General features: G+C 67.2%; 56 protein-coding genes, 2 tRNA genes and 3 pseudogenes (1 of these 61 running past the window's edge). 22 read left to right on the top strand and 39 right to left on the bottom strand.

Going from position 1 to position 53873, the window contains the following annotated elements:
• Positions 1 to 88, top strand: a pseudogene (locus EV657_RS16850) (IS5/IS1182 family transposase); the annotation flags it as partial.
• A gap of 67 nt (positions 89 to 155) precedes the next feature.
• Here the strand turns inward: EV657_RS16850 and EV657_RS16855 are convergent.
• Entirely contained in the window at positions 156 to 1049 is an 894-nt protein-coding gene (locus tag EV657_RS16855) for an AraC family transcriptional regulator (protein WP_134078996.1), read from the bottom strand.
• 182 nt (positions 1050 to 1231) lie between these two features.
• Here EV657_RS16855 and EV657_RS16860 point away from each other — a divergent pair, with 182 nt between their 5' ends.
• Complete coding sequence (locus EV657_RS16860) at positions 1232 to 2254, top strand: aldo/keto reductase (protein WP_113668982.1); 1023 nt, start codon at positions 1232 to 1234, stop codon at positions 2252 to 2254.
• Between the two features lie 66 nt (positions 2255 to 2320).
• Here EV657_RS16860 and thiC read toward each other — a convergent pair whose 3' ends face one another.
• From thiC to arsB, 3 genes are all read right to left on the bottom strand, one after another.
• Positions 2321 to 4072 carry a phosphomethylpyrimidine synthase ThiC gene (gene thiC, locus EV657_RS16865; RefSeq protein WP_134078997.1) on the bottom strand — a complete coding sequence of 584 codons (1752 nt, stop codon included), beginning with the start codon at positions 4070 to 4072 and terminating at the stop codon, positions 2321 to 2323.
• Positions 4073 to 4361: 289 nt separating this feature from the next.
• Positions 4362 to 4799: an arsenate reductase family protein gene (locus EV657_RS16870; protein WP_134078999.1), complete on the bottom strand. Its 438-nt coding sequence runs from the start codon at positions 4797 to 4799 to the stop codon at positions 4362 to 4364.
• A complete protein-coding gene (gene arsB, locus EV657_RS16875; RefSeq protein ID WP_075786882.1) occupies positions 4796 to 5851 on the bottom strand; it encodes an ACR3 family arsenite efflux transporter in 1056 nt (351 codons plus the stop codon). The genes EV657_RS16870 and arsB overlap by 4 nt, the downstream gene beginning before the upstream one ends.
• A gap of 91 nt (positions 5852 to 5942) precedes the next feature.
• Between arsB and EV657_RS16880 the strand changes: the two genes are divergently transcribed.
• Positions 5943 to 6293: an ArsR/SmtB family transcription factor gene (locus EV657_RS16880; protein WP_075786883.1), complete on the top strand. Its 351-nt coding sequence runs from the start codon at positions 5943 to 5945 to the stop codon at positions 6291 to 6293.
• Positions 6294 to 6610: 317 nt separating this feature from the next.
• A complete protein-coding gene (locus EV657_RS16885; RefSeq protein WP_166673730.1) occupies positions 6611 to 7672 on the top strand; it encodes a glycerophosphodiester phosphodiesterase family protein in 1062 nt (353 codons plus the stop codon).
• Positions 7673 to 7739: 67 nt separating this feature from the next.
• On the opposite strand, the gene EV657_RS16890 is transcribed toward EV657_RS16885, so the two are convergent.
• Positions 7740 to 8843: an alkene reductase gene (locus EV657_RS16890; protein ID WP_113668978.1), complete on the bottom strand. Its 1104-nt coding sequence runs from the start codon at positions 8841 to 8843 to the stop codon at positions 7740 to 7742.
• A gap of 176 nt (positions 8844 to 9019) precedes the next feature.
• Between EV657_RS16890 and EV657_RS16895 the strand changes: the two genes are divergently transcribed.
• Entirely contained in the window at positions 9020 to 9421 is a 402-nt protein-coding gene (locus EV657_RS16895) for a hypothetical protein (RefSeq protein WP_133260377.1), read from the top strand.
• Here the strand turns inward: EV657_RS16895 and EV657_RS16900 are convergent.
• The 3 genes from EV657_RS16900 to EV657_RS16905 all read right to left on the bottom strand — a co-directional run bounded on the left by EV657_RS16900 (position 9384) and on the right by EV657_RS16905 (position 10420).
• Entirely contained in the window at positions 9384 to 9983 is a 600-nt protein-coding gene (locus EV657_RS16900; protein WP_113668977.1) for a hypothetical protein, read from the bottom strand. The two genes, EV657_RS16895 and EV657_RS16900, sit on opposite strands and share 38 nt — an antisense overlap.
• A gap of 18 nt (positions 9984 to 10001) precedes the next feature.
• On the bottom strand, positions 10002 to 10292 hold the full coding sequence (locus tag EV657_RS22755; protein ID WP_425057266.1) for a DUF6538 domain-containing protein: 291 nt from the start codon (positions 10290 to 10292) through the stop codon (positions 10002 to 10004).
• A 54-nt stretch (positions 10293 to 10346) separates the two neighbouring features.
• Positions 10347 to 10420 (bottom strand) — tRNA-Gly (locus tag EV657_RS16905).
• Positions 10421 to 10828: 408 nt separating this feature from the next.
• Between EV657_RS16905 and EV657_RS16910 the strand changes: the two are divergent.
• Positions 10829 to 11014 (top strand): annotated as a pseudogene (locus tag EV657_RS16910) (integrase core domain-containing protein); the annotation flags it as partial.
• Positions 11015 to 11165: 151 nt separating this feature from the next.
• Here the strand turns inward: EV657_RS16910 and EV657_RS16915 are convergent.
• From EV657_RS16915 to EV657_RS16955, 8 genes and pseudogenes are all read right to left on the bottom strand, one after another.
• Positions 11166 to 11242, bottom strand: a tRNA-Pro gene (locus EV657_RS16915).
• Between the two features lie 47 nt (positions 11243 to 11289).
• On the bottom strand, positions 11290 to 12240 hold the full coding sequence (locus EV657_RS16920) for a DMT family transporter (protein WP_134079002.1): 951 nt from the start codon (positions 12238 to 12240) through the stop codon (positions 11290 to 11292).
• Between the two features lie 171 nt (positions 12241 to 12411).
• On the bottom strand, positions 12412 to 13515 hold the full coding sequence (gene leuB / locus EV657_RS16925; protein WP_134079004.1) for a 3-isopropylmalate dehydrogenase: 1104 nt from the start codon (positions 13513 to 13515) through the stop codon (positions 12412 to 12414).
• A gap of 58 nt (positions 13516 to 13573) precedes the next feature.
• On the bottom strand, positions 13574 to 14674 hold the full coding sequence (locus tag EV657_RS16930; RefSeq protein ID WP_075784420.1) for an endonuclease/exonuclease/phosphatase family protein: 1101 nt from the start codon (positions 14672 to 14674) through the stop codon (positions 13574 to 13576).
• A gap of 5 nt (positions 14675 to 14679) precedes the next feature.
• Complete coding sequence (gene leuD, locus EV657_RS16935) at positions 14680 to 15285, bottom strand: 3-isopropylmalate dehydratase small subunit (protein ID WP_075784421.1); 606 nt, start codon at positions 15283 to 15285, stop codon at positions 14680 to 14682.
• A 59-nt stretch (positions 15286 to 15344) separates the two neighbouring features.
• Positions 15345 to 15878, bottom strand: coding sequence for an HdeD family acid-resistance protein (locus EV657_RS16940; RefSeq protein WP_075784422.1), 534 nt, complete (start codon positions 15876 to 15878; stop codon positions 15345 to 15347).
• Between the two features lie 147 nt (positions 15879 to 16025).
• A complete protein-coding gene (gene leuC / locus EV657_RS16945) occupies positions 16026 to 17441 on the bottom strand; it encodes a 3-isopropylmalate dehydratase large subunit (protein WP_134079006.1) in 1416 nt (471 codons plus the stop codon).
• A gap of 533 nt (positions 17442 to 17974) precedes the next feature.
• A pseudogene (locus tag EV657_RS16955) lies at positions 17975 to 18322 on the bottom strand (IS5/IS1182 family transposase); the annotation flags it as partial.
• A gap of 179 nt (positions 18323 to 18501) precedes the next feature.
• Between EV657_RS16955 and EV657_RS16960 the strand changes: the two are divergent.
• From EV657_RS16960 to EV657_RS17000, 9 genes are all read left to right on the top strand, one after another.
• Complete coding sequence (locus EV657_RS16960) at positions 18502 to 19827, top strand: mechanosensitive ion channel family protein (RefSeq protein WP_075784425.1); 1326 nt, start codon at positions 18502 to 18504, stop codon at positions 19825 to 19827.
• A gap of 32 nt (positions 19828 to 19859) precedes the next feature.
• The gene (locus EV657_RS16965) at positions 19860 to 20450 is read left to right on the top strand and encodes an SOUL family heme-binding protein (protein WP_134079008.1); all 591 of its coding nucleotides are present in this window, start codon (positions 19860 to 19862) and stop codon (positions 20448 to 20450) included.
• Positions 20451 to 20608: 158 nt separating this feature from the next.
• On the top strand, positions 20609 to 20977 hold the full coding sequence (gene rsfS / locus EV657_RS16970) for a ribosome silencing factor (RefSeq protein ID WP_425057267.1): 369 nt from the start codon (positions 20609 to 20611) through the stop codon (positions 20975 to 20977).
• A complete protein-coding gene (gene rlmH / locus EV657_RS16975; RefSeq protein ID WP_113668989.1) occupies positions 20977 to 21447 on the top strand; it encodes a 23S rRNA (pseudouridine(1915)-N(3))-methyltransferase RlmH in 471 nt (156 codons plus the stop codon). The genes rsfS and rlmH overlap by 1 nt, the downstream gene beginning before the upstream one ends.
• A 199-nt stretch (positions 21448 to 21646) precedes the next feature.
• On the top strand, positions 21647 to 23167 hold the full coding sequence (gene gpmI / locus EV657_RS16980) for a 2,3-bisphosphoglycerate-independent phosphoglycerate mutase (RefSeq protein ID WP_134079012.1): 1521 nt from the start codon (positions 21647 to 21649) through the stop codon (positions 23165 to 23167).
• A 10-nt stretch (positions 23168 to 23177) separates the two neighbouring features.
• On the top strand, positions 23178 to 24347 hold the full coding sequence (locus EV657_RS16985; protein WP_243837699.1) for a murein hydrolase activator EnvC family protein: 1170 nt from the start codon (positions 23178 to 23180) through the stop codon (positions 24345 to 24347).
• 15 nt (positions 24348 to 24362) lie between these two features.
• Positions 24363 to 25712, top strand: coding sequence for a S41 family peptidase (locus EV657_RS16990; protein ID WP_075784429.1), 1350 nt, complete (start codon positions 24363 to 24365; stop codon positions 25710 to 25712).
• A gap of 44 nt (positions 25713 to 25756) precedes the next feature.
• On the top strand, positions 25757 to 26260 hold the full coding sequence (locus tag EV657_RS16995; RefSeq protein ID WP_134079014.1) for an RNA pyrophosphohydrolase: 504 nt from the start codon (positions 25757 to 25759) through the stop codon (positions 26258 to 26260).
• Positions 26261 to 26447: 187 nt separating this feature from the next.
• Positions 26448 to 26708, top strand: a complete 261-nt coding sequence (locus EV657_RS17000) for a YjhX family toxin (RefSeq protein ID WP_113668914.1) — start codon at positions 26448 to 26450, stop codon at positions 26706 to 26708.
• 21 nt (positions 26709 to 26729) lie between these two features.
• On the opposite strand, the gene EV657_RS17005 is transcribed toward EV657_RS17000, so the two are convergent.
• From EV657_RS17005 to EV657_RS17045, 9 genes are read right to left on the bottom strand one after another with little or no spacing between them, the layout of a single operon-like run.
• Positions 26730 to 27185 (bottom strand): acyl-CoA thioesterase, encoded by a 456-nt coding sequence (locus tag EV657_RS17005; RefSeq protein ID WP_134079016.1) that lies wholly within the window; start codon positions 27183 to 27185, stop codon positions 26730 to 26732.
• 14 nt (positions 27186 to 27199) lie between these two features.
• The gene (locus tag EV657_RS17010) at positions 27200 to 27949 is read right to left on the bottom strand and encodes an SDR family oxidoreductase (RefSeq protein WP_134079018.1); all 750 of its coding nucleotides are present in this window, start codon (positions 27947 to 27949) and stop codon (positions 27200 to 27202) included.
• Positions 27950 to 27976: 27 nt separating this feature from the next.
• On the bottom strand, positions 27977 to 29431 hold the full coding sequence (locus tag EV657_RS17015; RefSeq protein WP_134079019.1) for an aldehyde dehydrogenase family protein: 1455 nt from the start codon (positions 29429 to 29431) through the stop codon (positions 27977 to 27979).
• A 13-nt stretch (positions 29432 to 29444) separates the two neighbouring features.
• Positions 29445 to 30119, bottom strand: coding sequence for an ABC transporter ATP-binding protein (locus EV657_RS17020; RefSeq protein WP_134079021.1), 675 nt, complete (start codon positions 30117 to 30119; stop codon positions 29445 to 29447).
• Complete coding sequence (locus tag EV657_RS17025) at positions 30119 to 30868, bottom strand: ABC transporter ATP-binding protein (protein WP_112316549.1); 750 nt, start codon at positions 30866 to 30868, stop codon at positions 30119 to 30121. Before EV657_RS17025 ends, EV657_RS17020 begins: the two co-directional genes overlap by 1 nt.
• A complete protein-coding gene (locus tag EV657_RS17030; protein WP_208323294.1) occupies positions 30865 to 31866 on the bottom strand; it encodes a branched-chain amino acid ABC transporter permease in 1002 nt (333 codons plus the stop codon). Before EV657_RS17030 ends, EV657_RS17025 begins: the two co-directional genes overlap by 4 nt.
• A 12-nt stretch (positions 31867 to 31878) precedes the next feature.
• The gene (locus EV657_RS17035) at positions 31879 to 32784 is read right to left on the bottom strand and encodes a branched-chain amino acid ABC transporter permease (RefSeq protein WP_075784437.1); all 906 of its coding nucleotides are present in this window, start codon (positions 32782 to 32784) and stop codon (positions 31879 to 31881) included.
• Between the two features lie 59 nt (positions 32785 to 32843).
• The gene (locus tag EV657_RS17040) at positions 32844 to 34130 is read right to left on the bottom strand and encodes an ABC transporter substrate-binding protein (RefSeq protein ID WP_113668910.1); all 1287 of its coding nucleotides are present in this window, start codon (positions 34128 to 34130) and stop codon (positions 32844 to 32846) included.
• A gap of 28 nt (positions 34131 to 34158) precedes the next feature.
• Positions 34159 to 35124, bottom strand: coding sequence for a cyclase family protein (locus EV657_RS17045; protein WP_134079023.1), 966 nt, complete (start codon positions 35122 to 35124; stop codon positions 34159 to 34161).
• 190 nt (positions 35125 to 35314) lie between these two features.
• On the opposite strand from EV657_RS17045, the gene EV657_RS17050 reads away from it, so the two are divergent.
• Together EV657_RS17050 and EV657_RS17055 are read left to right on the top strand one after the other, a co-directional pair.
• Positions 35315 to 36439, top strand: coding sequence for a zinc-binding dehydrogenase (locus EV657_RS17050; protein WP_134079025.1), 1125 nt, complete (start codon positions 35315 to 35317; stop codon positions 36437 to 36439).
• 36 nt (positions 36440 to 36475) lie between these two features.
• Positions 36476 to 37402 (top strand): LysR family transcriptional regulator, encoded by a 927-nt coding sequence (locus tag EV657_RS17055; protein WP_113668908.1) that lies wholly within the window; start codon positions 36476 to 36478, stop codon positions 37400 to 37402.
• Positions 37403 to 37409: 7 nt separating this feature from the next.
• Here the strand turns inward: EV657_RS17055 and EV657_RS17060 are convergent, their stop codons facing one another.
• The 6 genes from EV657_RS17060 to dapA form a co-directional block, all read right to left on the bottom strand.
• Entirely contained in the window at positions 37410 to 38930 is a 1521-nt protein-coding gene (locus EV657_RS17060) for an AMP-binding protein (protein WP_075784442.1), read from the bottom strand.
• A complete protein-coding gene (locus tag EV657_RS17065) occupies positions 38927 to 39343 on the bottom strand; it encodes a DUF3830 family protein (RefSeq protein ID WP_075784443.1) in 417 nt (138 codons plus the stop codon). The genes EV657_RS17060 and EV657_RS17065 overlap by 4 nt, the downstream gene beginning before the upstream one ends.
• Before the next feature lie 11 nt (positions 39344 to 39354).
• Positions 39355 to 40641: a TRAP transporter large permease gene (locus EV657_RS17070; RefSeq protein WP_113668906.1), complete on the bottom strand. Its 1287-nt coding sequence runs from the start codon at positions 40639 to 40641 to the stop codon at positions 39355 to 39357.
• Positions 40641 to 41156: a TRAP transporter small permease gene (locus EV657_RS17075; protein ID WP_113668905.1), complete on the bottom strand. Its 516-nt coding sequence runs from the start codon at positions 41154 to 41156 to the stop codon at positions 40641 to 40643. The genes EV657_RS17070 and EV657_RS17075 overlap by 1 nt, the downstream gene beginning before the upstream one ends.
• Positions 41157 to 41236: 80 nt before the next feature.
• Entirely contained in the window at positions 41237 to 42211 is a 975-nt protein-coding gene (locus tag EV657_RS17080) for a TRAP transporter substrate-binding protein (protein WP_113668904.1), read from the bottom strand.
• Between the two features lie 61 nt (positions 42212 to 42272).
• Positions 42273 to 43154 (bottom strand): 4-hydroxy-tetrahydrodipicolinate synthase, encoded by an 882-nt coding sequence (dapA, locus tag EV657_RS17085; protein ID WP_113668903.1) that lies wholly within the window; start codon positions 43152 to 43154, stop codon positions 42273 to 42275.
• A gap of 118 nt (positions 43155 to 43272) precedes the next feature.
• Here dapA and EV657_RS17090 point away from each other — a divergent pair, with 118 nt between their 5' ends.
• The 4 genes from EV657_RS17090 to EV657_RS17105 all read left to right on the top strand — a co-directional run bounded on the left by EV657_RS17090 (position 43273) and on the right by EV657_RS17105 (position 45989).
• Entirely contained in the window at positions 43273 to 43638 is a 366-nt protein-coding gene (locus EV657_RS17090) for a tautomerase family protein (protein WP_113668902.1), read from the top strand.
• A gap of 67 nt (positions 43639 to 43705) precedes the next feature.
• Positions 43706 to 44848 carry an acyl-CoA dehydrogenase family protein gene (locus tag EV657_RS17095; RefSeq protein WP_134079027.1) on the top strand — a complete coding sequence of 381 codons (1143 nt, stop codon included), beginning with the start codon at positions 43706 to 43708 and terminating at the stop codon, positions 44846 to 44848.
• Positions 44845 to 45288 (top strand): MaoC family dehydratase, encoded by a 444-nt coding sequence (locus tag EV657_RS17100; protein WP_134079029.1) that lies wholly within the window; start codon positions 44845 to 44847, stop codon positions 45286 to 45288. The genes EV657_RS17095 and EV657_RS17100 overlap by 4 nt, the downstream gene beginning before the upstream one ends.
• A gap of 2 nt (positions 45289 to 45290) precedes the next feature.
• On the top strand, positions 45291 to 45989 hold the full coding sequence (locus EV657_RS17105; protein ID WP_113668899.1) for a GntR family transcriptional regulator: 699 nt from the start codon (positions 45291 to 45293) through the stop codon (positions 45987 to 45989).
• A gap of 33 nt (positions 45990 to 46022) precedes the next feature.
• Here the strand turns inward: EV657_RS17105 and hydA are convergent, their stop codons facing one another.
• From hydA to EV657_RS17125, 4 genes are all read right to left on the bottom strand, one after another.
• Positions 46023 to 47435 (bottom strand): dihydropyrimidinase, encoded by a 1413-nt coding sequence (gene hydA, locus EV657_RS17110; protein ID WP_134079030.1) that lies wholly within the window; start codon positions 47433 to 47435, stop codon positions 46023 to 46025.
• 79 nt (positions 47436 to 47514) lie between these two features.
• Positions 47515 to 48480 carry a TRAP transporter substrate-binding protein gene (locus tag EV657_RS17115; protein WP_134079032.1) on the bottom strand — a complete coding sequence of 322 codons (966 nt, stop codon included), beginning with the start codon at positions 48478 to 48480 and terminating at the stop codon, positions 47515 to 47517.
• A gap of 41 nt (positions 48481 to 48521) precedes the next feature.
• Positions 48522 to 49802: a TRAP transporter large permease gene (locus tag EV657_RS17120; RefSeq protein WP_134079034.1), complete on the bottom strand. Its 1281-nt coding sequence runs from the start codon at positions 49800 to 49802 to the stop codon at positions 48522 to 48524.
• The gene (locus tag EV657_RS17125; RefSeq protein ID WP_134079035.1) at positions 49799 to 50320 is read right to left on the bottom strand and encodes a TRAP transporter small permease; all 522 of its coding nucleotides are present in this window, start codon (positions 50318 to 50320) and stop codon (positions 49799 to 49801) included. Before EV657_RS17125 ends, EV657_RS17120 begins: the two co-directional genes overlap by 4 nt.
• A gap of 356 nt (positions 50321 to 50676) precedes the next feature.
• On the opposite strand from EV657_RS17125, the gene EV657_RS17130 reads away from it, so the two are divergent.
• The gene (locus EV657_RS17130; protein WP_279587400.1) at positions 50677 to 51366 is read left to right on the top strand and encodes an HpcH/HpaI aldolase family protein; all 690 of its coding nucleotides are present in this window, start codon (positions 50677 to 50679) and stop codon (positions 51364 to 51366) included.
• On the opposite strand, the gene EV657_RS17135 is transcribed toward EV657_RS17130, so the two are convergent.
• The 4 genes from EV657_RS17135 to EV657_RS17150 all read right to left on the bottom strand — a co-directional run.
• The gene (locus tag EV657_RS17135) at positions 51361 to 52287 is read right to left on the bottom strand and encodes a LysR family transcriptional regulator (protein WP_243627737.1); all 927 of its coding nucleotides are present in this window, start codon (positions 52285 to 52287) and stop codon (positions 51361 to 51363) included. The two genes, EV657_RS17130 and EV657_RS17135, sit on opposite strands and share 6 nt — an antisense overlap.
• Before the next feature lie 93 nt (positions 52288 to 52380).
• Positions 52381 to 52605: an EthD domain-containing protein gene (locus EV657_RS17140; RefSeq protein WP_243837703.1), complete on the bottom strand. Its 225-nt coding sequence runs from the start codon at positions 52603 to 52605 to the stop codon at positions 52381 to 52383.
• Positions 52598 to 53524 (bottom strand): dihydrodipicolinate synthase family protein, encoded by a 927-nt coding sequence (locus EV657_RS17145; RefSeq protein ID WP_134079038.1) that lies wholly within the window; start codon positions 53522 to 53524, stop codon positions 52598 to 52600. The genes EV657_RS17140 and EV657_RS17145 overlap by 8 nt, the downstream gene beginning before the upstream one ends.
• A protein-coding gene (locus EV657_RS17150) for a dihydrodipicolinate synthase family protein (RefSeq protein WP_134079040.1) crosses the window boundary here: on the bottom strand, positions 53524 to 53873 show its end. 580 nt of this gene lie beyond the right edge of the window; 350 of the gene's 930 nt are visible here — the last part of the coding sequence; its start codon lies off the right edge, out of view — the gene reads right to left on this strand; it ends in the stop codon at positions 53524 to 53526. The genes EV657_RS17145 and EV657_RS17150 overlap by 1 nt, the downstream gene beginning before the upstream one ends.

Genomic DNA, 53873 nt, shown 5'->3' on the forward strand with positions numbered 1-53873 from the left:
GACCCGCTACGACAAGACCGCTGAGAGCTTCCTCGGCTTCATTGACATCACGTCGATCCGTCTCTGGGTCCGCCATTTGTCAACATGACCTAGCACAGCCTCGGCCGCCCGCGCTGCGTTTTTCGCCCGGCGGCAGAAGGTCGACCCGGACCCGCTCAGCCGCCGGTTTCGGCCAGGCTCCGGCGCAGTTCGACCGCGTCGCGTCCGGGCGGCTCGCCGAAATGACGGCGGTATTCGCGGCTGAATTGCGACGGGCTGTCATAGCCGATGCGATAGCCGATGCCCGCGACATCGCCGGACCGGGTCAACAGAAGCCGCCGCGCCTCCTGCAACCGCAGGCTTTTCTGGAACTGCACCGGCGTCATCGCCGTCGCCTCCTTGAAGTGGCGATGGAAGGTGGCCGGGCTCATCCCGGCCAGCGCCGCCAGATGCCCGACCCGCAGCGTCTCGGCATAGTTCTCGCGGATCCAGCCGATGGCGCGGCCGATCCGGGCCAGACGGCTGTCGGCCATCCCGATCTGCCGCAGCCGCGCGCCCTGAGGCCCGTTCAGCAACTGCCAGACGATTTCGCGCCGGATCATCGGCGCAAGCACAGGGATGTCCTGCGGCCGGGCGGCGACCGATAGAAGCCGGTCGAGCGGGTCGATCAGCGCCTCGCCCAGATCATGCACCTCGATGGCAGCACCAATTGGCGGATCGCCCGTCGGGCGCTGGCCCAGCATCAGTTCGGCCACCACGGCCGGGTCGATCTCCAGCGCCAGCGCCAGATAGGGGGTCTCGGGCGCCGCGCCGACGATCTCGGCCCGGATCGGCACGTCGAGCGAGGCGATCAGGCATTTGCCCGCATCGTAGCGGAACACCCGGTCGCCCAGACGGCTGATCTTGGCGCCCTGCAACACCGCGCAAAGCGAGGGCCGGTACACCCCGTGAAAGAGGCCCGACGGTCTTTCGGCATAAGACAGCCTCAGCCCCGGAACCGGGGGCTCGCGCCCATGCGCCTCCCACAACGAAACGAGCTTGGCCCTGAGGCCGGAAAGTCGGTCGGTCATGCGCCCACTCTAGCCCGGTCGGCGGCGCTCTCCAAAGTCAATCGGCGGCGGGATGAGAGAATCGTGCAAGTTTGCGAGAGGATCGGCGTGGCGAGGGACCCGGCCCGGGCCCATTTCGGGACAGAGGCCGGAGCGGGCGCCCCTCGCCGCGCTCGGGCCCCCAGTCAGGAAAGGAAAGCAACATGCGCTATCGTCGTCTTGGCCCAAGCGGCCTTTTCGTGTCGGAGCTTTGCCTCGGCACCATGACCTTCGGCGGCTCCGAAGGCATGTGGGGCCAGATCGGCCAGCTGGGCCAGGCCGAGGTGGACGGCCTCGTGGGCAGCGCGCTCGAGGCCGGGATCAACTTCATCGACACCGCCAATGTCTATGCGGGCGGCGAAAGCGAGCGGCTTCTGGGCCAGTCGCTGAAGAACCTCGCCGTGCCGCGCGAAGATGTGGTGATCGCGACCAAGGTTCTGGGCCCGATGGGCGCGGGCGTGAACGCGCGCGGCGCCTCGCGCTATCACATCATGGACCAGTGCAAGGCCAGCCTCGCGCGGTTGCAGCTTGATCACATCGACCTTTACCAGATCCACGGCTTCGATCCGGCGACGCCCATCGTCGAGACGCTGGAGGCGCTCGATACGCTCGTGCGGCAGGGTCATGTGCGCTATCTGGGCCTGTCGAACTGGGCCGCCTGGCAGATCGTCCGCGCGGTCGGCATCGCCGAGGCGCGGCGGTTGGCCCCGATCCTGTCGCTTCAGGCCTATTACACCCTGGCCGGGCGCGATCTGGAACGCGAGATCGTGCCGATGCTGAAGGAAACCGGCATCGGGCTGATGGTCTGGAGCCCGCTGGCGGGCGGGTTCCTGTCGGGCAAGTACGACCGCGAGGGCAAGGCCGCGGACGGGCGGCGCGCCAGCTTCGACTTCCCGCCCATCGACAAGGACCGCGCCCATGACGCCATCGAGGCGATGCGCGGCATGGCCGAGGCGCGCGGGTGCAGCGTGGCGCAGATCGCGCTGGCCTGGCTTCTGCATCAGGAGGTGGTGACCTCGGTCATCATCGGCGCCAAGCGCGCGGACCAGCTGACCGACAATATCGGCGCGACCAAGGTCGAGCTGAGCGCCGACGAGCTGGCCCGCCTCGATGCGGTGACCCGCCTTCCGGCCGAATATCCCGGCTGGATGCTGGAACGGCAGGGCGAATACCGCAGCCAGAGCTAGGCCCCCAAGGGGCAGCAGGCGGGGGCCGGCATGGTCCGGCCCCCGTCTTCGATACGTCCGCCGGCGCTATTCGGCAGGGGTCAGCCCGTTGGGGCAGGTTCCGGCCTCGGCTTCGGCCGCGTCGCGGATGTCCTGGCTGATCTTCATCGAACAGAATTTCGGTCCGCACATCGAACAGAACTGCGCCTCCTTGTGGGCGGCCTTGGGCATGGTCTCGTCATGGAAGGCGCGCGCCGTGTCCGGGTCGAGCCCCAGATTGAACTGATCCTCCCAGCGGAAGGCAAAGCGCGCCCGGCTGAGCGCATCGTCCCGCGCCTGCGCGCCCGGATGCCCCTTGGCCAGATCGGCGGCATGGGCGGCCAGCTTGTAGGTCACGACCCCGGTCTTGACGTCGTCGCGGTCGGGCAGGCCCAGATGCTCCTTGGGCGTGACGTAGCACAGCATCGCGGTGCCGAACCAACCGATCATCGCGGCGCCGATGGCCGAGGTGATATGGTCATAGCCCGGCGCGATGTCGGTCGTGAGCGGCCCGAGCGTGTAGAAGGGCGCCTCGTGGCAATGCTTCAGCTGCTCGTCCATGTTGGCCTTGATCTTGTGCATCGGCACATGGCCCGGCCCCTCGATCATCACCTGGCAGTCCTTCGCCCAGGCGACCTGCGCCAGCTCGCCCAGGGTCCGCAGTTCGGCGAATTGCGCGGCGTCATTGGCATCGGCGATGGACCCCGGCCTGAGCCCGTCGCCCAGGCTGAACGAGACGTCATAGGCGCGGCAGATGTCGCAGATTTCCTCGAAGCGTTCGTAGAGGAACGACTCGCGGCCGTGATGCAGGCACCACTTGGCCATGATCGACCCGCCCCGGCTGACGATGCCGGTCACGCGTCGGGCGGTCAGCCCGATCATCTCGCGTCGAAGCCCCGCATGGATGGTGAAGTAATCGACCCCCTGTTCGGCCTGTTCGATCAGCGTGTCGCGGTAGATCTCCCAGGTCAGGTCCTCGGCCACGCCGCCGACCTTTTCCAGCGCCTGATACAGCGGCACGGTGCCGATGGGCACGGGCGCGTTCCGGAGGATCCAGTCGCGGATATTGTGGATGTTGCGCCCGGTCGAAAGGTCCATCACCGTATCGGCGCCCCAGCGGATCGCCCAGACCATCTTCTCGACCTCTTCCTCCATCGAGGAGGTGATGGCCGAATTGCCGATATTGGCATTGACCTTCACCTTGAAGGCGCGGCCTATCACCATGGGTTCCAGCTCGGGATGGTTGATATTGGCCGGGATGATGGCGCGGCCCGCCGCGATCTCGGCGCGGACGAAGTCGGGCGTCACCAGATCGGGGATCTCGGCGCCGAAGGGCTCGCCGTCGCGGGGCTGGGCCGCGCTGCGGCCCTCGTTCTCGCGGATCGCGGCGAATTCCATCTCCGGCGTGACGATCCCGGCCCTTGCATAGGCCAGCTGGGTAATCGCCCGCCCGGCCGTCGCCCGCAGCGGCGCGGGCCTGCGGGGAAAGGCCGGAACGAGCCGCGCGCCTTCGGCAAAGCCATTGTCGGCGGCGGTGACGTCGCGGGCCGGATAGGTCTCGGCCTCGCCGCGGGCGGCCGCGAAGGGGACCCGCACCGGCGCGAGCCCGGCAGCGATGTCGATCCGTGCCTTGGGGTCGGTATAGGGTCCCGAGCTGTCATAGACCGTCACCGCCCCCTCGGCGGTCGCGATCCGGCGCAGCGGCACCCGGATCGGGTGAAGCTCTCCGGACAGGTAGACCTTTTCCGAGGCGGGCAGCGGTCCCAGCGTGATCTGCGGAACGGTGTCGGGTTTGTTCATCTTCGTCTCCTCAGTTGACCTGACGAGACCCAGACGGATGATGAGGCAGAAAGCGGGGCCGTTGGCCCGAACGACCTTGACGGTCCGGGGGGCCTTGCGGCCCGGGGGGCGGGATCTTGCGGCATGCCCCTCGGTCTTCCTACGCCAGTCTCAACTGGGTCAGGTTCGAAGGGTCGCGTCACCGGGGTTTCCCCCTGTCAGCCTCTCAGTCCCCTTAGCGGGACTCCCCTGACGTGGGACGAGGTATCGCAAAGCCGGGCGAGTCTGTCAAACCCGGGCCGCCGAAGGGTCAGACCGCGTCGCCGGGCGGCGCCACGCGCGCGCCCGAGGCCGTCAGGATCATCTGCCCGTCCTCCTTGTAAAGCGGCCCGGGCGGCAACCGGTCGAGCAGATCGAGCACCGTCTCGGACGGACGGCAGAGCCGCACACCCTTCGGGCTTGCCACGATCGGCCGGTTGACCAGAACCGGATGCGCGATCATCGCGTCCAGCAAGGCGTCGTCCGGCACGTCCTCACCCAATAGCCCAAGCTCGGCCGCGGGCGATTTGGTCCGGCGCAGCGCCGCGCGCGGTGTCAGACCGGCGGCCGCGAACAGCGCCAGCAGCTGCGGCCGGGTCCAGCCCTCGGCCAGATAGTCGATGACAACGGGCTCGGTCCCCGACCGGCGGATGATCTCGAGCACATTGCGCGAGGTGCCGCAGTCGGGATTGTGGTGAATGACGATCATGCGAGGTCTCCGGCAAAGCGCGCCCGGGTCCGGTTCGCGAAGGCCACCAGCGACAGCATCACCGGCACCTCGACCAGCACGCCGACGACCGTCGCCATCGCCGCCCCGGAATTGAGCCCGAAGAGGCTGATCGCCACCGCGACCGCCAGTTCGAAGAAGTTCGAGGTGCCGATCATCGCGCAGGGCGCGGCGATCCGGTGCGGCACCTTCAGCGCCCAGGCCGCCCCGTAGGCCAGCGCGAAGATCCCGTAGCTCTGGATCAGGATCGGCACCGCGATCAGCGCGATGGCGCCGGGCTGGGTCAGGATGCGGTCGCTTTGCATCCCGAAGAGGATCGCCACGGTCGCGATCAGCCCGACCGTCGAGACCGGCTTGACGCGGGCGGAAAAGCCCGCGATGGCGGCCGGGCTGCCCAGCAGGCGCCGGGTCAGCAGCCCCGCGGCCAGCGGGATCACGACATAAAGCAGCGTGGCCAGCAGCAGCGTTTCCCAGGGCACGGCGATCTCGGACACGCCCATCAGGAAGGCCACGATGGGCGCGAAGGCCACCACCATGATCAGGTCGTTCACCGAGACCTGAACCAGCGTGTAGGTGGAATCGCCCCGGGTCAGCTGCGACCAGACGAAGACCATCGCCGTGCAGGGCGCGGCCCCCAGCAGGATCAGCCCGGCAGTGTACTGCGCCGCATCTGCGGGGGCGATCCAGGGGGCGAAGACATGCTCGAAGAACAGCACCGCCAGCGCCGCCATGGTGAAGGGCTTGACCAGCCAGTTGATCGTCAGCGTGATGAACAGCCCCCGGGGCGCCCGCGCCACGTCCCGCACCGCGCCCAGATCGACCCCAACCATCATCGGATAGACCATGGCCCAGATCAGCACCGCCACCACAAGGTTGATCGAGGCGACCTCGGCCGCAGCGATGCCCTGCACCAGCCCCGGCGCAACCAGGCCCAGCACCAGCCCGACACAGATGGCGGCAGCGACCCAAAGCGTCAGATAGCGTTCGAACCGGCCAAGGGGTCCGGGCTCGGCGGAGGAGGACGCGGCGGTCATGTCAGCCTCATTTCGTAGATTCTCGAATTATCGTTTCATAGCCGCGCGGCCGGGTCTGGTCAAGCATCGTCATTTCGAGTAGGACCGAAATATGGATCAGATAACCGCCAAGGACGCCTTCGCTGCCCTTGCCCATGAGACCCGCCTGTCGGTCTTTCGCCTGCTGGTCAGGCAGGGTCCCGGAGGCCTGCCCGCGCTGGAAATCGCCCGCCGCCTGGGCGCCCCGCCCTCGACCCTGTCGAGCCATCTGGCCAGCCTCAAGCGCGCCGGGCTGCTGAACGCCGAACGCCGCCACCGCCAGATCCTCTATGCCGCGAACCTCGCCGCAGTGAACGACATCGTGCGCTTTCTGCTGGAGGACTGCTGCGGCGGCGACCCGGCCGCCTGTGCCGGCATCGGCGGCGTGATCCTGCCCGCCCGGGCCACTCCCTCGGACGCGTGACGCGACCCCTGAACGGGGGCGCCCCAGCCGCCGGATTGGTCCCATCACAGCCGTGACAAGATCGGCCATTGGCCCGATCGCCGCCAGGTTGCGGCGGCGATTCGCTGGGAAAATCAGCGGCTTGCCTCTTCCTTTGTCATCGCCGCCCGGCGGCCGACAGGCTGCACCGGCTTTTCGAAACGTCTGGCGGGCTTTGCCACCGGCATTCACGCGCCTGTCGCGCAGACGTCATCGAACCGTCTCATGTCCTGCCTATCGACCGTCGCATGGCCTTTTTTTGGCCATACTTCCACCACGGGACTGACAGGATTTTTCTCATGAAACGCACTCTTGGGGCGATTGCCCTGGGCCTGATCTCGATGGCGCCCGCCCATGCCGCCACCCTTTACAACACGCTCAGCGGCGAAGCCCCGCTGATCATCGCCCACCGCGGCGCCAGCGGTTATCTGCCCGAGCACACGCTGGGCGGCTACGAACTGGCGTTGCAGATGGGCGCCGACGTGATCGAGCCCGATCTGCAGACGACCGCAGATGGCGAGCTGGTCGCGATGCACGATTCGACGCTGAACCGCACCACCAACATCGAGGCGCTGTTCGCGCCCCGCAACGGCGGTTACCGGGTGTCGGATTTCACGCTGGCCGAGATCAAGACCCTTACCGTCGAGCCCACTGGCGCCACCGCCTCGACCAGCTATGACGGCTTCACCCCCTCGATGGCCGCCCCCTACAAGGTGCCGACCTTCCAGGAAGTCATGGATCTGGTCAGCGCCTACAACGCCACGACCGGCAAGGAAATCGGGATCTATCCCGAGGCCAAGACCCCCAACAGCCTGGCGATGAACCAGCAGATCCTTCAGGAAATGAAGGCCAACGGCTTCGACGGGTCGGTGCAGAACACCTTCATCCAGACCTTCAGCCATGAGGGCGCGCGCCAGCTGGCCGATCTGCAGGTCGAGATGGGCATGGACAACGCCATCGCGGCCCTGGGCTATGCTCGGCAGCTGGGCGACGGCTTCGGTGTCTATGACGCGACCACCGGCACCACCACTTCGCTGGAAGACCTCGCGACCTTCGCCGACGGTCTGGGGCTGAGCCTCAGCGGCGCGCTCAGCGCCGACTTCATCGCCGCCGCCCATGCGCTGGGCCTGACCGTCCATGGCTGGACCTTCCGTCCGACCTCGGACGAGGTCGCCTGGGACATGTTCCTGCCCTGGATCGAAGCCGGGATGGACGGGTTCTTCACCGATTACAGCCTGCGCGGCGTCGAGGTGCTGGACCGCTACGAGGCCGCGGAAGTGCCGGTTCCGGCGACCCTGCCGCTCATGCTGGCGGGCCTGGGCGGGCTCGCGGTGCTGCGCCGCCGCCGCGCCGCGGCCTGAGCGACCCTTTGCGAACCGACGCGGGGCGCCTCTTGCGGGGCGCCCCGGCAGGCCCGGCCGGGCCCCCTCAGGCGGTTTCGGCCGGAGCGAGCGTGGGATAGTCGGTCAGGCCATGGGCCCCGCCGCCATACATCGTGTTCCGGTCGGGCTCTGCCAGAACGGCATCGCGCCGCAGACGCTCGACCAGATCGGGGTTCGAGATGAAGGGCCGCCCGAACGCCACCATGTCGGCCGCCCCGCTTTCGACCGCCGCCAGCGCCGAGGCCCGGTCATAGCCGTTATTGGCGATATAGGGGCCGTCGAACAGCGCCCGCAATTCCGGGATGCCGCGCCCCTCGGGCCAGTCGCGCGGGCCGCCGGTCTGGCCCTCGACCATGTGCAGGAAGGCCAGGCCAAAGCGGTTCAGGCCCGAAATCGCCTGCGAGAACAGCGCGAACGGGTCGCTGTCAGCGATGCCGTTGGCGTTCGAGAACGGGCTCAGCCGCAGCCCGGTCCGGCCCGCGCCGATCTCGTCCGCGACCGCCTCGACCACCTCGAACAGGAACCGGCAGCGGTTCTCGATCGAGCCGCCATAGGCATCGGTCCGATGATTGGTGCCGTCGCGCAGGAACTGGTCGATCAGATAGCCGTTGGCGCCGTGGATCTCGACCCCGTCAAACCCCGCCGCCATCGCATTCGCGGCGGCCTTGCGGTAGTCGCCAAGAACGCGGGCGATCTCGTCCGTCTCCAGCGCGCGCGGTGCCGAGACCGGAGCAAAGCCCTCGGCGGTAAAGGTCTTGACCTCCTCGGCCGGGATCGCCGAGGGCGCGACTGGCGCCTGACCGCCCGGCAGAAGCGAGACATGCGACACCCGCCCGACATGCCAGAGCTGGATCGCGATGCGCCCGCCCGCCGCATGCACGGCATCGGTCACCTTGCGCCAGCGTTCGACCTGCAGGTCCGAATAGATGCCGGGCGTGTCGAGATAGCCCTGCCCCTCGGGCGAGATCTGCGCGCCTTCGGTCACGATCAGCCCGGCGCCGGCGCGCTGGGTGTAATAGGTGACATGCAGGTCGGTTGGGGCCAGCGTGTCATGTTCGGCGCGGTTTCGGGTCAGCGGCGCCATCACGACGCGGTTCGCCAGCGCGATGTCGCCCGCGGCGAAGGGGGTGAAGAGCTTGGGCTCGGTCATGGAAAACGTCCTTTGGCATGCGAAAGCTGCAAGGCGCACCTAGGCATCCCCGGCCACCAGGCAAGAGGCTGCGGCGGGAACACCCCTCTGCGCGGTGACGCACAACCCGGGCCTCAGGCCAATGCCATGGCCTCGTCATTGCCCGGACGGTCGGCGACCCGCGCCGGTCGAGAAAGTTGACCGCGAACGCCTCGATCCCGGCCGCGCAATCGTTCCGCAGCACCGCCCGCACCGCGCCAATAGTCCTCGGCGCGTTCGCGCCGGCAACCGGGCTGCGGAAGGGAATCGTCCTGGACAACGGACGAGACGGCACCGGCAAAGCGATGCCCGACCGGTCTGAGCGCACCGGCAGCCGGTCTCCTGGACGGTATGGTTCTGCAGGACCACTATCGAGACCCGGTCATGGCCATTCGCTGCGCGATGTCGCAGCTTCGCGCCTGACCATGACCTGTCGGCGGCGCATCTTCCCGACGTGCTGCAGCCGCGCATTCGGCGGCATCAGAAAGGCTGACGAGATCGTCGAGGAAGTCGAAGAAACCCTCAAGGAGCATGAGGACGGCAAACCCGTCTATCCTTGAGGGAAAGACCGGAGAAAGGCAGTGTCAGCCCGAGGCGCTTCTTCTCGTTGATAGTGCGGACGATCCTGCAGAAGGCGCCGATGTCCTTGTTTGCGGCGTTCGTTGAATACTGCCCGGCCTCGACGCGCTCCCAGAGGGCCTGGCGCCAGTCGAGCCTGTCGTCCTGGGTGATCTGGGAGAGTGGGAGGTCGCCGATATGCTCGATAAAGCTGGCAACCGGTTTCTTTCTGCCGTTCCGCCAGATCCGCATCTGATTGGCGTTCTTTCCATGAGCCACGTCGGCCGCGAGCGTCCAGTAGAGTTCCAGAGCGCGGCTGACGGTGATGGAGGGACGCTCGACGGCGCCGAGCAAGGCGCGAGCCTCGATCATGTCCGGCTGACCGCGGCGATTGCTGATCGCATCGACTCGCTCCAGACGCTCTGTCAGCGGCAGGGAGGCGACGCGCTCGACCGGTATGTACCTGAAACCCTTCTGCTTTGCGAGGTTTCGTGCCGCATCGAACCGCGCTTCGGCGTCGGAGGTATCCCCGGCCAGCCTGGCTTCCCATGCACCAATCTGCATGTCCCAGATGCGGCTGGCCTATTGTTTCGCTTCGGCGAGGCTGTCCGTGCTGAGGGATATGTAGATTTCCCGGCGGCCCTCGACGTCGCCATCGCGGACCCTCTTGGGGACCTCCTTCCGAAGGTAGTAGGTCCCCTTCTTGCCGCGCTGGACGATTGCCATGCCGAGTATGCCTTGATCTGCGCCTGCAGGCATTGTCCTGCAGATCGGATCATGGTGGGCAAGCTCGAAACACGGGCAAAAACACCGGCAAAAACGTGGGCAGAAAATGCGAAAGTCTGCGCCGCCTCGCGCATGGCGTCCGTCCATCCCTTTAGTTTCAAGAGGTTGGGATTAACGTGGCAGCTTGATTTTCGGATTTAATGGAGCGGGTGAAGGGAATCGAACCCTCGTCACTTGCTTGGGAAGCAAATGCTCTACCATTGAGCTACACCCGCAGCGTCAACCTGACTACCGTTTCGGCGTCACGGCTTCAAGCCGAAAGTGGCCAGGTTACACTGTTTCGCGGCACTCAGCTGAGTGGCCCTTGCCTCGAAGGAGGCGTTCGATCCTCGCCTCTGCCAATTCGGCCAACTCGTTCTCAACCTCGTCCGCCTTTGCCCACAAAGGGACCGTCTGATCTGCGGGTTCGGCTGCGCCGAGATGGCGGCTTGATCGCTGCGGGGACCGTGGCTCGGGTCTTTCACGGACCATTTCGCGGTGTCTTGGCCCGCCGTGTTGGCGGTTTTGCAGATTTCGGGCGGACTCGTCCTCTCGCCATCAGCCGCCGTCGGACCAGGAACAGGTTGCCAATGTGTGCCTGATGCGCGCGCCAGAGGTGAAGCTGCCGGAAAAGAAGGCCCGGCATGCGCCTCCGCTTCATCGAGCCGGGCAAACCAGTCCAGAACGCCTTCGTCGGGTCGTTCAACGGCAAGCTGCGCGACGAATGCCTGAATCTGCACTGGTTCCGCTCGCGGCGCCATGCTCGCGACGAAATCGAACGCTGGCGCCAGCATTACAACACCGAGCGCCCTCATTCCGCGCTCGGCTAGCCGAGAACCCGCGCCATCCGCTTGTGCGCGGGCCTGATGTCTTTGGAGAGAATCCGGGATTTGCGACCGTCTTTGGTGCAAATCTGAGAGGCCTCACAGTTTCCACTTGTTTCCGTGGATCTGGAATTGGCTTTAGCCGATTGATCTAACTTGGTCGGAGTGAGAGGATTCGAACCTCCGGCCCCTGCCTCCCGAAGACAGTGCTCTACCAGGCTGAGCTACACTCCGACCGCGTGACGGGGGACTTAACGCGGTCCGCGGGCTTTGGCAAGAGGTCATTCCGGGGTCTCTTCGACACCCAGAAGCACCGGGTCCGGGGCGACCCCGGCGCGGTCGGTGGCATGGAGCGCGGGCTGGTTCTCGGAGACCTGCGCGCGGCCCTCGCGCAGGAACACGATCGAGCCGCTGGCCGCGATTACGGCCGCGCCGATCAGCGTGGCGGCATCCGGGATCTCGTCGAAGACCAGATAGCCGATCAACACCGCCCAGATCATCTGCGAGTATTGCATCGGCGCCACTGTCGCGGCCTCGGAGGCACGATAGGCGTTTATCATCAGCCACATGGCTGTCAGCGCCCCGATGGCGACCAGCGCCATGGCGCCCAGATGGGCGACCGGCATCGGCCGGTAGACGACCGGCAACAGGCACCCCATCAAGACCACATTGGCCAGGAGCGGATAGAGCAACAGCACCACGCTGCGCTCCTCGTTGCCGATTTTGCGCACGATCACCGAGACCAGCGCGCTGCTGCCCGCCGAGATGAGGGCTGCGAGATGACCGAAGCTCAGCTCGGACGCGCTCCAGGGGCGCAGCACGATCAGCACACCGATCAGCCCCAGCACCACCGCCGCCCAGCGCCTGGCGCCGACCCGTTCGCCGAGGATCGGCACCGAGAGCGCGGTGATGATCAGCGGTGTCGAGAAGATGATCGCGTAGGTTTCGGCCAAGGGAATCGCCGAGAAGGCATAAAACGCCATCAGGATGTTCAGCATCACCGCGACGGTGCGCAGCGCGGTCCAGCCCGGGCGGCGCGGCCAGAGGCTGCCGCCGTCGCCCTCGCGGATCAGGATCAGCGCGATCAGCGGAAAGCCCAGAAGCGCGCTGAAAAAGAGGATCTGGATCGCGTCGTAATGAGCGCCGAGCCCCTTCACCACGGCATCGTGGCAGGAATAGACTGCAAAACCTGCCAGCGCGAACCCCGCGCCCCGGGCGGTCGATGCGGCCATGGGACATGCTCGTGAGAGACTTGCCTTTCCACCCTTCGGTATTTGCCGTCAGGGTTCAAGCCCGGTCGCGCAAGGCTTCGCGCAGAGGCTGGAGGCGGGGGCTGGAGGCGGGGGGCTGACGCGGGCGCTGGAGGCAGGGCGCGCCCGGGACGCGCCCTGCCGTCGATCGGATCAGAGGCTCGCGTCGAGCGCGGCGAGGATCGCGTCGCCCATCTGCGCCGTCGAGACCGGAGTGCCGCCCTCGGCCCCCATCAGGTCGGCGGTGCGGACGCCGTCGCCCAGCACCTTCTCGACCGCCTTTTCCAGACGGGTCGCCTCGGCGCCTTCGTCGAAGGAATAGCGCAGCGCCATGGCAAAGCTCAGGATGCAGGCGATCGGGTTGGCCTTGCCCTGGCCCGCGATGTCCGGGGCCGAGCCGTGGACGGGCTCGTACATCGCCTTGGGTCGGCCGTTTTCCATCGGCGCGCCGAGGCTTGCCGAGGGCAGCATGCCGAGCGAGCCGGTCAGCATCGCCGCCACGTCCGACAGCAGGTCGCCGAACAGGTTGTCGGTCAGGATCACGTCGAACTGTTTCGGCCAGCGGCAAAGCTGCATGCCGCCCGCATCGGCGTACATGTGGCTCAGCTCGACATCCGGATAGCTTTCGTCATGGACCTTCTGCACCACCTCGCGCCAGAGGATGCCCGATTCCATCACATTGGCCTTCTCCATCGAGCAGACCTTGTTGCCGCGCTTGCGGGCCAGTTCGAAGGCCGAGCGCGCCACGCGGTCGATCTCGGCCTCGGTATAGCGCTGGGTGTTCAGGCCGACGCGCTGGCCGCCTTCCTCGATGATGCCGCGCGGCTCGCCGAAATAGATCCCCGAGGTCAGCTCGCGCACGATCATGATGTCGAGCCCCGAGACCACGTCGCGTTTCAGCGACGAGAAATCGGCGAGCGCGTCGAAGCATTGCGCCGGGCGCAGGTTGGCGAAAAGATCCATCTCCTTGCGCAGCCGCAGCAACCCGCGCTCGGGCTTCAGGCTGAAATCGAGAGTGTCGTATTTCGGCCCGCCAACGGCGCCCAGAAGCACCGCGTCGACCTCTTGCGCCTTGGCCATGGTGGCATCCGACAACGGCTTGCCATGGGCGTCATAGGCCGCGCCGCCGACCAGATCCTCGGTCACCTCGAACTTGAGGTCGCGTTTCGTGCCGTACCAGTCGATGATCCGGTGGACCTCGGCCATAACCTCGGGGCCGATGCCGTCGCCGGGCAGGATCAGAAGCGTATTCGTCATTTGCGGATGTCCTTGTCTTGAAGGGTTGAAATCGGGGTAGCGGGCCGGATTTGGTCCGTCAAGGCAGGGCGAGATCCACCCAGACGAGGCGGTGGCGCGAGGCGGTGCGCACCGTTTCGGCCAGCGGGCCGTCGGCCGGCCAGAAGACGCCGGCGCCGGTAATGTCGATCTTTGAGGAGGGCAAAACGTAGTCGACGCGAAGGTTTCCCGGCCCGTCCTCGGGCCAGTTGGCGGTATCGCGGGCAGGCGCGCCCCTTTGGGTGGCATTGGTGCCGGTTTGCGGGGCGGCGGCCCCGCCCGGGCTTTTGGGCAAGGGGTCGGTCAGGCGCGGATCGGCCAGGAAGGCGCGCATCGCGGCGCTGCGGCCGTCGCCATCCTCGGGGTCGAGATTGGCATCGCCCAGAACCACGAAGGTGCCCCGGGGCGGCGGCACATCCAGCGCGCCGTCGAGATAGAGCGTCCAGAGCCGAAGCTCGTCGCGGTTCCTCAGCCCGTTGCGGTCCTCGGGGCCGTCGAAGACGGGCGGCGTGGCATGGAAGGTCAGCAGGTGCAGGACGCTGCCGCCCAGATCGACCGGCACGTCCCAATGCCCGGTGGTCGAAAGCCGCTGCACCGCCTGTGCCTCGGCCGAGGGGAAGGGGGTGCCGTCGGTCTCGGGCAGGGTCGCGCCGGGCAGGTCGCGCCAGAGCATCGCCGAGAAATCGCGCACTTCGTCGGTCAGGATGGGAAAGCGCGACAGGATCGCCATGCCGTCCTGCCCGGCGAAATAGCCAAAGCCCTGGGCATCGCGCGGCCCGCCCAGACGGCCGTCGCCATCGAGATCGAGCCCGGTGCGCAGGCCGGTATTGGGGCTCAGTGCAAAGCGGTGGGGATAGTCCAGATCGCGGGCGCGCAGCAGATCCGCCAGCGCCGCCAGCGCCAGACCGTCCAGGTCGAAATCGATCCCCTGCAGCGCGAGGATGTCGGGCCGGGCGGCGGCGATCACCTCGACCACCGCCGCCACCTGGCCGTCCTTGCCCGACAGGATGTCGCGCAACAAAAGCCCCGGTCCCTTGCGGGAGAGCTCGGCGTTATAGCTGGCCACGCGCAGATCGGCTGCGGCGGGAAGGGCAAAAAAGACCGCAAGCAGGCCCGGCACGATTGCGGCGGGCCTGCGCATCCGGGTCAGACCCAGGGCCGGTCCTGGGCCATCCTCGACTCGAAGCCGTCGATGGCGGTCGCCTTGTTGAGCGTCAGGCCGATATCGTCGAGCCCTTCCAGCAGGCAATGCTTGCGGAACGGATCGACCTCGAAGGCGATCTCGACCCCGTCGGAGGTGGTGATCGTCTGGTTTTCCAGATCGACCGTCATGCGGGCATTGGCGCCCTTCTCGGCATCCTTCATCAGGATGTCGACCTGCTCTTGCGGCAGCGGGATCGGCAGGATGCCGTTCTTGAAGCAGTTGTTGAAGAAGATGTCGGCAAAGCTGGGTGCGATCACGCAGCGGATGCCGAAATCCTTGATCGCCCAGGGGGCGTGTTCGCGCGAGGACCCGCAGCCGAAATTGTCGCCCGCGACCAGGATCTGGGTCTCGCGATAGGCGGGCTTGTTCAGCACGAAATCGGGGTTCTCGTTGCCGTCCTGATCGTAGCGCATCTCGTCGAACAGGTTCACCCCCAGCCCCTCGCGCTTGATCGTCTTGAGGAACTGCTTGGGGATGATCATGTCAGTGTCGATATTGACCAGATCAAGCGGCGCGGCGATGCCGGTGAGTTTCTCGAACTTTTCCATTCGTCTCAGATCTCCTAGTGCCGTCCGCGCCGCCCCCGGGGTCCGGTCAGGCGGTCGCGTCAGGCAGGTGTTTCAACGTGGCGGGGCCGCCGCGCGGCGATCCCGAAGGCCATCAGCCCGATCCCGTCCAGAACCAGCTCGAGCCCCACCAGCAGCCCCAGAAGCGTGGTGGCCGCGGCGAAGAAGTTCGAGAAGATCAAGGCCCCGATCAGGATGGATGCCGCCCCGGTCAGAAGCAGCAGCCAGAACAGGTTGGTGTCGCGGAAGGTGAAGGACAGCAGCAGGCGCATGCCGCCCATCACGACGAAGAGAAGCCCCAGAAGCAGCGTCATCCATGCCGCGCCGACCAGCGGGTTGATCAGGATCGACAGACCCGCCAGCAGGAACAGAATGCCGACGAAGCCGTTGAGCCAGCGGTGACTGTCGGGTCCGCCCCGCATCACCGTGATCATCTGGATCAGACCGGCGAGCAGAAAGACGATGCCGACGATCTGGGTGGCCGCGATGGTGGCGGCGAAGGGGTTGGCCAGCGCCACGATGCCGCCGATCAGCAGCACAAAGCCGATCAGCGTGTAGATGAGCCAGTTTCTCATGGGAACCTCCTCGATGTGAGAGTTTGTCTCCACATCAACGGTCCGGGCGACCGATGGGTTCCCGCGCACGGACCCCGCCCGACGGCCGCAAGGGCCGCCTGTCGAAGGGGAGGGGTCCGGCCCGTCATTGTCTTCCGCGCCTCCGGCTCAGACCGCTTCGGCCAGCAGGTCGCGCACGTCGGTCAGGTGCCCCGTGACCGCCGCCGCTGCCGCCATGACCGGGCTCATCAGATGGGTACGCCCGCCCCGGCCCATGCGACCCTCGAAGTTGCGGTTCGAGGTGGCCGCACAGCGTTCGCCCGGCGCCAGCTGGTCGGGGTTCATGCCAAGGCACATGGAACAGCCCGCAAGCCGCCATTCGAAGCCCGCCTCGGTAAAGACCTTGTCGAGCCCCTCTTCCTCGGCCTGCGCCCGCACGAGGCCCGAACCCGGCACGACCATGCCGCGCACACCCGGCGCCAGTGTCTTGCCCTTCAGGATCTCGGCCGCGGCGCGCAGATCCTCGATCCGGCCGTTGGTGCAGGACCCGATGAAGACCGCATCGACCTTGATCTCGGTCAGGGCCGTGCCCGGCTTCAGCCCCATATAGTCGAGCGACCGGCGCGCGGCCTCGGCCTTGCCGCCCTGGAAGTCCTCGGGCGCGGGCACGGTGCCGGTGATCGGCAGTACGTCCTCGGGCGAGGTGCCCCAGGTCACCACGGGGGCGATATCCTCGGCGCGGATCGTCACGACCTTGTCCCAATGGGCGTCGTCGTCGGATTTGAGCGTCTTCCACCAGGTCAATGCGGCTTCCCATTGCGCGCCCTTCGGCGCATGGGGGCGGCCCTTCACATAGGCGAAGGTGGTCTCGTCGGGCGCGATCAGACCGGCGCGCGCGCCGCCCTCGATCGCCATGTTGCAGACCGTCATCCGGCCTTCCATCGACAGCGCGCGGATCGCCTCGCCGCAATATTCGATGACATAGCCGGTGCCGCCCGCGGTGCCGGTCTTGCCGATCACCGCAAGGGTGATGTCCTTGGCCGTGACGCCCGGCGGCAGGGTGCCGGTGATCTCGACCTTCATGTTCTTCGATTTCTTCTGGATCAGCGTCTGGGTCGCCAGAACGTGTTCGACCTCGGAAGTGCCGATGCCGTGCGCCAGCGCCCCGAAGGCGCCATGGGTCGCGGTGTGGCTGTCGCCGCAGACCACGGTCATGCCGGGCAGGGTCCATCCCTGTTCGGGGCCGACGATATGGACGATCCCCTGACGGACATCCGAGACCGGGTAGTAGACCACGCCGAAATCGCGCGCGTTCTTGTCGAGCGCCTCGACCTGGATGCGGCTTTCCTCGTTGTCGATCTTCGTCTCGCGCCCTTCGGTGGTGGGCACGTTGTGATCGGGCACGGCGATGGTCTTTTCGGGCGCGCGCACGGTGCGGCCCGTCATCCGCAGCCCTTCGAAGGCTTGCGGGCTCGTCACCTCGTGCACGAGATGGCGGTCGATATAGAGAAGGCAGGTGCCGTCCTCGGCCTGGTCGACCAGGTGGGCATCCCACAGCTTGTCATAGAGGGTCTTGCCGGTCATGGAATTCTCCGCGGCTATGTCACTTGGCAAATGGAGAAACGGGTGCTGACGCCGCCTCAAAGGCGGGCGAGCACCGATCGGGTCGCGCCGAAGAATCGCCAGGGCAGGCGCGCGCGGTCGTCCATGTCGAAGACACGTTTCATGCCGTTGGGATACTCCTTTGCCCCGCGTCGATCAAGGGCATGCGCTTGCCAAGGCGTCGCTTCGCGGTCTTCATCTCGGCGGACCTGGGGCATCATCGCCCATATATGGGGTAAGAACCCAAGAGCTATTGATTTACGTAAGGGAATCCATCATCGTTCTTCTGTCATCCAGAGAGGTGATCCGATGGCTCCGAAGACAGTGAACAAGAGCGCGAAGACCGGGCAGTTCGTCTCGAATGCCAAGGTCAAGTCCGCTCCCGCGACAACCTATAAGCAAACCGTGGCGCCGAAAGGCAAGAAGGGCAAAAACTAGTCCTGGATCAAACGGTTTCGCTCGGCGTTGGTGAGCAAATCTGGGATCGGGTGAAGGATCCCCTTTCCCGCCACGTTTCAGACGACGGCCTCGATCTCGGCCCTGCCGAGGGCCGGGGCGTGGTTCATGATGGCGATGCGGATGGGGATCTCGGGACATGATCCGTTCGCCAAGAGTGATCCGGTTCATCTGCGCCTCGACGCGACTTCGGATGTGGTCGCCCGACCATCGCTTCCAGAGTGCCTTGCCGGAGCGCTGCGTCGCTCGAAGGATCTCGTTGCAACTGATGGCGGCCGGGCAATCCGGTTTCCAGGCGCGCCCGTTCCGGCGGATCGGGACGATCAGAGCAGCGCCCCGTTCAAGGCCCGTTCAAGGATCGCGGCATGGCAGCGGCGCGTGTCATAGGCGCCATCTGCCGTGACTGTGGCGTCTCTTCGTCTGGCCAGAATGAAAGCCTCAGGAGTCCATCAGGGAATCCGCCTCACCGATATGTGCAACAACGCCGTTTCGCTCTCTTCGGGGTGAGGCATTCCACGGGCGACCCGACTGCATGAGGCGTTTGGTTTTCTGTCCTCCTGACCTAATCTTGGGAAAAGGAGGCCCGATGGAGAGCGATCCGACTCCGATCCTGCAGGAGCTGCAGGCCCTGGCCGAGCAGGGCAGGGGGTTCTTGCAAAGCCTCACCCGGCCGGGCTGGCGGCTTTACCAGATCGGCATCCTGCTGGCGCTGTTTGCGCTGGCGCAGCTGGGCGCCTGGGCGCTTTACGGGCGGCTTTACGGCTGGCTTCGAGAGCGCGAGGGCTGGCCGATGTGGCGGTTTCGCACCGCGCTGATCCTGCTGCGGCGGTTGCGGATCATCCTGCTGGTCGTGCTTGCCTGGGTCACGGTCTGGGCAATGCGCGAAGTGACCTGGCCCTCGCGCAGCTATCTGGTGGCCATCGGCGCGACTCTGGCCACGGCCTGGCTGTTCGTGGGCCTCGCCGCGCGGCTGGTGCGCAACCCGTTCCTGCGCCGGCTCGTGACCTGGGGGCTCTGGGTCTATGTCACGCTCTACATCGTCGATCTGACCGACGAGGCGGCCGCGTTGCTCGAGTCGGTCCGGCTTGGCATGGGCGATCTGCAGCTTTCGGCGCTGACCCTGCTGAAAGCCGCGGTGGTGACCGGTGTGCTTTTCACCGGCGCCCGGCTGATCGCCACCACCTCGGCGGCCCGCATCCGGCGCGACGACGACATCTCGCCCTCGATGCGGGTGCTGATCGTCAAGCTGCTGCAGCTGGGCCTTTACGGCGCGGCGGTGTTTCTTGGGCTGAAGCTGGCCGGGTTCGATCTGACCGGGCTGGCGGTGCTGTCGGGCGCCATCGGCGTGGGGCTGGGCTTCGGGTTGCAGAAGGTGGTCTCGAACCTCGTCTCGGGCGTCATCATCCTGCTCGACAAGTCGGTCAAGCCGGGCGACGTGATCTCGCTGGGCGACACGTTCGGCTGGATCAACGCGCTGGGCGCGCGCTATGTCTCGGTCGTCACCCGCGAGGGCAAGGAGTACCTCATCCCGAACGAGGACCTGATCACCAGCCAGGTGGTCAACTGGTCCCATTCGAACGAATTCGTCCGCCTCGACATCTTCTTTGGCACCGCCTATTCGGACGACCCGCACCGGGTGCGCCGGCTGGCGATCGAGGCGGCGGCCAGCGTACCCCGGGTGCTGGGCGACAAGCCGCCGGTCTGCCATATCGTGGGCTTCGGCGACAGTTCGGTCGACTACATCCTGCGGTTCTGGATCGTCGATCCCAGCGAAGGCCTGACCAATGTCCGGGGCGCGGTCTTCCTGGCGCTCTGGGATGCGTTCCGGGCCAATGACATCACCATTCCCTTCCCGCAGCGCGAGGTGAAGATCCTGCCCGGCAGCCGCCTCGCCGCCGCCCCGCCCGACTGACCGATCCCCGTCCGCCAAAGGAGCCCCGTCCGATGCCCCGCCACGTTCTCTTGTCCGGTCTTGTCCTTGCCGCGGCCCTGTCCGCACCCCTTGTCCGCGCCGACAGCTATCGCGGCTATCCCGAGGTGCCCTATCGGGTCGAGCGCCAGATGGGCGCCGTCGAACTGCGGCACTATCCGGCCCGCACCATCGCCGAGGTCATCGTCGACGGGTCGCGCTTTGCCGCCATCAATCGCGGCTTCAGCGAGCTGGCCCATTACATCTTCGGCGAGAATGCCGCAGGCAAGAAGATCGCGATGACCGTGCCGGTGGGGCAGACCCGGACCGATCTGGGCTGGGCGATCCGCTTCACCATGCCCGAGGGCACGGCGCCCGAGACCTTGCCCAAGCCCGAGGAATCCTGGGTCCGGCTGCGGCGGCTGCCGCCCGAAACCCTTCTGGTGCTGCGCTTTTCGGGCCGCGCCACGGCCGAGCGGCTGAACGCTGCCGGGCGCGATCTGGTGGCCGAGGGCAAGGCCCGGGGCCTGCGCCTGACCGGACCCGCCCGGCTGATGTTCTACGACGATCCGTTCACCATGCCCTGGAACCGGCGCAACGAGGTCGGCTACCGGGTGCTGCCGTGACGCCGCCCTGCCTGTACTCTGCATTGAGGTTTTAACCTCGCGATGCTAGATATGTCTCATGCCCAGCGCCGGGGTCCCGACGGCGCGCCGCGTAGGAGGACGATGTCCTGTCTCACAATCTTGAGGTGGCCTTTGACGGGGCCGCACCAATGGCAGCGATGACCGCGCCGCATCCGGATGTGTCGAGCGAAGAGCTCCTCGATAGCATCCTCACCTCCCTGGACGACGACAAGGCCGAAGACGTGGTCAGGATCGACCTGCGCGGCAAGTCCAGCGTGGCCGATTACATGGTCATCTGCTCGGGGCGCTCGACCCGGCAGGTTTCGGCCATCGCCGAAAAGCTCAAGGACCGCCTCAAGGAGGATCTGGGCCGAAGCTGCAAGATCGAGGGCAAGGACCAGGGCGACTGGGTGCTGATCGACGTGGGCGACATCATCGTGCATGTCTTCCGGCCCGAGGTGCGCGAGTTCTACCAGCTCGAGAAGATGTGGATGCCCGCTGGCGCGATGAGCACCGCCCGCGCCTGATGCGCGTCCATGTCTGCGCCGTGGGGCGCCTGCGCAAGGGCCCCGAGCGCGACCTGATCGAGGATTACACCGCCCGGTTCGACCGGACCGGCCGGGGTCTCGGGCTTGGCCCGCTGACCTTCGCCGAGGTCGAGGACCGCAAGGGCGGCGGCCCGGCCGCCGAGGCGGCGCTTCTGGACCGCGCTCTGCCGCAGGGCGCTGCGATCTGCGCCCTCGACGAACGTGGCCAGACCCTCGCCTCGCCCGATTTCGCCGCTCTTCTGGCGCGCTGGCGCGATGCCGGCCGGGGGGATGCGGCCTTCCTGATCGGCGGCGCCGACGGGCTCGATCCCGCGCTGGTCGCCCGGGCCGACGCGGTGCTGTCCTTCGGGCCGATGGTCTGGCCCCATATGCTGGCCCGTGCCATGCTCAGCGAACAACTCTATCGCGCCGCCAGCATCCTTGCCGGTCTGCCCTATCACCGCGTCTGATCTTCTTCTTGGCCCAAATACCCCCTTCCCGCGCCCGCAGGGCGCGGCCAGTGACCACCTGGCCCGCAGGGCCGCCATTCTGTCGCATTTGCATCTCTCCCCCGGTCCGTCCGTGTGACAGGGTGCCATCGACGGCCGCTGTTGTCCTCTCGCCCCGTGGCTTCTAGAAGGGGCGCAACTGCAGAAGGGTGCTTTTGCCATGACCACACCGAAACCCGTCGTTCTGTGCATTCTCGATGGCTGGGGCATCGGCCCCACCCATGACGACAATGCCCCGCTGCTCGCCGAGACGCCCAATTTCGACCGGCTGATGCAGACCTGCCCCAATGCGATCCTGACCACCTTCGGGCCCGATGTCGGCTTGCCGACCGGACAGATGGGCAATTCCGAGGTCGGCCATACCAATATCGGCGCAGGCCGGGTGGTGGCGATGGATCTGGGCCAGATCGACCTGTCGATCGAGGATGGCAGCTTCTTCCGGCAACCCGCCCTGACCGGCTTCATCGACAAGATGAAGGCCTCGGGCGGTACGGCGCATCTGCTGGGACTTGTGTCCGATGGCGGCGTCCATGGCCATATCGCCCATATCCTCGCCGCAGCCCGCTGCATCGCCGAGGCAGGCGTCCCGGTTGCCATCCATGCCCTCACCGACGGGCGTGACGTGCCGCCGCAATCGGCCGACCGCTTCATCCCCGAACTTGCAGAGGGCCTGCCCGAGGGCGCGCGCATCGCCACCGTGATCGGGCGCTATTATGCGATGGACCGCGACAATCGCTGGGAACGGGTCAAGCTCGCCTATCACGCCATGGCCAACGGGCTGGGCGAAGAGGTCGCCAGCGCCGAAGAGGCGGTGCAGAAGGCCTATGACCGGGGCGAGACCGACGAGTTCATCCACCCGTCGGTGGTCGCGGCCCATGACGGCATCAAGGACGGCGACGGGCTCTTCTGTCTCAATTTCCGGGCCGACCGCGCCCGCGAGATCCTGCGCGCCTTCGCCCAGCCCGATTTCGACAGTTTCGATACCGGGACCCGGCCGCAACTCGCAGCGTTGCTGGGGATGGTCGAGTATTCGGTCGAGCATAACGCCTGGATGGACACGGTCTTTCCCAAGCGCAAGCTCGTCAACACCCTGGGCGAATGGGTCGCCGGGCACGGGCTGACCCAGTTCCGGCTGGCCGAGACCGAGAAATATCCCCATGTCACCTTCTTCCTGAACGGCGGCAAGGAAGCGCCCGAAAAGGGCGAGGACCGCTTCATGCCCCCGAGCCCCAAGGTCGCGACCTATGACCTGGCGCCCGAGATGTCGGCCGAGGCGGTCGGCGACAAGCTGGTCGAGGCCATCGGCAAGGGCTATGACCTGATCGTCGTGAACTTCGCCAATCCCGACATGGTGGGCCATACCGGCATTCTTTCGGCGGCGATGAAGGCCTGCGAGGCGGTCGACCGCAATCTCGGCCGGGCGCTCGAGGCGCTGGCGGCGGCGGGCGGCGCGATGATCGTCACTGCCGATCACGGCAATTGCGAGACCCTGATCGACCCGGCGACCGGCGGCCCGCACACCGCGCATACCCTGAACCCGGTGCCGGTGATCCTGGTCGGCGGGCCCGAGGGCGCGCGGCTTCGCAACGGGCGGCTGGCCGATCTGGCGCCCACCCTGCTGGAGCTGATGAACCTGCCGAAACCGCCCGAGATGACGGGCGAAACCCTGATCGAAGCGTGAGACAGGCGGCGTGAGACAGGCAGGCGGCCCGTTTCTCGCCCTTCTGATCGCGGGGACCGCGCTGGCGGCCCTGTCAGTCCCGCTCTGGTCTGCCCCGGCCCTGGCCCAGACCGCCGATCCGGCCGACACCGCCGAGGCCGCGGCCGCCGCGCTGCGCGACGCCGCAAACCGGCTGCAGGCCGCGGGAGGTGCCCGCGACCGGGTCGCCGCGCTGACCGAAACCGTGCGCGCCTATGAACAGGGCCTTGCCGCCCTTCGCGAGGGGCTGCGGCGCGCGGCGGTCCGGGAACAGACCATCGCCGCAGTGCTCGATGCCCGGCGCGAGGAGATCGCCCAGCTTGTGGGCGTGCTCTCCAGCATCGAACGCAATCCCGAGGCGCTGGTTCTGCTGCACCCGACCGGGCCGCTCGGTGCCGCGCGGGCGGGCATGATGCTGGGCGAGGTGACCCCGGCGCTGCAGGCCGAGGCCGAGTCGCTGCGCGGCCAGCTGGACGAGATCGCGTTGATCCGGGCGTTGCAGGAAAGCGCGGCCGACGATCTGGCGGCGGGGCTTTCGGGCGTACAGACCGCGCGCACCGAACTGAGCCAGGCCATCGCCGGCCGCCGCGACCTGCCGCAGCGCTTTTCGGCCGACCCCGACCGTCTGGCCCATCTGGCCGACAGCAGCGAGACGCTCGACGGCTTTGCCGCGGGGCTGTCCCAGGTCGGCGGCACCGCCCCCGAAGACAGTGCCCCGCCCGCCTTCGAGGCGCTGGAAGGCCAGCTGCCGCTGCCGGTCGAGGGGACCCTGCTGCGAGGCTTCGACGAGCCCGACGCGGCCGGGATCGTCCGGCCGGGCCTGGTGCTGGCGACCCGGCCGCTGGCGCTGGTGACGACGCCCGTCGCGGCCACGATCCGCTATCGCGGGCCGCTGCTCGACTACGGAAATGTGATGGTGCTGGAACCGGCCGAAGGATATCTGCTGGTGCTTGCCGGGATGGCGCAGGTTTATGGTGCCGAGGGTCAGGTGCTTGCCGCCGGCGCACCGGTCGGTCTCATGGGCGGCGCCGATCCCAACACGGCCGCGTTTCTGGACGCGGCGGCAGAAGGCGGTGGCAATGACCTTCCGGAAACGCTTTATATGGAACTGAGACAGGGCGGCAGCCCCGTGGACCCTGCGCCGTGGTTCGCGCGACAGTAAGGATTGAGGACGCCGATGAAGAAATTCGTGGTTGCCGCATTGGGCGGTGTGGTTGCCGGAACGCTCGTGGCCACCCAGGTGGCCGGGCCGCTTCTGGCCGATGAGGCCAAGTCGAACAGCTCGGTCTACGAACAGCTCGATCTCTTCGGCGACGTGTTCGAGCGGATCCGGTCGCAATATGTCGAGGAGGTCGACTCGACCAAGCTGATCGAGGCCGCGATCAACGGCATGCTGACCTCGCTCGATCCGCATTCCAGCTATCTGCCGCCGAAGGATTTCGACGACATGCAGGTGCAGACCCGCGGCGAATTCGGCGGGCTCGGGATCGAGGTCACCCAGGAAGAGGGCTTCGTCAAGGTCGTCTCGCCGATCGACGGCACCCCGGCCGACGAGGCGGGCATCGAGTCGGGCGACTTCATCACCCATGTGAATGGCGAAAGCGTGCTGGGCCTGACGCTGGACGAGGCGGTCGAGATGATGCGCGGCCCGGTCGGCAGCGAGATCGTCATCACAGTCGTGCGCAAGGGCGTCGACGAGCCCTTCGACGTCACCATCACCCGCGACACGATCAAGCTGACGGCGGTGCGCTCGCGGATCGAGGGCAGCACGGTCGTGCTGCGCGTCACCACATTCAACGACCAGACCTATGCCAATCTCGAGGAAGAGTGGAACAAGTCGGTGGAGGAGCTTGGCGGGGTCGAGAACGTGACCGGCGTGGTGCTCGATCTGCGCAACAACCCGGGCGGGCTTCTGCCGCAGGCGATCAAGGTGTCGGACGCCTTCCTCGACGCGGGCGAGATCGTCTCGACCCGGGGCCGCAACCCGCAGGACAGCGACCGCTACAACGCGACCAAGGGCGATCTGACCGGCGGGCTGCCGATGGTGGTGCTGATCAATGGTGGCTCGGCCTCGGCCTCGGAAATCGTCGCGGGCGCGCTGAAGGACCATCGCCGCGCCATCGTGGTCGGCACCCGCAGCTTCGGCAAGGGGTCGGTCCAGACGGTGATGCCGCTGAAGGGCGAGGGCGCGATGCGGCTGACGACGGCGCGCTACTACACCCCCTCGGGCCGCTCGATCCAGGCGCTGGGCGTCGCGCCCGACATCGTGGTCGAACAGCCGCCGCGCAAGCCCGTCACCGAGGAAACCGAGGATCAGCCTGCCAGCGCCGCAGCGCGGACCCGGTCCGAGGCCGATCTGCGCGGGGCGCTCGACAATGACAGCATGACCGAGGACGAGCGCAAGCAGGCCGAGGAAGAACTGGCCAAGGCCGAGGCCGCCGCCAAGCTGCGCGAAGAGGATTACCAGCTGGCCTATGCGGTCGACATCCTCAAGGGCCTCTCGGCGCTCGACCCCGAGCACAAGTGACACGAAAGGAGGGGGCCGGGTCGCACCGGCCCCGAAGGCACGACATGAGTCCCGAAGAGATCGAGAAACTTCCCTATCGCCGCGGTGTCGGCGCGATGCTGGTCAATGGCGCGGGCAAGGTCTTTGTCGGCCAGCGCAAGGACTGGGCCGAACCCGCCTGGCAGATGCCGCAGGGCGGAATCGACAAGGGCGAAGACCCCGAAGAGGCGCTGCTGCGCGAGCTTTGGGAAGAGACCGGGGTAACCGCCGATCTGGTCGAGATCCTCGCCCGGACCGCCGACTGGGTCGATTACGACCTGCCGCCCGAATTGCTGGGCCGGGTCTGGAAGGGCAAGTATCGCGGGCAGAAACAGCTTTGGTATCTGCTGCGCTACAAGGGCCGCGACGATCAGGTGAACATCGAGACCGAGCATCCCGAGTTTTCGGCCTGGACCTGGCTCGACCCCGACGCGCTTGTCGATCACATCGTGCCGTTCAAGCGGACGCTGTACGAACGGGTGGTGGGCGAGCTTGTGCCGCGCATTCCGTCGCAGGCGGGGGCCGTCTGAGCCCTTTCGCTTGACCGGGGCGCGGCCCGCGCCCAGATTGGTGCCGACCGTCCGCGTTCCGCGGGCGAGCGGAGCCTTGATGCTGGAGCTTGTGTAAGGACGCCCTCTGATCGTCGGAGGGCCTGGGATCGACCCGGAGGGCCAAGAGCCCTCGCGGGCCTTTCGTTTGCCTTGCACAGGAACTTCCATGAACATCTCGAAACGCGAACAGCGCGTGCTGCACGTGCTGGCTCAGGGTGGGCGCATCGTGCATGACCGCCCCGCTGCGGGCGGCAAGATCGTGGCCATCACCTGCTTTACCCGCGACGGGCTGGTCCTGTCGGATTGCGACCTCGACGTTTTCGGCCGGCTGCGACGCCGCCGCCTGATCGAGTCGCGCAATGGCGGCCCCTATCGCATCTCGCATCGCGGGCGGCTGAGCGTCCGGGCCCAGCCCGACAACCGCTAGACCGGGTCCGGGCCGCCGGGGTCAGTGCCCCGCCGGCCCGGGCCGCACCAGGGTTTCAAGCGCCGCGCGCAAAGGCGCCGCCAGCGGGCTGGGGCGCCTCGTGGCGGCATCGACATAGACATGCACGAACACGCCCTCGGTCGCTGCGCTGTCCTCGTCGTTGCGGAACAGCCCGATCTCGTAGCGGACCGAGCTTCGGCCCAGATGCGCGACCCGTATCCCCGCCGTCACCCGGTCGGGAAAGGCCATCTCGGCGTGATAGCGGCAGCCGGTTTCGACCACGAGCCCGATCTGGGCGCCGCCCCGGATATCCAGCACCCCCGCCTCGATCAGCCAGCCGTTCACCGCCGTGTCGAACAGCGCGTAATGCACCACGTTGTTCATGTGGCCGTAGATGTCGTTGTCTTCCCAGCGCGTCGTCAGGCTGCGGAAGGCCGCGAAATCGGCGCGGCGGGCAGGGGCTGGTCGGTCGGCCATGGGGCGCGGTCCTCTCAGATCGTGCGGCCGCCATCGACCTCGAGGATCACCCCGGTGATGAAATCGGCCTCGTCCGATCCCAGATAAAGCGCTGCATTGGCCACGTCACGCGGTTCCGACAGCCGCCCCAGCGGGATCGTCGCGATGAAGCGTTCGCGGTTCTCGGGGGTGTCGGGCACGCCCATGAACTGTTCCAGAAGACCGGTTACGCCCATCACCGGGGCGATGCCGTTGACCCGGACGCGGTCGGGCGCCAGTTCGACCGCCAGCGAGCGGGTCATCAGGTTCACCGCCCCCTTCGAGGAATTGTACCAGGTCAGCCCGGGCCGGGGCCGGATGCCCGCGGTCGAGCCGACATTCAGCATCACCCCCCCGCCCTGCGTGCGCCAGAGCGGCACGCAGGCCTTGGTCATGTGAAAGATCGACAGCACGTTGATGTCGTAGATCTTGCGGAAGGTGGCCTCGTCGGTCTCCATCAGCGGCTGGTTGCGGTTGGTCCAGCCCGCGTTGTTGACGACGATGTCGAGCCTGCCGAAGGCCTCTTGCGTGGTGGCGACAGCGGCCGCGACCTCGTCGCCCTTCGAGACATCGCAGCCGATGGCCAGGGCGTTCTCGCCCAGCTCGCTGGCCACCGCCTTGGCGCGGTCGCGGTCGATGTCGACCACCGCCACCCGGGCGCCCTCGCGGATATAGGTCTCGGCGATGCCCCGCCCGAAGCCCGAGGCCGCCCCCGTCACCAGTGTCGCCTTGCCGTCCAGTCTCATTCAGATCTCTCCGTTCCTCGATTGGCCTCAGCCATGGTGCGTCACGATGGTCTTGAGGGTGGTGAAATCGTGCAGCGCGGCAAAGCCCTTCTCGCGGCCATGGCCGGATTTGCGCCGGCCGCCGAAAGGCAGCTCGACCCCGCCGCCCGCCCCATAGCCGTTGACGAAGACCTGGCCGCAGCGCATCGCCTTTGCCACCCGCTGCTGGCGCGCGCCGTCGCGGGTCCAGACCGAGGCGACAAGCCCGTACTCGGTGCCGTTCGCGATGGCGATGGCCTCGGCCTCGTCCTCGAAGGGAATGACGCACAGCACAGGGCCGAAGACCTCTTCCTGCGCGATCCGCGAGCCCGGGTCGCAGGGCCCGAAGACCGCGGGCGCGACATAGAACCCGCCGTCGGGGGTCCCGGCCCGGATGCCGCCCCGCGCGATCAAGGGCGCCCCGGCATTGGCGATATATCCCTCGACCCGGGCCTTCTGCCGGGCCGAGATCAGCGGGCCCAGCACCGAGTCCTCGCCCGAGTCGGACGCCTCGATGGCCTCGAAGCGCGCCTTGAGCCCGGCCATGACCGTGTCGAACACGCCCTGCTGCACCAGCACCCGGCTGCCGGCTGAACAGGTCTGGCCGCCATTCTGGATCACCGCATTGACGAGAACCGGCAGCGCGGCCTCTAGATCGGCATCGTCGAACACGATCTGCGGGGACTTGCCGCCCAGTTCCAGCGTGCAGCCGATGAAGTTGCGCGCGGCCTCGGTCTGGATCAGCACGCCCACCTCGGGCGAGCCGGTGAACGAGATGAAGTCGATGCCGGGGTGGCGCGACAACGCCGCCCCCGCGGTTTCGCCACGCCCCGTCACGATGTTCAGCGCGCCCGGCGGAAAGCCCGCCTCGACCGCCAGCGCCCCGATCCGGAGCGCGGTCAGGCAGGCCTCCTCGGCGGGTTTCAGGACCGCGGCATTGCCGGTCGCAAGCGCGGGCGCCACGGACCGGCCGAACATCTGCGCGGGATAGTTCCAGGGGATGATATGGCCGGTCACCCCATGCGGTTCGCGATGCAGCTCGACATTGCAGTCCTTGAGAAAGGGAATGATCTCGCCATGCAGCTTGTCGGCCGCACCGCCGTAATATTCGAAATAGCGCGCGGTCACGGCCATGTCGGCGCGGGCCTGGCGGATCGGCTTGCCGTTGTCGCGGCTTTCGAGCCGGGCCAGCGCCTCGGCCTCGTCCTCGATCCGGCGGGCGAGGCGCAGCAGAAGCCGCCCGCGCTCGGCCGCGGTCAGGCGGGACCAGTCGCCGCCTTCGAAGGCGGCGCGGGCGGCGGCGACCGCCGCGTCGACATCCTCGGGCCCGCTATCGGCGATCCGGGCAAAGGGCTGGCCGTCGATGGGCGAGATCACGTCCATCGAGGCGCCCGAGGCGGCGGGCTGCCAGACATTGCCGATCAGGTTGGCGGGTTCGGGCAGCGGCAGGTCGGTTCGGGTCATGGGGGCCTCTCGGTCAGGCGGGAATGGCATTGGGGTCCGGGGCGGCGACCTCGCCCCGTTCGATGACAAGCGTGCGGTCGGCGAAGCCGCGCAGCAGCGCGGGGTTCGATTCGGTGATCAGCAGAGTCACCGTCCGGTCGGCATCGCGCAGCGCGCGCAGCGCGTCGGCGTAGCGCAGCGCAAGCGCCGGGGCGAGGCCCTGGAAGGGTTCGTCCAGCATCACCAGCCGGGTGCCCAGCATCAGCGCCCGGCCCAGCGCCACCATCTTGCCCTGACCGCCCGAGACATTGCCCGCGGGCCGGTCGGCCATCTCTTTCAGCTCGGGCAGGATCGAATGGACCCGGTCGAGCCTGCGCTGCGTCTCGGCCCGGTCGAGCCGGGCGTTCTGCGCGGGCAGCAGCAGGTTTTCCTCGACCGTGAAGGCCGAGAACAGCCGCCGGTCCTCGGGCGCGTAGCCGATGCCAAGCCCCGGGCGGCGCGCGGGATGCATCGGCCCCAGCGGATGGCCATCAAGAAGGATCTTGCCGGTCACGTCGGTAAAGCCCATGACGGACCGCAGAAGCGTCGTCTTTCCCGCCCCGTTGCGCCCGATCAGCGCGACGGTCTCGGCCTCGCCGATCCGGAAATTCAGCCCGCGCAGGATCGGGATCTTGCCGATCGCGGCATCGACAGTGCGAAATTCCAGCATCAGACGGCCTCCCCGATGACATCGCGGATCACGTCGGGATGGTCCAGGATCTCGCGCGGGGTGCCGCGCAGCTGCACATTGCCCGCGTTCCAGACCGCGACCTCTTCGGCATGGCGCTCGACGATGCCCATGTCGTGTTCGACGAAGACCGAGGTCACTTTCCGTTCGGCCAGGGCCTCGACCAGGATCTCCATGATCCGGTGCTTTTCCGACGAGGCGACGCCCGAGGTCGGCTCGTCCATCAGCAGAAGCCGGGGCCGCAGTGCCAGCGCGACGGCGATGTCGACCAGCTTGCGCTGGCCCTCGGGCAGCTCGACCACCGGGCGATGCGCGGCATCGGCGCATTTCACCATTTCCAGCAGGTGCATCATCTCGTCCCTCTCGGGGATGCGGTGCAGGTCCATGAACGGGTTGCGCAGCCGGTCGCGGGCCGCGACCGCGATCAGCAGGTTTTCCAGCGCGGTATGTTCGGTGAACAGCTGCGGGATCTGGAAGGCGCGGGCCACGCCCTTCCGCACGATGGCACGCGGCGGCAAGGGGGTGACGTCCTCGCCCTCGAAGAGGACCTGGCCGGAACTTGGCTTGATCCAGCCGGTGCAGATGTTCAGGAAGGTGGTCTTGCCCGCGCCGTTCGGCCCGATGATGGCGAGGTTGCGCCCCGCCGTGATGGTCAGCGACACGTCATTGGCCGCGATCACGCCGCCGAAGCGGATCACGAGGTTGCGGGTTTCCAGCAGCGGCGCGGTCATTTGCGCGCCTCCCCGCGATGGGCAAGCGTCTCGATCATGCCGATCACGCCGCGCGGCGCGAAGAGGATGATGACCAGAAGGAAGCCGCCCAGCAGCATCTGCCAGACATCGCCCGCATAGGCCGAGGCATAGGTGCGGACCAGTTCGTAGATCAGCGCGCCGACAAAGGCGCCGCGCACCGACCCGGCGCCGCCCAGAACGGCGATGAAGACCATCTCGCCCGAGCGGATCCACCAGGCGTATTCGGGCGTGACGACGCCCTGCGTCACCCCCATCAACGCGCCGCCGATTCCGCAAAGCGCGGCCGACACGAGATACCCCCACAACAGCGCCCGGCGCGGCGAGACGCCCAGATATTCCAGCCGGGTCTCGTTGGTCTTGAGGGTCTGGAAGATCTGACCCGCGGGCGAGGCCAGCCAGCGGATCGTGGCCCAGCCCAGGCCCAGCACCAGTGTCAGCGTGAGGTAAAACAGCACCAGCTCGAAGCTGGCGCGGTCGAGGTCCATCCCCAGTACGGCCGGGCGCGGCAGGCGGATGCCGTCGGCGCCCCCGGTGATGTGGTAGAACTTCTCGAGGAAGGACCAGAAGATCATCGAGAAGGCGAGGTTCAGCATGCCGAAGAAGATACCGCGATAGCGCACCACGAAGAGCCCGACGCAAACCCCGGCCACGACCGCGCCCAGAAGACCCGCCAGCAGCACCAGGGCCAGGTCGGCGCCGGGCAGGGCGGTCATCAGGAAGGCTCCGGCATAGGCGGCGACGGCGAAGTACAGCGCATGACCGAAGGACACCTGGCCCGCGCGCAAGAGCACGCTGACCCCGGCGACGGCCAGCCCCTTGGCCAGCGCCAGATTGACCAGAAGCTGCATCCCCGGCGCGCCGAGCGGCACCAGCGCCAGCAGCGCGAGGCCCGCCAGCGGCAGGACGGTTCCGGCCATCGAAGGCCCGCCCGCGGGGCGGCCCTGGCGGGATTTGTCCGGTTCTGTCGCATGGGTCATTGCCGGGTCTCCTCAGATCTTGCGGGCGGACGAGCTGCCGAAGAGGCCCTGCGGCCGCACCGACAGCACCGCGACCATGATCGCATAGGGCACGAGCGTTGCCGCCTCGGGCCAGACATAGACGGCGAAGGACCGCCCCAGCCCGATCATCAGCGCGCAAAGCGCCGCGCCCTCGATCTGGCCGAGCCCGGCGGTCGCGACGACGGCGAAGGACAGCACGATCATGTCGGCGCCCATCCCCGGCAGGATCGAGGTGGTGGGCGAGGCCAGCGCGCCGCCCAGCCCGGCCAGCGCCGCGCCGACGATGAAGGTGAACAGGAAGACCTTGTCGGCGTCGATGCCGATCGACTGCGCCGCCTCGCGGTCTTCGGTGGTGGCGAGGATCAGCTTGCCGATGATGGTGTGGCGCAGGAAAAACCGCATTCCCAGCAGCAGCGCCGCCGCGACCGCGGGCAGCAGGATCAGCTGATAGACGGTATAGGTCACGCCCAGCACGGTGACGTTGCCCAAAGCCTGCAGCGCCGTCGCCTCGAAATAGGGCCGCGTGCCCCAGACCAGCCGCTGGACGTCCTCGAGGATCATGAAGACCGCGAAGGTGACCAGCAGTTGCAGCACCTCGGGCTTGTCGTAGATCCGGCGCAGCAGCAGCCATTCGATGGGCCCGCCCAGCAGCAGGCCGACCAGCACCGCCGAGACCAGCATCAGCGGAAAGGCGAGGATCGGCGCCAGCCCCATCGCCAGCGCCCAGCCCGACAGCGACACGGTGGCATAGGCGCCGATGGCGTAAAGCGAGCCATGGGCGATGTTCAGGATGCGCATCACCCCGAAGATCAGGGTCAGCCCCAGCGCCACGATGAAGACGAGCGCGGCATAGGCGATGCCGTCGAAGAGCGCGAGAAGGAAAAGCGTCGGCGTCATGTCGGGTTCCGGTTGGGCAAATGCCGGACGGGCGGGGGTGCCCGTCCGGCCGTCCGGGCTCAGTCGGCGTAGGTGGCGACGCCGACCTGATCGAGGAAGCTCGCATCGAGCCCGCCGATCCAGTCGACCGAGACCTCGCCCACCGGCGCGGTGATGTCGGCGCCGTCGAAGATCATGATGTTCTCCAGCGTCGCGAAGGGGTGGTCCCCGGTCTGCACGCTGGTCGCCATCAGCTGCGCCTCGATCCCCTGATGATCCTCGCGGATCGTCACCGGACGGCCGAGCCCCTGGAATTCGAGCCCGGCCATGGCGGCCAGCACCTGATCCTCGTCGGGCCAGTCGCCGCCATTGGCGGCGATCGCCTTTTCATAGACCGCCTGCAGCGCGGCGAAGGCCTGCGCGGTGTGGAACACCGGATAGACCGAAATCTCGCCGGTCTTTTCCTCGTAGCGCGCCATGAAATCCTTGAACGCGTCGTCGTCGCGGCGTTCGGGATGGCGGAAATAGTGATCGCCGCGCGCCCCCACGATATGGCCCGAGGGCAGGCTTGACCCCAGCCGTTCCAGCGAGGATTCGGCCAGCGGCAGCACGAAGGTCGAGCTGTTCATCAGACCGCGCTGGGCCGCCTGCTGCACGAAGGTGTCGAGATCGCCGCCCCAGTTGGTCGAGAGGATCACGTCGGGCCTCAGCGCCTGCAGCCGCGAAATCTCGGTCGAGAAGTCGGGCGAGCCGAATTTCGGGAAGAACTCGCCCACCACCTTGACGTCAGGCTTCATCGCCATCAGCGCGGTGCGGAAGATGTCCCAGCTGTCGCGGCCCCAGGCATAGTCCTGGTTGACGACGGCGATGGTCTTGAAATCGGGATGGGTCTTCAGCAGGTAGATCACCGCGGCCAGCATTTCCGGCGTGGCGTTGGCCTGGGTGCGGAAGACGTATTTGTAGCTGTGTTCCTCGAAGATCTTCTGGGTGCCGCAATCCCACATGAAGTTGATGACCTTCAGATCCTCGGCCAGCGGCGCCAGGGTCTGGCAGTTGCCCGAGGAAATCGCCGCGAACATCACGTCGGCGCCGCCCGATTCCGCGAGCCTGCGGTATTCCGAGGTCAGCGTCTCGGCGCCCGCGCCCTCGTCGATGAAGCTGACCTCGACCGGCACGCCGCCGATCCCGCCTTGGGCGTTGATCGTCTCGACGAGGATCTCGGCCGCGTTCTTCGCGGGGACGCCGAAGACCGAGGCGGGCCCGGTCAGGAATGTGGTCATGCCGACCTTCAGCGACGCCGGTTTGTCGGCGGCCGCGGCGGTCAGCGGCATCGCGGCGCAAAGCGCCGTCAGCAGCCAGGTCTTCATCCGGTTTTCCTCCCTGTTTTCCGGTTCTCTAGCGGATCGCGATGGGGTTGATGATCATCTGCACCGCCCCCTTGATCCGGGCCTGTCCCATCACGAACAGAAACTCGTGCACCCCGTCCCGGGCCAGCGCGCGGGTGTCCATGTTTTCAAGGATATAGATGCCGTGCCGGGGCTGAAGGATCTGATGGGCGCGAAACGCCATGCCCTCTTCCTCGGCGGGCACCACCTCCATGCCCCAGGTATCGGCGCCGACCGCCATCACCCCGAGCCCGGCCAGGTATTCGGCGCCGCTGACGCCAAGCCCCGGCTCGGCCGCGCCGAAGCGGTCCGGGTCGGGCGCCGCGCCGTCCAGCAGGTTCATCCAGTTCGAGTTGAAGAGCACGATATCGCCTTCGCGGATCTCGACGCCCTGCGCCTCGGCCGCCGCTTTCACGTCGTCTTCGGTATAGGCGGTGCCTTCCGCGACCATGTCGGTGCCGAAATGCGCGGCCATGTCCAGCATCACGCCGCGCCCGACCAGACCCGGCAGCTTTTCAAGCCCCAGTTCGGTCAGGCCCGAGGCGCTGGCGAAGTCGGGCAGGCTGCGGCCGCCGTAATAGGTGTGGTCGATCCCGGCATGGCCAAGCCCGTCGATCTGCGGACCGATCCCGAGCCAGCCCATGAAGATGTCGTCGTTATAGGTGAACCGGTTCTCACCCAGCCCATGGGTTTCCGTCTGGTTGGGCTGCAGCACCGTCACCGACAGGCTGCGCGGCGGAAAGGCGGGCGTGTCCGATCCGACGATCATCCCGAGGCTGTAGACCTTGCCCTCGGTCACCAGCCCGGCGGCGTCGCGTACCCGTTCGGGCGTCATCCGGTTGGCCGCGCCCAGTTCGTCCTCGGGGCCCCAGGGCGTCGCGGCCCAGTCGGGCGCCGTGTCGTCGGCAAGGGCCGCGCTTCCCGCCGCCAGCGCAGCGCAGAAGGACGCGGCACGAAGTGTCGCTTGGCAGTTCATCTCTTCCTCCCCAAGAGTGAAACTGCGCCGAGCCTAGGAGAGGGTCATCGCGCTGACCAATAGCTTGCCGCGCTTTCCGTTATAGCTTTTGCCTATGGCCCGGCTAATATCGCTTTGCGCGCCGGGCGGGGACGATAGGCTCGGCATGGGACAAGGCCGGATCAACCGGCGGACCTGGGAGGAGCTTTCCATGAAGATCGAGGCTGCCGTGCTGGAGCGCGGCGGGATAGAGAAGGATTTCGAGGCGGCAGAGGCGCTTGCGGTGCGCCAGCTCGATCTGGAGGCGCCCGGTCCGGGCGAGGTGCTGATCCGGCTCGCGGCGGCCGGGGTCTGCCATTCGGACCTGTCGGTGATCAACGGCACCCGGCCGCGCCCGGTGCCGATGGTGCTGGGCCACGAGGCGTCGGGCCATGTCGAGGCGGTGGGCGCGGGCGTCACCGATCTGGTGCCCGGCGATCACGTCGTCTGCATCTTTGCGCCCGGCTGCGGCAGCTGTACCCCCTGCGCCGAGGGGCGCCCGGCGCTGTGCACCCGCGCGGCCAAACATCACGGCGTGGGCGAGCTGATGACCGGGCATCGGCGGCTGTCGATGGACGGGCAACCGGTGCATCATCATGTGGGCGTCTCGGCCTTCGCCACACATGCGGTGCTGGCGCGGCCCTCGCTGGTCAAGGTCGAGGCCGACATCCCGCCGCATATCTCGGCGCTGTTCTCCTGCGCGATGCTGACCGGCGCGGGGGCGGTCTTCAACACCGCCCGCGTCATGCCCGGCAGCAAGGTCGCGGTGGTGGGCCTGGGCGGGGTCGGACTGTCGGCGATCCTTGGCGCGGCCGCGGCGGGCGCGGGCGAGATCGTGGCCATCGACCCCTTCCCCGCCAAGCGCGAGGCGGCGCTGGCGATGGGCGCGACCCATGCGGTGGCGGCCGATGACGATACCGTGGCGGCCGTGCGCGATCTGACGGGCGGCGGCGTCGACGTGGCGCTGGAGCTGGCCGGTTCGGTCCGGGCGCTCGAAACCGCCTATGACGTCACTTGCCGGGGCGGCACCACCGTCACCGCGGGCCTGCCCCATCCCGACGCGCGAATGCCGCTCAACGCCTTGAAACTGGTGGCGGAAGAGCGCTCGCTCAAGGGCAGCTACATCGGGTCCTGCGTGCCGCAGCGCGACCTGCCGCGGATGTTCGCGCTGCATGCGCTGGGGCGCCTGCCGGTCGAGAAGATGCTGACCCACCGGCTGAAGCTCGGGCAGATCAACCTGGCGATGGACCAGCTCGACCGGGGCACAGCGATCCGGCAGGTGATCGAGTTCGACTGACCGGGCGCTGTCGCGGCGCAACAGGGAGGACGAGGCTTGGACATCCGGCAGCTGCGCTATTTTCTGGCGATCTCCGAGGCGCGGTCGATTTCGGCGGCGTCCCAGGCCATTGGCGTGGCCCAGCCCTCGCTGTCGCAGCATGTCCGCCGGATGGAGGACGAGCTGGGCGTGCAGCTGGTCGAACGCTCGCCGCGCGGCACGATCCTGACCGAGGAAGGGCGGGTGCTGGCCGAACATGCGCGCCACATCTGCGCCAGCGTCGACCGCTGCGTCGCCGACATGCACGAGTTGACCGGCGTCCTGCGCGGCCGGGTCAGTTTCGGGATGCCGCCGTCGGTCTCGATGGTGATGTCGGTGCCGCTGGCCGAAACCGTGCGCCACGACATGCCCGAGGTGCGGCTGAGGACGGTCGAGGCGATGAGCGGCTATATCAAGACCTGGGTGCAGGACGGCACGGTGGATATCGGCTTTCTCTATGACCTCGAGGGGGTCGAGCATTTCCGCCACACCCATGTGCTGCAGGAGGATCTGTATTTCCACTCCTCGCCCGATGCCTGGCCGCTCGACACGCCCGCGGGCACGCCGGTGCCGCTGCGCGCGCTGGAAAGGCTTGACATGGTGCTGACCTCGAACGGGCTGCGCCATCTGATCGAGAAATACTGCGTGGCCAACCGGGTCACGCTGAATGTCGTGGTCGAGATGGATGCGATGACCCAGATCAAGGAGCTGGTGGCGCGCGGCTCTGGCTATACCATCCTCGCGCCCGCTGCGGCGCAGGATTTCGTGGCCCGGGGCGAATTGCTGCGCACGCCCATCGTCGAGCCGCGCATGACCCGGCCGGTCTATCTGGTGACCAACCCGGCCCGGGCGATGACCCGGGCCTGCCGCGCGGTGGGCCAGCTGACGCTGGATGTCTCGCGCGAACTGGTGCGGCGCGGCATCTGGGAAGGGCTGACGATCTGAGGTCCGGTCAGGCGTCGGGATCGGGGACCGCGCCCAGGTCGCGCGGTTCCAGAGCGGCGCGGAGCGCCTTGCGGCGGATCTTGCCGAAGCCGTCGCGGGGGAGGGTCAGGCGCAGCTCGAACCGCTTCGGCACCTCGGCGGGCGCCAGATGTGCGGCGCAGAAATCGTGCAGCTCGGCCGGATCTGGCGTCGTGCCCGGGGCGGGCACGATGCAGGCCACCACGCGCTGGCCCCAGTCGCGGTCAGAGACGCCCACCACCACCGCGTCGGCCACCTGCGGATGGCGCAGCAATTCGGCCTCGACCACCTCGGGATGGACCTTGATCCCGCCGGTATTGATGATGTCGTCCGACCGGCCCGCGAGATAAAGATAGCCCTCGTCGTCGAGCCAGCCCATGTCGCCGATGCTTTGAAACCCGTCCTCGTCGCGGCGGGGTTCGGGCGCGTCGGGGCCCAGATAGCGACTGCGGCCGGAAAGGTCCTCGGGCCGCATGAAGATCTCGCCGCGCTCGCGCGGACCCAGCCGCGCGCCGTCCAGCCCGTAGATCCGGATCTCTGTCTCGAAGCCGCGCCCGACCGACCCCTTGCGGTTCAGCCATTCGGCGCCGGTGATGACGGTCTGGCCGGTATTCTCGCCCGAGCCATACATCTCGAAGACGCGGTCAGGTCCCAGCCGGTCGATCCAGGCGGCCTTGAGCCAGGCCGGGCAGGGCGCGCCGGTGTGATAGAAGGCATGCAGGCTGTCGAGCGTCGCGCCGGTGGCGTCGAGCCGGTCCAGCATCCGCACCATCATCGTCGGCACCACCATGGCAAAGCCGACTTGAAAGCGGTCGATGGCAAGCAACGCCCGGTCGGCGTCGAACTTTTCCATCAGGACCAGGCGGTTGCCCTCGAAAAGCCCGTTCTGCGCCCAGGTCTGGGGCGCGTTATGGGCCAGTGCCCCCGCCACCAGCTGCACCTGATCGGCGCGGAACCCCAGCGCGGGCGCGACCCGGCCCCAGCTGGCGCCGGGACTGCGCGTGTAGGGCCGGTCGTCGGCCATCATCTTGGGCAGCCCGGTCGAACCGCCCGAGAGCACGATCTTGCCCGGGCAGGAGACCGCGTCCGCGACCGGGGTCGCGGGGGCGAAAGCCGCCTGGCGTTCCAGCCCGGCGCGGTGCAGATCGCCCGAGCCCGGGGTCTCGGCGATCCAGATCCGGGCGCCGATCCGGGCCTTCAGCGCGGCGGCAAGCTCGGGCGCCAGATGCGGGTCGGCGACCAGGGTCGTCGCCCCCAGCCGCCAGACCGCCAGCGATGTGGCCAGATGGGTGGGCGTATTGGCCAGCCCGATACCGACCACATCGCCTTGAACGACCCCGCGTGCCGCCAGCACATGGGCGATACGGTCGACGGCCACGTCAAGCCTGTCCCAGCCAATCGCCTCTTCCTGCCCGTCGGCGGCCAGAAACCGGACAGCCTCGGCTGCGCCGCGCAGGCGCGCGAGCTGGCGCAGGCGCGCGCCGAAGGTGATGGGCCGGGGGGGTGTCACGCGTCGATCTCTTCGAACAGGATGTCCTGGGCGCCCTCATACAGCACCTTGGGTCCGAGGTCCGCCAGTTTGTCGGTATTCGAGGTCAGGGTGATGAAATGGTTACCCGCAAGCTGGCCGAGCTTCGAGGCGAAATGGACGCCGCCATAGGCCAGCAGGATCTCGGTCTCGCTGATCCCGCCGGGATAGAGGATGATCTGGCCGGGGGCGGGATAGCTGGTGTGGTTCTCATAGCCGAGGCCGAAATCGGTCTCGCCCAGCGGAATCCAGACGCCCTCGCCCGACCAGCGGACATGCACGACCTGGCCCTTGAACGGCATCTTGGCGCGGAACGCGGCCACGGTTTGGGGGGCTGCGTCTTCGAAACGGGCGTCGAATTCGATCCCGGCGATGGTGACCTTGAGTTTCGTCATGGCAGTATCCTTCAGTCGATGAGGCCGGCAAGGCGCGGCAGGAAAAGCGGAAGATCTGGGATCAGCGTCACCGCGACCAGCACGGCGAAGAGCCCGGCCAGCGGCAGCGCGAGTTTGCGGGCAACCGACAGCACCGGCCGCCCGGCCACGCTGGAGGCCACGAACAGCGAGACGCCATAAGGCGGCGTCACCGTGCCGATGGCGCAGTTGAGGATGATCAGCAGCGAGAAGTGGATCGGGTCCACCCCCATCTGGGCGGCGATGGGCGACAGCACCGGCACGATGATCAGGATCGCGGCGATGGTCTCGAGGAACATGCCGACGAACAGGAACAGCAGGTTCGCGATCAAGAGGAACATCAGCGTCGAGGAGGACACGCTGGCGATCCAGTTGCCGAGAAGCTGGGGCACGTTCGCGTTGGCGATGAGCCAGGAAAAGACGCTGGCGGTGCCGATGATCAGCATCACGGCGGCCGACAGCGACACGGTCCTCAGGATCAGGTCGGGCAGGCGCTTGAGGTCGAGATCGCGGTAGAGGAAGGCGCCGACCAGCAGCCCGTAAAAGCCCGAGACGGCGGCGGCCTCGGTGGGCGTGAAGACGCCGCCCAGAATGCCGCCCAGGATCAGCACCGGCATCCCCGCCGCGGGCAGCGCGGCCCAGCCGGTGCGGATCAGCCGGGCGAAGGTGAAGGGCTCGGTCTCGCGATAGGCGGGGCCCCCCTTCCGGGCATGGAAATAGGCGATGACCATCAGGATCGCGATGCACATCAGCCCCGGCACCACGCCCGACAGGAACAGCGCCCCGATCGAGACATTCGACACGACGGCGAGGATCACCATGGTCAGGCTGGGCGGGATGACCTGGGCGATGGACCCGGCCGAGGCGATGATCGCGGCGCCGAAATCGACATCATAGCCCCGGCGGCGCAGCTGCGGCTGCATGATCGCCGAAATCGCCGCCGTGTCGGCCGAGCCCGAGCCCGAGATCGCCGCAAGCCCGGCGGCGGCCAGGCACGAGACCTGCAACAGGCTGCCGATAACCCAGCCGATGACGGCCGAGGCGAACTCGACGATCCGGCGCGAGATCCCGCCTGCATCCATGATCACGCCCGCGAAGACGAAGAACGGGATCGACATCAGCGTGAAGGTGTTCAGCCCGGCAAAGACCCGCTGGCTGACGATGGCGACCGGCACGTCGGTCGTGGTGACCAGCGCGATCACCGCCGAGGCGCCGAGCACGAAGACCACCGGCACCCCCGCCAGCAGCAACAGAACGAAGGCGGCGGCAATGACCAGCATCAGATCGCCTCCTCTTCCTGCCCGGCCGAGGGCGGCGGGAACGGGTCGTCCCAGCGCTGGATCACCGAAAGGAACAGCTCGAGCGCGATATAGGCCGCGCCGACCGGCAGGCAGAGATACATGTACATCATCGGCACCCGAAGCGAGGGCGAGGTCTGGAATTCGCCCATGCGGATCAGCGGCTGGCTGCCCCAGGCGAGAACCGCAAGGAAGGCGGCCGAGACCAGGGCGATGAAGACCAGAGCGGCCCGCGCCCAGGGCCGCGAGAACCGGGCCGGGATCATGTCGATGGCGACATGCTGGCCGCGCGCCATGGCGACGCCCGCTCCCAGCAGCACCAGCCAGATCTGGCAGAAGGTCGCGACCTCGGAGGCCTGCGCGATGGAATAGTTGAACACGTAGCGTCCGGCGACCTGCACCAGCACGGCGGCCATCATTACGGAAAACAGCAGGATCACCACGCCCGAAACCAGCCGGCGCAAGAGAAGCAGGACTTTTTCGATCAGCGTCAGCATGGCGAGCCCCCTTTGGCGGTTACAGATAGGAAAGCCCCGGCCGCGGAGTGTCCGCAGCCGGGATGTCAGGAAGGGGCGGGTTATTCGACCGCCTGCAGAAGCTCGAACAACTCTTTCTGCGCCGGCGTCGTGACATATTCGGCCTGGATCGGCGCGGCGGCGGCGCGGAAGGCGGCGGCGTCGGGATGGGTGATGGTCACGCCCGCCGCCTCGAGATCCTTGACGCGCGCGATATCGCTCTCGCGATAGGTCTGGCGCTGGAACTGGCCCGCGCCCTTGCCGGCCTCGTCCAGCGCGGTCTGCACGTCGGCGGGCAGCGCCTGATAGGCGGCCTCGCCCATGATCACCGGCGCCACCAGTTCGAGCCAGCCGATCATCGCCCAGTCCGGCGACACCTCGTAGAACTTCTTGGCAAAGTAGTTGGTGTTGGCGGCCTCGGCCCCGTCGACCACGCCGGTTTCCAGCGCGCCGTAAAGCTCGGTATAGGCCAGCGGCGTCGGGTTCGCTCCGAAGGCCTTGAAGGTGTCCACATGGGCCGGGTTCTGCATGGTGCGGATCTTCAGGCCCGCCAGGTCGTCCATGGTCTCGATCGGCGTCTTGGTCATGATGTGACGGGTGCCGGCCGAGAAGAAGGTGATCAGGTGGAACCCCTTCTCGCCGAGGATCTCCTGCGCCTTGGCGATCACCGCCGGGTCGCTCAGCGCGCGGTCCATCTGCTCGGCATCCTGGAACAGGAAGGGCAGGCTGAACACCGTCAGGTCGGGTACGAAATTCGCCAGCGTCTCGTTCGAGGTCACGGCGATGCCCACGGTGCCCATCTGGGTGCCCTGGATGCTTTCCATCTCGTCGCCGAGCTGGGCATTGTCGAAGACCTGGATGGTGGCCGTGCCGCCGGTTTTGTCTTCGAGGATCTCGGCCATCTTGCGCATGCCGACGCCATAGGGCTCTTCGGCATTGGCGTTGTGGCTGGCCTTCAGGGTGATGTCCTGCGCGAAGGCCGGCAGCGCGGCCGAGGCGCCGAGCGCGAGGCAAAGGGCAAGGTTCGTCAGTTTCATCAGGCGTTTCCTTTGGTTGTCTCTCTGTTGGGGCGAAGGTCCGCGACCGGACCGGGGGCGTTCAGGCTGTCGCCAGCAGCCCGAGATCGTCGAGAATGCGGCGCAACTCGTCCTGCCGCGCCTGCGGCAGCGGCAGCCGCGGTGGGCGCGGGTCGCCCATCGGCCGGCCGATCATCTTCATCGCCGCCTTGGTGGCCGAGACATAGAGATCGCCCGCCAGCGCGTTGATCAGCGGCAGGCATTTCACGTAGATCTCGCGGCCCTTGGCGGCATCGCCGTCGAGGGTTTCGGTGAACATCTGGGCCGAGAGGCGCGGCGAGATATTGGCCATGACCGAGCTGTAGCCCTCGGCCCCGCAGCGGTAGCTTTCCCAGGGGTAATAGCCCGCGAAGACGGTCAGCCGGTCGCCGCACAGCTCGGTCAGTTCGGTCACCCGATGAACGTTCTTCGAGGTGTCCTTGATGGCGACGATATTGTCGATCTCCGACAGCCGCGCGACCAGCGGCGCGGTCAGATCGACATTGGCGGTGAACGGGTTGTTGTACAGCATCACCGGAATCGAGAGCGCCTCGGCCACCCGGCGGAAATGAGTGAACAGCTCGTCCTCGGTCGGTGAGGAATAGTAGGGCGGGACCAGCATCACCCCGTCGGCGCCCAGGGCTTCGGCATCCCGCGACAGCGCGATTGCCTCGTCGGTCCATTCGGCGGCGGTGCCGATCAGCACCGGCACCCGGCCCGCGGCCTGGCCGATCACCGCCTCGGCGACCTGCCCGCGTTCCTCGCGGGTCAGCGACAGGAATTCGCCGGTCGAGCCCAGCGGCACCAGCCCGTGCGCGCCCTCGGCGATCTGCCAGTCGGTATAGCCGCGCATGGCGGGCAGGTTGATCCGGCCCTCGTCGTCAAAGGCCGTGACGCAGACCGTGTAGCTTCCCCTGAATCTCATCCCGAGTCCTATTTTAGATCGCAAACTGTTTCTTGCAGAATTGATCTGATCATGTATCCGGTCAACATCCGGCCCCGCTCCGGGCGCCGGCCGACCCCGTCCCGACAGGAGATCGCCCATGCCCTTCATCGAAGTCTTCGACCGCGAACCCGTGCAGGAAACACGGGCACTTGCCACCTCCCTGATGACCGATGGTCTCTGCGCAGCATTCGGAATCAAGCCGGAAATCGTCACTGTCTATTATTTTTCGACGCCCGAAAATTCCTACGGACATGCCGGAAAATATGGCAAAAGTGCTGAAGTCTTCCGCATTTTTGCAAAGGTGCATGCCTTCCCCAGGGCGGCCGAGGCCAAGGCCGAGGCGGCGCGCGCCCTGACCGGCGCGCTTTGCCGCGCCTATGGCGCGCAACCCAAGGACGTCATCGTCTACTTCTTCGACCGCGATCCGGGCGATGCCTTCCATGGCGGTGTCGCTTCGGCTTGACCCGGGCCTGTCGGCACGGAATGCTTGTGATCAGATTTATACGGATAGACTCCAAAGGAGATCGCTCTTGGATCAGTTCTTCACCGAAGAGCAGCGCATGGTGCGCGACACCGCGCGCAAGCTCAGCGATCAGGTGATCGCCCCCGCCGCCGCCGCCATCGACCGCGACGATGTCTTCCCCCGCGCCATCTACGAGACCCTTGCCGAGCAGGGGCTGTTCGGCGTCGCCCTGCCCGAAGAGGCGGGGGGTGTCGGGCTCGACGCCATGGCCGCCTGCATCGTGATGGAGGAAATCGCGCGCGGCTCGGGCGCGGTCGGCAATGCCTTCGCGATTCCGGTCGAGGCGGCGCTGTTCCTGAACCATCATGGCAGCGAAGAGACCCGCAAATGGATCCCCGGAATTGTCGAGGGCCGGGTCATTCCCGCCACCGCCGTCACCGAACCCGATTGCGGCTCGGACGTCGCCGCGATGAAGACCACGGCCCGGCGCGACGGCGACGACTATGTCATCAAGGGCACCAAGGCCTGGGTCACCTTCGGCGAGATCGCCGATGTCGTCATGGTCTTCGCCAAGACCGATCCCGAGGCCGGGCATCGCGGCATTTCCTGCATCCTGGTCGAGACCGACCGTCCCGGCGTGCATCGCGGCAAGTCCGAGGATTTGCTGGGGATGCATGGCCTTGCCGATTGCATGCTCAGCTTCGACGAGGTGCGGGTGCCGGTCGCGAACCGCATCGGGCCCGAGCATGGCGCCTTCAAGATGGCGATGGAGAATTTCAACTTCTCGCGGCTGATGATGTCCTCGATGGCGCTGGGCATGACCCAGACCGCGATGGAGGATGCCGTCGCCTATGCCAATGACCGGCGCCAGTTCGGCAAGCCGATCTTCGATTTCCAGGCGATCCAGTTCATGATCGCCGACATGTCAAAGGACATCGCCGCCGCCCGCCTGCTGATCCATCACGCGGCAAAGCTCTACGATGCGGGCCATCCGATCGCGCTGGAGGCCGCGCAGGCCAAGCTGTTCACCACCGACATGGCGCAGGTCCATATCTCGAACGCGCTGCAGATCCATGGCGGCAACGGCTATTCCCGCGAGTTCCGGATCGAGCGGCTGTTCCGCGACGTGCGGCTCAGCCAGATCTACGAGGGTACCAACCAGATCCAGCGCATGATCATCGCACGCCAGGTGCAGAAAGCCTACGCATGAGCCTTTATTTCGAAGACGTCGAGGTCGGGGCGCGGTTCACCACCGCGTCCCATGTGATCACCGAAGCCGACATCGCCGATTTCTGTCGGCTGACCCGCGACCGTCACCCGCTGCATACCGACGAGGCCTATGCCAGGAGGGCCGGGTTCGACGGCATCATCGCCCATGGGCTCTACGGGCTGGCGTTGATGGAGGGGCTGAAGACCGAGTTGCAGCTTTACGAGGACAGCTCCATCGCCTCGCTCGGCTGGAACCATGTCCGCTTCGTCCATCCGATGGTGGTGGGCGACGAGGTGCATGTGGAAATGGAGTTTACCGCCAAGCGCGAAAGCCGGACGCGGCCCGCCGGTGTGATCACCGAGACCGTGTGGCTGCTGTTTCCCGACCGTTCGCCCGGGATTTCCGCCGAGCATGTCTCGTTGATCCGCAAGCGAAACTGACTATGGTCGCGCCCAGCCCGGCCCCGCGCAAGGACAGCAAACTGGAACCCGCCGCCAATTCCGTTGACCAGGCCACCCGCCAGATCCGCGAGGCGATCCTCGCGGGCCGCTTCGCGCCGGGCGAACGGCTGAAGGTGGCCGAGCTGGCGGCCTCGCTGGGCTTCTCGACCATGCCGCTGCGCGAGGCGTTGCGAAAGCTTGAGGGCGAGGGGCTGGTCGAGATCGAGCCCAATCGCGGCGCCACGGTGCGCAGGCTCGACCGCGCCTATATCTCGGACCTGTTCGAGCTGAATACCGAGCTGCGGATCTTCGCGCTCAGGCGCGGGATGCGGAACCTGACGCTCGAGCGGCTGAAGGAACTCGAGGCCCTGGCCGAAACCTATGCCGCGCATCTGGCAGCGGGCGCCGAGGTCGAGGCGCTGGAGATCAACCGCCGCTTCAACGCCCGGCTGGTCGAGTTCGGCGGCAATCGCGAGGCGCTGCGGATGTTCCTGCGCGGCTGGGAGCTGATCTTCGCCTTCCGCCGCAGCTTCGGCTACGGGCCGGGGCGGCAGGCGGTGCTGGCCGAGGAAATGACGCTGATGGTCGAGGCGCTCAGGCGGCAGGATCTGCTGGCGGCCGAGGCGATCCTGCGGATGCAGAACGCGGCGATGATGGAAGACCTCGCCGCGCGGGTCGATCCGGATGGCAGCCGGGCCTGAGCCCCGCCGCCATCGGGCCCTTTCCTGTCCGGCTCAGCCGGGAAAGGCTTCGCCGCTGATCTTGCGGGGCAGGTATTGGCCATCTGCGGCGGTTCCGGTGACTTCGAAATCGGCGGCCACGGTCCTGCCGCGCAGGATCGTGCGGACCGGCCAGCCCTTCACCGCCATCCCCTCATAGGGGGTGTAGTCGCAGCCGTGATGCATCTTGGCCTGGGTGATGGTGGTCTCGATCTCGGGATCCCACAGCGCGATATCGGCATCCGAGCCGATCGCGATCGTGCCCTTCTTCGGATAAAGCCCGTAAAGCTTGGCCGGATTGCTCGCGGTCAGCGCCACGAAGCGTTCGGCCGAAATCCGGCCCTTCGACACGCCCTCGGAGAACAGCACCGGCAGCCGCGCGGCGACCCCCGGAATGCCGTTCGGCACCCATTTGAACGAGGTCCGCGCGCCCTTCACGTCCTTGCCCGCCGGGTCTTCATAGCGGAACGGGCAGTGATCGGACGAGAAGATGTCGAAGGTGCCGTCCCGCAGCCCTTCCCAGATCGCGGCCTGGCTGTCGGTGTCGCGCGGCGGCGGCGAGCAGACATATTTGGCGCCCGAGAAATCCATGTTCAGGCCCTTCAGGTCGTCCCGGGTCAGGGCGATGTATTGCGGGCAGGTCTCGGCAAAGATCTTGCGGCCGCGCCGCTTGGCCCACTGGATCTGTTCCATCGGCTCGCGGCCCGAGACATGGACGATCACGATCGGCACATCGGTCAGCTCGGCATGGCTGATGGCGCGGTGGGTGGCCTCGCGCTCGGCCACGGCGGAATGCGAGATCGCGTGGTAATAGGGCGCGGTCTTGCCGGCCTCTTCCAGCTTGCGGGTCATGAACTTGATGGCGTCATGGCCCTCGGCATGGACCATCACCAGGGCCTTCTCGCGCCGGGCGGTATCGAACACCTCCAGCAGCTCGGCATCGTTCAGGATCAGGTCGTCATAGGTCATGAAGACCTTGAACGAGGTGTAGCCGTCCTTGATCAGCGCGGGCAGCTCCTGGCCCAGCACCTGCGGCGTCGGGTCGGTGATGATCAGGTGGAAGGACACGTCGACATGGCACTTGCCCTCGGCCGACGCGTGATAGGCCTGCACCGCCTCGCGGAGCGTCTGGCCCTTCTGCTGCAGCGCGAAGGGCAGGACGGTGGTATTGCCGCCCGCCGCGGCCGACCGGGTGCCGGTCTCGAAATCGTCGGCCATGACCACGCCGCCGCCCTGGGGCTGGGCCAGATGGACATGGGCGTCGATGCCGCCGGGCATCGCCCAGAGACCGGTCGCGTCGATTTCCTCGGCGGCCGCGCCGACCTTTTCGGCGATCTCGACGATGCGGCCGTCGCGGATGCCGATATCGGCGACATAGCGGTCGGCGGCGGTGACGATCTGGGCGTTTCTGATGGCTAGATCAAGCATGATTGGGGTCGGCTTTCATCTCTGAACGGAAACCGCGGCCCTTGCTTGGGGCCGCGGCCTTGGACCTTGCGGGTCGGGTTTATTTGGCGGTCAGCGCCTCGAAAAGCTTCTTCTGGCCGGGGGTCGTCAGTTCGCTTTCGTAAAGCGGCAGCGACGCCTTGCGGAACGGTTCGACATCGGGCCGGGTGATGGTCACGCCCTCGGCCTTGAAGCCGTCGATCAGCGGCTGTTCCTGATCCTCGACATATTGCCGTTCCCACCGGGCGGCTTCCTGGCCCGCTTCCATCAGCGCGGTCTGGATGGTCTCGGGCAGCGCGTCATAGGCGGCCTTCTGCATCACCACCGGGGCGGTCATGTTCAGCCAGCCCACCAGCGCGAAATCGGGCGCGACTTCGTAGAACTTCATGCCGTCATATCCGGTCGAGGCGGCCTCGGCCCCGTCCACGACGCCCGATTGCAGCGCGCCGTACAGTTCCGAATAGGCCATCGGCGTCGGGTTGGCGCCATAGGCGCGCCAGGCCTCGACATGGACCGGGTTCTGCATGGTGCGGATCTTCAGCCCCTTGACGTCGTCGATGGTCTCGACCGGCTGCGAGGTCATCAGGTGGCGGATGCCCGACGAAAACACGCCCAGAAGCTGGAAGCCCGAGCCGTTCGCGCTGTCCTCCATCAGGTCCCAATTGGCATCGACCTTCTCGCCCAGCGCCGAGATCGACGGGAAGAGGAACGGCATGTCGAAGACGCGGAACTCCTCGATATAGTTCGACAGAAGCGAGTTCGAGGTCATCGACATGTCGAGCGAGCCCAGCATCACGCCCTCGATCAACTGCGCCTCGTCGCCGAGCTGGCCGCCCGGGTAGATTTCCAGCGTGGCGGCGCCGTCGGTCTTTTCTTCCAGCAGCTCGCGCATCTTCTGCAGGCCCTTGTCCTGCACCTCGTCGGCGGCGTTGGTATGGGCCACCTTGAAGGTGTAGTCGGCCGCCAGGGCGGGCGCGGCCGTCAATGCGGCAACGACCGCGAGGGAGGACAGGACTCTGTTGGACATCCGGAGGGTTCCTTTTCTTGGTTAAAGAGCGAACGGCCCGGTCATTTCATCATGACCGACGGCAGCCAGAGCGAGACGGCCGGAACGAAGGTGACCAGCACCAGCGCCACCAGCATGCACAGGAACGGCAGCCAGATCCGGCGCGAGACCTGCTCGATCCGTCGCCCGGCCACGGAGGAGGCGACGTAAAGGCAGATCCCGTAGGGTGGCGTGATCAGCCCGATCGAGAGATTAAGCGCGGTGATGATGCCGAACTGCACCGGGTCGATGCCATAGCTGCGGGCGATGGGCAGCAGCACCGGCAGCAGGATCAGCACCGCCGAGATGCTTTCCATGAACATGCCGACGACCAGCAGCAGCAGGTTGACGATCAGCAGGAAGGCGATCGGGTTCTCGGTGATCCCGGTCAGCCAGGCGCTCAGCATCGCCGGAAAGCCCTGGGTCGCGATGATCCAGGTGAAGACCGAAGCGGTCGAGATGATGATCAGGACCGTGGCCGACAGGCTGATCGCCTTCAGCAGGATCCGCGGCAGGTCGCGCGGTTTCAGTTCCCTGTAGATGAACATGGTCACGATCAGCGTGGAGAACAGCGCCACGCAGGCGGCCTCGGTCGCGGTGAAGACGCCGCCGACGATGCCGCCGATGATCACCACCGGCACCAGGAGGCCCGGCGCCGCGTCGAGGAAGGTGCGGCCGAGACGCTGAAACGTGAAGGCCTCGCCGTCGCGATAGGCCGGGCCGCCGCGGCGGGCGAACAGCCAGGCGCCCAGCATCAGCCCGGCCATGACGATCAGCCCCGGGACGATGCCGCCCAGGAACATCGCGCCGATCGACTGGTTGGCGGTGACCGCGATCACGATCATCACGATCGAGGGCGGGATGATGGAGGCCAGCGAGCCCGAGGCGGCGATGATCGCCGCCGCCAGGTCGATGTCGTAGCGGCGCTTCTTCATCTCGGGCACCATCACCGCGCTGATCGCGGCGGTATCGGCCGAGCCCGAGCCCGAAATTGCCGCCAGCCCGGTGCCGGTGACGACCGAGACCATGTAAAGACTGCCGGTGATCCAGCCGACCAGCGCGCCTGCCAGCGCGACGAAGCGCCGGGCGATGCCGCCGGCCTCCATCAGCAGCCCCGAGGCCACGAAGAACGGAATGGCCATCAGCGTGAACGAGCTGATACCGCCATAGACGCGCTGGGCGACGATCGAGATCGGGGCGGTCGTGGTCAGTTCGATCGCAACGAGCGCCGAGATGCCGAGCGCAAGCACGATCGGAATGCCCGAGATCAGCAGCAGCAGAAACCCTCCGACGGCCCAGATCATATGCCGTTCTCCTCTGGGCGCTCGGCGCCGGGGCGCAGGATGCGCGGAATGCTGGACAGGGCGAATTCGAGAAGGAAGTAGCCAAAGCCCACCGGCAGCGCCGAATAGGGAATGGCCAGCGGAATCCTCAGCGCCGGAGACTTGACCATCATCCCGATGGCGACCATCGACAGCGATCCGACCACCACGACGCCGAGAAACCACGCCCCAAGCGCGAAGGCCGCGATGTTGAAGACCCTTTGGACGGCCAGCGGCGCCTTCAGGATCAGGACATCGACGCCCACATGCTGGTTGTGGCGCATCGCGATGCCCGCCCCCAGCAGCGCCAGCCAGATCTGTGCGAACGTCGCGGTCTCTTCGCTCCAGGCAATGGAATAGTTGAAGACATAGCGTCCGACGATCTGGATCAGGACGGCCAGCGCCATATAGGCCAGAAGCAGAATTGCGGCGCCGTCCACCGCTCTGCGGAGCGTCCAGAGCATCAGAGACAGGCCCTTCCAGACCGTGCTCGAAGCCATTCTCGAAGCCACTGGCGACACGTCATGCTCGGCCGAGCGGTCTGGCACCGGCACACCTCCTGTCCATCAATCCGGGCGGAAAATCCCGCCGTGCGTTGTCCTGTTGCGTGAGGTTATCCGCAAAGACGGGGGGCGAAAGGAAGAGGGCTATTATGAAAGTGGAGGGAACTATTTAATCCGGTGTTTTCGCGAATACTCCGCTTGAAAACAGGGTAACCTGCCAGGAGGCAAAACAAAAGTCGAACAGGATGCAAGCAGCGTTGCCGCTGCGGAGGGTATTTTCTGTGCAAAGCGAAGGCGCCATCGGCCCGGAGATTGGGCTGGCTTTCTGCCTTTTGGGACGTGCCGAGGCGGTCTTGCTCGCCAAAGGTGCAGGATTCGATTTCGCGGTCATGGATATGGAGCATGGGCCCATCGGTCTGGCCGATCTGGGGCAGGCGACGGCGGCCGGGCTGGCGGCCGGGGTTCCGGTCTATGCGCGGGTCACCGGGCCCGGCTCGCCCGATCTTGCGCGGACGCTCGATTGCGGCGCGGCCGGGGTGATCGTGCCCCATGTCGACAGCGCCGATCAGGCCCGCGCGGTGGTCCGCGCCTGCCGCTTTGCGCCGGTCGGACGGCGGGCGCTGCCGGGTCCGTTGCCGGTCACCGGGTATCTGCCGCTGCCGGCTGCAGATCTGGTGGCGCGCGCGGACAACGGGCAGGTGATCGCGATGATCGAAAGCGCCGAGGCGCTGGCGGCGGTCGAGGAGATCGCGGCGGTGCCGGGGCTCGACGCGCTGATCATCGGCACCAACGATCTGGCCGACGGCATCGGGCTGCGCGGGCAGGTGGGCCATCCCGACCTTCTGGCCGCCTTCCGTCGCATCGCGGCGGCGGCACAGGCCCGCGGCCTGGGTTTCGGAGCCATGGGGCTGCCGCCCGCACTGGTGCAAAGCCACGCGGTTGCGCTGGGCGCGCGGCTGGTGGTCGCGACGAACGAAACCAATCTGATCGTCGAAGGCGGGGCGTCGGTTCTGGCCGGGTTGCGTCGTCGCGCGGCGTCATGAGGCGTCGCGTTCGGCCTCGGCCCGGACCTCGGCGATCTGGGCCTGAACCCGGTCGGCGAAAGCGGTGATCAGGCGCCGGGTCTGGCGCGAGGTGGTCTTGGTGCGCGAGGTTGCGGCCGACAGCTCGAAGCTGAGCGCGGGCGCGTAGGCGCGCACCACCAGCCCAGGCCGCAGCACGGTCTGGGCGGACAGCTCGTCGATCAGGGTCACGCCGCAGCCTTCGCGCACGATCCGCGCGGCTGCGTTCATGAACCGGGTCTCGACCGCGGGGCTGTAGACATGGCCACTGGCGCGGAAGCTGTCTGCGATCATCAGCCCGATCCGGTTCGACACCTGCGGGCCGACCATCTGCCGCCCGATCAGGTCGCGCGGCGTCACTGCCTCGAGCCGGGCCAGCGGGTCGTCGGCGGGGCACAGGCAGACCGCGCGCAACTCGGCCAGGGCTTCGTAATCGAGCGCCTGGCGTTCATAGGCCGCGATCACGAAGGCGACATCGGCCAGCCCGTTCTCGACCACCTGCAAGACGCTGTCGAGCGGCCGGGTTTCCAGCGAGATCTGCACCTTGGGGTACTGCCCGGCATAATCGGCGATGACCCGGGGCAGCACCGCCTCGGACAGCTCGGCGGTCGAGGCGATGCGGATCCGGCCGATCCGCCCGCGCCTGAGATCGGCGGCGCGCTGGTTGACCGCGTCGCGCAGCAGGAACAGGGGTTCGGCCTCTTCCAGCAGGATCAGCGCCTCTTCGGTCGGCACCAGCCGGTTCGAGACCCGCTCGAACAGCGGAAAGCCCAGCACCGTCTCGATATGGCGGATGGTGTTCGAGACCGAAGGCTGCGACATGCCCAGTCGTTCGGCGGCGCCGACGGTGGTGCGGTACTGCACCACCGCGCGCAGGATCTCGAGCTGTCGCAGGTTCAGCATGGGGCGAACGCTTCCTCTTGGGGACGCGCTCAGCTTTTCGTCAGGCGGACCCGCCGGAAATTGCGGATCTTGTCGGTGAACGGTCCGAAGCCCTTAAGCCGCGAATTCCGGCGTTTCATAGGCTTCCGGGCCGGTGATCGTGTAGATCGCCACATGGGCCGGGCCGCCCTCCAGACATTTCTCGCGCCGGGCGTCCAGCCAGCCGGGGCAGGCCAGGATGTCGGGCAGGTGGGTGTTGTTGTACCAGTCGTCGAAGGCGGCCTCGTCCTCGGGGTCGATATCGACGAAGACCATGTGCGTCTGATGGGTCTCAGGCATCCAGATTTTCCAGACAGGGGGCAAGCGCTGCGGCCAAGCGATCGGTTTCGGCCGGGTCGATGGGTGGCGTCGGCGCGCGGCAGGCCGGGCTGTCGATCCGACCGAGCCGTGCGAGGCAGGCCTTGAGCCGGGCGGCGGCCAGATGGCCCGGGCGCGCATAGACGAGCCTGGCCAACGCGAACAGCTTGCGGTGGATCGTCAGCGCGGCGTCGGTCTCGCCCGCACGGACATGGGTGTCCAGCGCCACGATCAGGTCCGGGACCACGGCGGCGAGGCTGACGGCGGACCCGTCGCTGCCCAACTGGAAGCAGGCAAAGAGGTGTTCGTCGCCCGAGGCCATCACCGCCACATCGGGTCGAAGCGCGCGGGTCTGGCGCAGCGTGTCCTCATAGGCGCGGGTTTCCCAAGAGCCTTCCTTGATGCCGACGACCGCCTCGATCTCCAGAAGCGCGGCCAGCGTGTCGGGCGCGTAATGCAGCCCGCCCGAGCCGACCGAGCCCTGAAACAGGTAGACCGGCCCCTCGGCCGCCTCGGCGATACCCTTGTGATGCGCGACGATGGCGCGCGGATCGGCGCCAAGCGCCCAGGAGAAGGGGGCGAAGACCATGATCCCGTCGGCCCCGGCCGCGCGCGCGGCCCGCGCGTCGGCGGCGGCCTCGGCGGTCGATTCGGCGCTGACCGCCGCCAGCACCCGTTTGGCCGGGGCGATGGCCTTGGCATGGCGCACCACGGTCGCGGCCTCGTCGCGGGTCAGGAAGATGCCTTCGCCCGCATGGCCGTTCAGCAAGAGCCCGTCGAGCCCCCCGGTCGCCAGCACGGCCGCGAAATGCGCCTCGAGGCTGTCGACATCCAGCGCGCCATCCGCGCGCATCGGGCAGATGGTGGCGGCATAAATCCCGCCATGGGGATGCGCGGTCATCACAGCAGCTCCGCCTGGATCAGCGCCGCGCGGAGGCCCTCGACGATGGCCTCGGATTGCGGCAAGAGCGGCAGGCGCGGGGTTGCGCATTTGATGATGCCCATCATTTTCAATCCGTCCTTCATCCGGGTGTGCATGTCGACGACCGGGGCGGGGCCGTAGATCGCGCGCACCACCGGGTAAAGCCGGTCGTTGACCGCGCGCATCCGCGCCAGGTCCTGCGCCTCGGAGGCCTGCCACAGCTCGGCCAGCAGGCCCGGCGTCAGCGAGGCGAGCCCCGACAGGATGCCGTCGCCGCCCAGCGCAAGCTGCGCGAAGAACCAATGGAAGTTCGAGGGCAGGATCGCGA

Source organism: Rhodovulum visakhapatnamense (genome assembly GCF_004365965.1).
GTDB lineage: Bacteria > Pseudomonadota > Alphaproteobacteria > Rhodobacterales > Rhodobacteraceae > Rhodovulum > Rhodovulum visakhapatnamense.

What these genes read in the sequence shown, in the direction of transcription:
- EV657_RS16855 (WP_134078996.1), bottom strand. Translation starts at nt 1,049, where the DNA reads ATGACCGACCGACTTTCCGGCCTCAGGGCCAAGCTCGTTTCGTTGTGG.
- EV657_RS16860 (WP_113668982.1), top strand. Translation starts at nt 1,232, where the DNA reads ATGCGCTATCGTCGTCTTGGCCCAAGCGGCCTTTTCGTGTCGGAGCTT.
- thiC (WP_134078997.1), bottom strand. Translation starts at nt 4,072, where the DNA reads ATGAACAAACCCGACACCGTTCCGCAGATCACGCTGGGACCGCTGCCC.
- EV657_RS16870 (WP_134078999.1), bottom strand. Translation starts at nt 4,799, where the DNA reads ATGATCGTCATTCACCACAATCCCGACTGCGGCACCTCGCGCAATGTG.
- arsB (WP_075786882.1), bottom strand. Translation starts at nt 5,851, where the DNA reads ATGACCGCCGCGTCCTCCTCCGCCGAGCCCGGACCCCTTGGCCGGTTC.
- EV657_RS16880 (WP_075786883.1), top strand. Translation starts at nt 5,943, where the DNA reads ATGGATCAGATAACCGCCAAGGACGCCTTCGCTGCCCTTGCCCATGAG.
- EV657_RS16885 (WP_166673730.1), top strand. Translation starts at nt 6,611, where the DNA reads ATGAAACGCACTCTTGGGGCGATTGCCCTGGGCCTGATCTCGATGGCG.
- EV657_RS16890 (WP_113668978.1), bottom strand. Translation starts at nt 8,843, where the DNA reads ATGACCGAGCCCAAGCTCTTCACCCCCTTCGCCGCGGGCGACATCGCG.
- EV657_RS16900 (WP_113668977.1), bottom strand. Translation starts at nt 9,983, where the DNA reads ATGCAGATTGGTGCATGGGAAGCCAGGCTGGCCGGGGATACCTCCGAC.
- EV657_RS22755 (WP_425057266.1), bottom strand. Translation starts at nt 10,292, where the DNA reads ATGGACGGACGCCATGCGCGAGGCGGCGCAGACTTTCGCATTTTCTGC.
- EV657_RS16920 (WP_134079002.1), bottom strand. Translation starts at nt 12,240, where the DNA reads ATGGCCGCATCGACCGCCCGGGGCGCGGGGTTCGCGCTGGCAGGTTTT.
- leuB (WP_134079004.1), bottom strand. Translation starts at nt 13,515, where the DNA reads ATGACGAATACGCTTCTGATCCTGCCCGGCGACGGCATCGGCCCCGAG.
- EV657_RS16930 (WP_075784420.1), bottom strand. Translation starts at nt 14,674, where the DNA reads ATGCGCAGGCCCGCCGCAATCGTGCCGGGCCTGCTTGCGGTCTTTTTT.
- leuD (WP_075784421.1), bottom strand. Translation starts at nt 15,285, where the DNA reads ATGGAAAAGTTCGAGAAACTCACCGGCATCGCCGCGCCGCTTGATCTG.
- EV657_RS16940 (WP_075784422.1), bottom strand. Translation starts at nt 15,878, where the DNA reads ATGAGAAACTGGCTCATCTACACGCTGATCGGCTTTGTGCTGCTGATC.
- leuC (WP_134079006.1), bottom strand. Translation starts at nt 17,441, where the DNA reads ATGACCGGCAAGACCCTCTATGACAAGCTGTGGGATGCCCACCTGGTC.
- EV657_RS16960 (WP_075784425.1), top strand. Translation starts at nt 18,502, where the DNA reads ATGGAGAGCGATCCGACTCCGATCCTGCAGGAGCTGCAGGCCCTGGCC.
- EV657_RS16965 (WP_134079008.1), top strand. Translation starts at nt 19,860, where the DNA reads ATGCCCCGCCACGTTCTCTTGTCCGGTCTTGTCCTTGCCGCGGCCCTG.
- rsfS (WP_425057267.1), top strand. Translation starts at nt 20,609, where the DNA reads ATGACCGCGCCGCATCCGGATGTGTCGAGCGAAGAGCTCCTCGATAGC.
- rlmH (WP_113668989.1), top strand. Translation starts at nt 20,977, where the DNA reads ATGCGCGTCCATGTCTGCGCCGTGGGGCGCCTGCGCAAGGGCCCCGAG.
- gpmI (WP_134079012.1), top strand. Translation starts at nt 21,647, where the DNA reads ATGACCACACCGAAACCCGTCGTTCTGTGCATTCTCGATGGCTGGGGC.
- EV657_RS16990 (WP_075784429.1), top strand. Translation starts at nt 24,363, where the DNA reads ATGAAGAAATTCGTGGTTGCCGCATTGGGCGGTGTGGTTGCCGGAACG.
- EV657_RS16995 (WP_134079014.1), top strand. Translation starts at nt 25,757, where the DNA reads ATGAGTCCCGAAGAGATCGAGAAACTTCCCTATCGCCGCGGTGTCGGC.
- EV657_RS17000 (WP_113668914.1), top strand. Translation starts at nt 26,448, where the DNA reads ATGAACATCTCGAAACGCGAACAGCGCGTGCTGCACGTGCTGGCTCAG.
- EV657_RS17005 (WP_134079016.1), bottom strand. Translation starts at nt 27,185, where the DNA reads ATGGCCGACCGACCAGCCCCTGCCCGCCGCGCCGATTTCGCGGCCTTC.
- EV657_RS17010 (WP_134079018.1), bottom strand. Translation starts at nt 27,949, where the DNA reads ATGAGACTGGACGGCAAGGCGACACTGGTGACGGGGGCGGCCTCGGGC.
- EV657_RS17015 (WP_134079019.1), bottom strand. Translation starts at nt 29,431, where the DNA reads ATGACCCGAACCGACCTGCCGCTGCCCGAACCCGCCAACCTGATCGGC.
- EV657_RS17020 (WP_134079021.1), bottom strand. Translation starts at nt 30,119, where the DNA reads ATGCTGGAATTTCGCACTGTCGATGCCGCGATCGGCAAGATCCCGATC.
- EV657_RS17025 (WP_112316549.1), bottom strand. Translation starts at nt 30,868, where the DNA reads ATGACCGCGCCGCTGCTGGAAACCCGCAACCTCGTGATCCGCTTCGGC.
- EV657_RS17030 (WP_208323294.1), bottom strand. Translation starts at nt 31,866, where the DNA reads ATGACCCATGCGACAGAACCGGACAAATCCCGCCAGGGCCGCCCCGCG.
- EV657_RS17035 (WP_075784437.1), bottom strand. Translation starts at nt 32,784, where the DNA reads ATGACGCCGACGCTTTTCCTTCTCGCGCTCTTCGACGGCATCGCCTAT.
- EV657_RS17040 (WP_113668910.1), bottom strand. Translation starts at nt 34,130, where the DNA reads ATGAAGACCTGGCTGCTGACGGCGCTTTGCGCCGCGATGCCGCTGACC.
- EV657_RS17045 (WP_134079023.1), bottom strand. Translation starts at nt 35,124, where the DNA reads ATGAACTGCCAAGCGACACTTCGTGCCGCGTCCTTCTGCGCTGCGCTG.
- EV657_RS17050 (WP_134079025.1), top strand. Translation starts at nt 35,315, where the DNA reads ATGAAGATCGAGGCTGCCGTGCTGGAGCGCGGCGGGATAGAGAAGGAT.
- EV657_RS17065 (WP_075784443.1), bottom strand. Translation starts at nt 39,343, where the DNA reads ATGACGAAACTCAAGGTCACCATCGCCGGGATCGAATTCGACGCCCGT.
- EV657_RS17070 (WP_113668906.1), bottom strand. Translation starts at nt 40,641, where the DNA reads ATGCTGGTCATTGCCGCCGCCTTCGTTCTGTTGCTGCTGGCGGGGGTG.
- EV657_RS17075 (WP_113668905.1), bottom strand. Translation starts at nt 41,156, where the DNA reads ATGCTGACGCTGATCGAAAAAGTCCTGCTTCTCTTGCGCCGGCTGGTT.
- EV657_RS17080 (WP_113668904.1), bottom strand. Translation starts at nt 42,211, where the DNA reads ATGAAACTGACGAACCTTGCCCTTTGCCTCGCGCTCGGCGCCTCGGCC.
- dapA (WP_113668903.1), bottom strand. Translation starts at nt 43,154, where the DNA reads ATGAGATTCAGGGGAAGCTACACGGTCTGCGTCACGGCCTTTGACGAC.
- EV657_RS17090 (WP_113668902.1), top strand. Translation starts at nt 43,273, where the DNA reads ATGCCCTTCATCGAAGTCTTCGACCGCGAACCCGTGCAGGAAACACGG.
- EV657_RS17100 (WP_134079029.1), top strand. Translation starts at nt 44,845, where the DNA reads ATGAGCCTTTATTTCGAAGACGTCGAGGTCGGGGCGCGGTTCACCACC.
- EV657_RS17105 (WP_113668899.1), top strand. Translation starts at nt 45,291, where the DNA reads ATGGTCGCGCCCAGCCCGGCCCCGCGCAAGGACAGCAAACTGGAACCC.
- hydA (WP_134079030.1), bottom strand. Translation starts at nt 47,435, where the DNA reads ATGCTTGATCTAGCCATCAGAAACGCCCAGATCGTCACCGCCGCCGAC.
- EV657_RS17115 (WP_134079032.1), bottom strand. Translation starts at nt 48,480, where the DNA reads ATGTCCAACAGAGTCCTGTCCTCCCTCGCGGTCGTTGCCGCATTGACG.
- EV657_RS17120 (WP_134079034.1), bottom strand. Translation starts at nt 49,802, where the DNA reads ATGATCTGGGCCGTCGGAGGGTTTCTGCTGCTGCTGATCTCGGGCATT.
- EV657_RS17125 (WP_134079035.1), bottom strand. Translation starts at nt 50,320, where the DNA reads ATGGCTTCGAGCACGGTCTGGAAGGGCCTGTCTCTGATGCTCTGGACG.
- EV657_RS17135 (WP_243627737.1), bottom strand. Translation starts at nt 52,287, where the DNA reads ATGCTGAACCTGCGACAGCTCGAGATCCTGCGCGCGGTGGTGCAGTAC.
- EV657_RS17140 (WP_243837703.1), bottom strand. Translation starts at nt 52,605, where the DNA reads ATGCCTGAGACCCATCAGACGCACATGGTCTTCGTCGATATCGACCCC.
- EV657_RS17145 (WP_134079038.1), bottom strand. Translation starts at nt 53,524, where the DNA reads ATGACCGCGCATCCCCATGGCGGGATTTATGCCGCCACCATCTGCCCG.